At 72.3% G+C, this 57,671-nt stretch carries 52 protein-coding genes and 1 riboswitch (1 of these 53 running past the window's edge); of the genes, 46 read left to right on the forward strand and 6 right to left on the reverse strand.

The genetic code is table 11. The features are described from left to right. Positions 1-30 precede the first annotated feature (30 nt). The 18 genes from AB0K18_RS02445 (at position 31) to AB0K18_RS02530 (ending at position 17,793) form a co-directional block, all read left to right on the forward strand. Complete coding sequence (locus AB0K18_RS02445) at positions 31-1,500, forward strand: hypothetical protein (RefSeq protein ID WP_364908680.1); 1,470 nt, start codon at positions 31-33, stop codon at positions 1,498-1,500. Between the two features lie 37 nt (positions 1,501-1,537). After that, the gene (locus tag AB0K18_RS02450; protein ID WP_364908683.1) at positions 1,538-2,881 is read left to right on the forward strand and encodes a hypothetical protein; all 1,344 of its coding nucleotides are present in this window, start codon (positions 1,538-1,540) and stop codon (positions 2,879-2,881) included. A 55-nt stretch (positions 2,882-2,936) separates the two neighbouring features. Next, positions 2,937-3,485, forward strand: a complete 549-nt coding sequence (gene def, locus AB0K18_RS02455) for a peptide deformylase (protein WP_364908685.1) — start codon at positions 2,937-2,939, stop codon at positions 3,483-3,485. Between the two features lie 4 nt (positions 3,486-3,489). After that, a complete protein-coding gene (fmt, locus tag AB0K18_RS02460) occupies positions 3,490-4,416 on the forward strand; it encodes a methionyl-tRNA formyltransferase (protein ID WP_364908688.1) in 927 nt (308 codons plus the stop codon). A gap of 248 nt (positions 4,417-4,664) precedes the next feature. Then, positions 4,665-6,158, forward strand: coding sequence for a transcription antitermination factor NusB (locus tag AB0K18_RS02465; RefSeq protein ID WP_364908690.1), 1,494 nt, complete (start codon positions 4,665-4,667; stop codon positions 6,156-6,158). A gap of 325 nt (positions 6,159-6,483) precedes the next feature. Beyond that, on the forward strand, positions 6,484-7,509 hold the full coding sequence (locus AB0K18_RS02470; protein WP_364908692.1) for a phosphatase PAP2 family protein: 1,026 nt from the start codon (positions 6,484-6,486) through the stop codon (positions 7,507-7,509). Positions 7,510-7,521: 12 nt separating this feature from the next. Beyond that, on the forward strand, positions 7,522-8,184 hold the full coding sequence (rpe, locus tag AB0K18_RS02475) for a ribulose-phosphate 3-epimerase (protein ID WP_364908695.1): 663 nt from the start codon (positions 7,522-7,524) through the stop codon (positions 8,182-8,184). A 194-nt stretch (positions 8,185-8,378) separates the two neighbouring features. Further along, positions 8,379-9,188, forward strand: coding sequence for an oxygenase MpaB family protein (locus AB0K18_RS02480; RefSeq protein ID WP_364908698.1), 810 nt, complete (start codon positions 8,379-8,381; stop codon positions 9,186-9,188). A 76-nt stretch (positions 9,189-9,264) separates the two neighbouring features. Then, a riboswitch (FMN riboswitch) is annotated at positions 9,265-9,395 on the forward strand. Positions 9,396-9,505: 110 nt separating this feature from the next. Beyond that, entirely contained in the window at positions 9,506-10,678 is a 1,173-nt protein-coding gene (gene ribD / locus AB0K18_RS02485; RefSeq protein WP_364908701.1) for a bifunctional diaminohydroxyphosphoribosylaminopyrimidine deaminase/5-amino-6-(5-phosphoribosylamino)uracil reductase RibD, read from the forward strand. Next, the gene (locus tag AB0K18_RS02490) at positions 10,679-11,269 is read left to right on the forward strand and encodes a riboflavin synthase (RefSeq protein ID WP_364908704.1); all 591 of its coding nucleotides are present in this window, start codon (positions 10,679-10,681) and stop codon (positions 11,267-11,269) included. Further along, positions 11,266-11,952, forward strand: coding sequence for a nicotinamide mononucleotide transporter family protein (locus tag AB0K18_RS02495; protein ID WP_364908707.1), 687 nt, complete (start codon positions 11,266-11,268; stop codon positions 11,950-11,952). Before AB0K18_RS02490 ends, AB0K18_RS02495 begins: the two co-directional genes overlap by 4 nt. Further along, the gene (locus AB0K18_RS02500; protein ID WP_364908710.1) at positions 11,949-13,166 is read left to right on the forward strand and encodes a bifunctional 3,4-dihydroxy-2-butanone-4-phosphate synthase/GTP cyclohydrolase II; all 1,218 of its coding nucleotides are present in this window, start codon (positions 11,949-11,951) and stop codon (positions 13,164-13,166) included. The genes AB0K18_RS02495 and AB0K18_RS02500 overlap by 4 nt, the downstream gene beginning before the upstream one ends. Continuing rightward, entirely contained in the window at positions 13,163-13,651 is a 489-nt protein-coding gene (ribH, locus tag AB0K18_RS02505) for a 6,7-dimethyl-8-ribityllumazine synthase (RefSeq protein WP_364908712.1), read from the forward strand. Before AB0K18_RS02500 ends, ribH begins: the two co-directional genes overlap by 4 nt. Before the next feature lie 10 nt (positions 13,652-13,661). Beyond that, the gene (locus tag AB0K18_RS02510) at positions 13,662-14,117 is read left to right on the forward strand and encodes a PH domain-containing protein (protein ID WP_364564180.1); all 456 of its coding nucleotides are present in this window, start codon (positions 13,662-13,664) and stop codon (positions 14,115-14,117) included. 48 nt (positions 14,118-14,165) lie between these two features. Then, positions 14,166-15,071 (forward strand): MoxR family ATPase, encoded by a 906-nt coding sequence (locus AB0K18_RS02515; protein WP_364908715.1) that lies wholly within the window; start codon positions 14,166-14,168, stop codon positions 15,069-15,071. Continuing rightward, complete coding sequence (locus AB0K18_RS02520) at positions 15,064-16,143, forward strand: VWA domain-containing protein (RefSeq protein ID WP_364908718.1); 1,080 nt, start codon at positions 15,064-15,066, stop codon at positions 16,141-16,143. Before AB0K18_RS02515 ends, AB0K18_RS02520 begins: the two co-directional genes overlap by 8 nt. Beyond that, entirely contained in the window at positions 16,136-17,227 is a 1,092-nt protein-coding gene (locus AB0K18_RS02525) for an XdhC/CoxI family protein (RefSeq protein WP_364908720.1), read from the forward strand. The genes AB0K18_RS02520 and AB0K18_RS02525 overlap by 8 nt, the downstream gene beginning before the upstream one ends. After that, positions 17,224-17,793, forward strand: a complete 570-nt coding sequence (locus tag AB0K18_RS02530; protein WP_364908723.1) for a nucleotidyltransferase family protein — start codon at positions 17,224-17,226, stop codon at positions 17,791-17,793. Before AB0K18_RS02525 ends, AB0K18_RS02530 begins: the two co-directional genes overlap by 4 nt. On the opposite strand, the gene AB0K18_RS02535 is transcribed toward AB0K18_RS02530, so the two are convergent. After that, positions 17,790-18,677 (reverse strand): endonuclease/exonuclease/phosphatase family protein, encoded by an 888-nt coding sequence (locus AB0K18_RS02535; RefSeq protein ID WP_364908726.1) that lies wholly within the window; start codon positions 18,675-18,677, stop codon positions 17,790-17,792. The two genes, AB0K18_RS02530 and AB0K18_RS02535, sit on opposite strands and share 4 nt — an antisense overlap. A 91-nt stretch (positions 18,678-18,768) precedes the next feature. Between AB0K18_RS02535 and AB0K18_RS02540 the strand changes: the two genes are divergently transcribed. The 10 genes from AB0K18_RS02540 (at position 18,769) to AB0K18_RS02585 (ending at position 28,767) form a co-directional block, all read left to right on the forward strand. Continuing rightward, complete coding sequence (locus tag AB0K18_RS02540) at positions 18,769-19,809, forward strand: LLM class F420-dependent oxidoreductase (protein WP_364908729.1); 1,041 nt, start codon at positions 18,769-18,771, stop codon at positions 19,807-19,809. A gap of 211 nt (positions 19,810-20,020) precedes the next feature. Next, a complete protein-coding gene (locus AB0K18_RS02545; RefSeq protein WP_364908731.1) occupies positions 20,021-21,301 on the forward strand; it encodes a dicarboxylate/amino acid:cation symporter in 1,281 nt (426 codons plus the stop codon). Between the two features lie 149 nt (positions 21,302-21,450). Continuing rightward, positions 21,451-23,043, forward strand: coding sequence for a serine/threonine-protein kinase (locus tag AB0K18_RS02550; RefSeq protein WP_364908733.1), 1,593 nt, complete (start codon positions 21,451-21,453; stop codon positions 23,041-23,043). Positions 23,044-23,205: 162 nt separating this feature from the next. Further along, positions 23,206-24,270 carry a Xaa-Pro peptidase family protein gene (locus tag AB0K18_RS02555; RefSeq protein ID WP_364908734.1) on the forward strand — a complete coding sequence of 355 codons (1,065 nt, stop codon included), beginning with the start codon at positions 23,206-23,208 and terminating at the stop codon, positions 24,268-24,270. 26 nt (positions 24,271-24,296) lie between these two features. Beyond that, positions 24,297-24,857, forward strand: a complete 561-nt coding sequence (gene efp / locus AB0K18_RS02560; RefSeq protein ID WP_355420631.1) for an elongation factor P — start codon at positions 24,297-24,299, stop codon at positions 24,855-24,857. A gap of 1 nt (position 24,858) precedes the next feature. Next, positions 24,859-25,269, forward strand: coding sequence for a transcription antitermination factor NusB (nusB, locus tag AB0K18_RS02565; protein ID WP_345401290.1), 411 nt, complete (start codon positions 24,859-24,861; stop codon positions 25,267-25,269). A gap of 170 nt (positions 25,270-25,439) precedes the next feature. Then, the gene (locus tag AB0K18_RS02570; protein ID WP_364564211.1) at positions 25,440-25,799 is read left to right on the forward strand and encodes an MmcQ/YjbR family DNA-binding protein; all 360 of its coding nucleotides are present in this window, start codon (positions 25,440-25,442) and stop codon (positions 25,797-25,799) included. A gap of 271 nt (positions 25,800-26,070) precedes the next feature. Then, positions 26,071-26,826 carry a methyltransferase domain-containing protein gene (locus AB0K18_RS02575; RefSeq protein ID WP_364908738.1) on the forward strand — a complete coding sequence of 252 codons (756 nt, stop codon included), beginning with the start codon at positions 26,071-26,073 and terminating at the stop codon, positions 26,824-26,826. Between the two features lie 70 nt (positions 26,827-26,896). Then, entirely contained in the window at positions 26,897-28,138 is a 1,242-nt protein-coding gene (gene dinB / locus AB0K18_RS02580) for a DNA polymerase IV (RefSeq protein WP_364908740.1), read from the forward strand. Between the two features lie 230 nt (positions 28,139-28,368). Next, positions 28,369-28,767 carry a DUF3040 domain-containing protein gene (locus AB0K18_RS02585; RefSeq protein ID WP_364366014.1) on the forward strand — a complete coding sequence of 133 codons (399 nt, stop codon included), beginning with the start codon at positions 28,369-28,371 and terminating at the stop codon, positions 28,765-28,767. A gap of 191 nt (positions 28,768-28,958) precedes the next feature. Here the strand turns inward: AB0K18_RS02585 and AB0K18_RS02590 are convergent, their stop codons facing one another. From AB0K18_RS02590 to AB0K18_RS02600, 3 genes are read right to left on the reverse strand one after another with little or no spacing between them, the layout of a single operon-like run. After that, positions 28,959-31,385: a DUF3488 and transglutaminase-like domain-containing protein gene (locus AB0K18_RS02590; RefSeq protein WP_364908743.1), complete on the reverse strand. Its 2,427-nt coding sequence runs from the start codon at positions 31,383-31,385 to the stop codon at positions 28,959-28,961. Further along, positions 31,382-32,644, reverse strand: a complete 1,263-nt coding sequence (locus AB0K18_RS02595) for a DUF58 domain-containing protein (RefSeq protein ID WP_364908745.1) — start codon at positions 32,642-32,644, stop codon at positions 31,382-31,384. Before AB0K18_RS02595 ends, AB0K18_RS02590 begins: the two co-directional genes overlap by 4 nt. Before the next feature lie 40 nt (positions 32,645-32,684). Further along, entirely contained in the window at positions 32,685-33,662 is a 978-nt protein-coding gene (locus AB0K18_RS02600; protein WP_364908747.1) for a MoxR family ATPase, read from the reverse strand. Between the two features lie 481 nt (positions 33,663-34,143). Between AB0K18_RS02600 and mraZ the strand changes: the two genes are divergently transcribed. The 18 genes from mraZ (at position 34,144) to AB0K18_RS02690 (ending at position 56,352) form a co-directional block, all read left to right on the forward strand. Continuing rightward, a complete protein-coding gene (gene mraZ, locus AB0K18_RS02605; RefSeq protein WP_345401317.1) occupies positions 34,144-34,575 on the forward strand; it encodes a division/cell wall cluster transcriptional repressor MraZ in 432 nt (143 codons plus the stop codon). Positions 34,576-34,796: 221 nt separating this feature from the next. Next, positions 34,797-35,762 carry a 16S rRNA (cytosine(1402)-N(4))-methyltransferase RsmH gene (rsmH, locus tag AB0K18_RS02610; RefSeq protein ID WP_364908750.1) on the forward strand — a complete coding sequence of 322 codons (966 nt, stop codon included), beginning with the start codon at positions 34,797-34,799 and terminating at the stop codon, positions 35,760-35,762. Further along, the gene (locus AB0K18_RS02615; RefSeq protein WP_364908753.1) at positions 35,752-36,591 is read left to right on the forward strand and encodes a hypothetical protein; all 840 of its coding nucleotides are present in this window, start codon (positions 35,752-35,754) and stop codon (positions 36,589-36,591) included. Before rsmH ends, AB0K18_RS02615 begins: the two co-directional genes overlap by 11 nt. Continuing rightward, on the forward strand, positions 36,588-39,128 hold the full coding sequence (locus AB0K18_RS02620; RefSeq protein ID WP_364908756.1) for a penicillin-binding protein 2: 2,541 nt from the start codon (positions 36,588-36,590) through the stop codon (positions 39,126-39,128). The genes AB0K18_RS02615 and AB0K18_RS02620 overlap by 4 nt, the downstream gene beginning before the upstream one ends. Before the next feature lie 40 nt (positions 39,129-39,168). Continuing rightward, the gene (locus AB0K18_RS02625) at positions 39,169-40,698 is read left to right on the forward strand and encodes a UDP-N-acetylmuramoyl-L-alanyl-D-glutamate--2,6-diaminopimelate ligase (RefSeq protein WP_364908758.1); all 1,530 of its coding nucleotides are present in this window, start codon (positions 39,169-39,171) and stop codon (positions 40,696-40,698) included. Then, positions 40,698-42,302: a UDP-N-acetylmuramoyl-tripeptide--D-alanyl-D-alanine ligase gene (gene murF, locus AB0K18_RS02630; protein WP_364908761.1), complete on the forward strand. Its 1,605-nt coding sequence runs from the start codon at positions 40,698-40,700 to the stop codon at positions 42,300-42,302. Before AB0K18_RS02625 ends, murF begins: the two co-directional genes overlap by 1 nt. Beyond that, a complete protein-coding gene (gene mraY, locus AB0K18_RS02635; protein ID WP_364908764.1) occupies positions 42,299-43,357 on the forward strand; it encodes a phospho-N-acetylmuramoyl-pentapeptide-transferase in 1,059 nt (352 codons plus the stop codon). Before murF ends, mraY begins: the two co-directional genes overlap by 4 nt. Continuing rightward, on the forward strand, positions 43,354-44,730 hold the full coding sequence (gene murD, locus AB0K18_RS02640) for a UDP-N-acetylmuramoyl-L-alanine--D-glutamate ligase (RefSeq protein ID WP_364908765.1): 1,377 nt from the start codon (positions 43,354-43,356) through the stop codon (positions 44,728-44,730). Before mraY ends, murD begins: the two co-directional genes overlap by 4 nt. After that, positions 44,714-46,003, forward strand: a complete 1,290-nt coding sequence (ftsW, locus tag AB0K18_RS02645; protein ID WP_364908769.1) for a putative lipid II flippase FtsW — start codon at positions 44,714-44,716, stop codon at positions 46,001-46,003. The genes murD and ftsW overlap by 17 nt, the downstream gene beginning before the upstream one ends. Positions 46,004-46,015: 12 nt before the next feature. Next, on the forward strand, positions 46,016-47,095 hold the full coding sequence (gene murG, locus AB0K18_RS02650; RefSeq protein WP_364908772.1) for an undecaprenyldiphospho-muramoylpentapeptide beta-N-acetylglucosaminyltransferase: 1,080 nt from the start codon (positions 46,016-46,018) through the stop codon (positions 47,093-47,095). Then, positions 47,092-48,489: a UDP-N-acetylmuramate--L-alanine ligase gene (gene murC / locus AB0K18_RS02655; RefSeq protein WP_364908775.1), complete on the forward strand. Its 1,398-nt coding sequence runs from the start codon at positions 47,092-47,094 to the stop codon at positions 48,487-48,489. The genes murG and murC overlap by 4 nt, the downstream gene beginning before the upstream one ends. 90 nt (positions 48,490-48,579) lie before the next feature. After that, the gene (locus AB0K18_RS02660) at positions 48,580-49,248 is read left to right on the forward strand and encodes an FtsQ-type POTRA domain-containing protein (RefSeq protein ID WP_364908778.1); all 669 of its coding nucleotides are present in this window, start codon (positions 48,580-48,582) and stop codon (positions 49,246-49,248) included. Positions 49,249-49,584: 336 nt separating this feature from the next. Next, positions 49,585-51,123 carry a cell division protein FtsZ gene (gene ftsZ, locus AB0K18_RS02665; protein ID WP_364908781.1) on the forward strand — a complete coding sequence of 513 codons (1,539 nt, stop codon included), beginning with the start codon at positions 49,585-49,587 and terminating at the stop codon, positions 51,121-51,123. Between the two features lie 126 nt (positions 51,124-51,249). Then, on the forward strand, positions 51,250-51,942 hold the full coding sequence (locus AB0K18_RS02670) for a YggS family pyridoxal phosphate-dependent enzyme (protein ID WP_364908784.1): 693 nt from the start codon (positions 51,250-51,252) through the stop codon (positions 51,940-51,942). 139 nt (positions 51,943-52,081) lie between these two features. Further along, complete coding sequence (gene sepF / locus AB0K18_RS02675; RefSeq protein WP_364366060.1) at positions 52,082-52,582, forward strand: cell division protein SepF; 501 nt, start codon at positions 52,082-52,084, stop codon at positions 52,580-52,582. 80 nt (positions 52,583-52,662) lie between these two features. After that, positions 52,663-52,956 carry a YggT family protein gene (locus AB0K18_RS02680; RefSeq protein WP_345401346.1) on the forward strand — a complete coding sequence of 98 codons (294 nt, stop codon included), beginning with the start codon at positions 52,663-52,665 and terminating at the stop codon, positions 52,954-52,956. Positions 52,957-53,062: 106 nt separating this feature from the next. Next, the gene (locus tag AB0K18_RS02685) at positions 53,063-53,941 is read left to right on the forward strand and encodes a DivIVA domain-containing protein (RefSeq protein ID WP_364908787.1); all 879 of its coding nucleotides are present in this window, start codon (positions 53,063-53,065) and stop codon (positions 53,939-53,941) included. A 62-nt stretch (positions 53,942-54,003) separates the two neighbouring features. Then, entirely contained in the window at positions 54,004-56,352 is a 2,349-nt protein-coding gene (locus AB0K18_RS02690; protein WP_364908789.1) for a hypothetical protein, read from the forward strand. A 41-nt stretch (positions 56,353-56,393) separates the two neighbouring features. On the opposite strand, the gene AB0K18_RS02695 is transcribed toward AB0K18_RS02690, so the two are convergent. Continuing rightward, a complete protein-coding gene (locus AB0K18_RS02695) occupies positions 56,394-56,564 on the reverse strand; it encodes a hypothetical protein (RefSeq protein WP_364908790.1) in 171 nt (56 codons plus the stop codon). A gap of 122 nt (positions 56,565-56,686) precedes the next feature. Then, on the reverse strand, positions 56,687-57,671 hold the end of the coding sequence (gene ileS / locus AB0K18_RS02700) for an isoleucine--tRNA ligase (RefSeq protein WP_364908792.1). Its footprint extends 2,162 nt past the window's final position; the window shows 985 of its 3,147 coding nt (coding positions 2,163-3,147); the start codon falls outside the window, past its right edge; it ends in the stop codon at positions 56,687-56,689.

Raw genomic sequence — 57,671 nt, forward strand, 5'->3', positions numbered from 1 at the left:
CATCCGTTGGCCAGCCGTTAGCGTGCCCCTGTGTCGATCGAATGGGTGAACCAGGTCATCGACGACCTGCGTGCTTGGGGGCGCACGCGGGACGTCGAAGTGGACGCGGACGAGGTCCGCCTGCTCTGCGACTACGCCAGCGACTACCTCAACGTCAACGAACTTCGCGACTTCACTCCCGAGACCTTCGACGAGCTGCTGCTGTCCATCTATCCCCGCAAGGTCATCGCTCCGCCCGAGAGCGCGCCCGAGACCGTCGCCGCCGCCCGCACGCTCGTCGACTACCTCAGCGAGGCCGGCCAGGTGAGCGCCGAGACGGCGGCGGCCATGCGTTCCAGGCTCGACGACATCGAGCCCCGCATGCCGGAGGCGCTCGCCGACCCGGCGAACTTCGGCATGGCCAAGAGCCTGTTCAGCTCCATCGGCCCAGAGTCGCTCGAACAGTCGATCGCCATCCCGTCCGGCGAGCTGCCCGACCTCGGCGAGGCGCCCTGCGACTGCCCGGCCTGCACGCCGCTGCCCGCCGTCCGCCTCGCCGAGCCCGAGGAGCTGCGGGCCGCGCTGCCCGCCGTCCCCATGCTGGCCGAGCAGCCGCTGACCGGCGACGGCGACCCGCTGGCCGTGTGGGCCCGGCGCGTCGCCGACCTGCTCGACCACGACACCGGCGGCGCCGTCACCGGCTCTCCCGAGCTCGACGAGGGCCTCTACGATCTGTTCGACATGCTCTACCGGCTGCAGACCCGGGTGCCCGTCACGGTGATCGGCGACTACCTCGACGAGATCGCCGGCGACCGCGCGATCGACCTGCCCGCCGTGCTCGGCCGGCTGGAGTGGACGGGCCTGCTGCGCGTCACCGGCGACACCGCCGAGCTGACCCCGGTGGCCGTCTGGGCGCTGCGCGAGCACTACCTGTCGGTCGGCGTCGAGGCGCCCGAGGCTCCCGACCTGGCCGAGGCCGACGCGCTCGGGCTCATCGAAGGGCTGCTCGAAGGCGTGCCCACCGAGCTGGCCGAGGCCGACATCGACCGCTGGCTGGCGGGGCGGGTGCCGGTCGAGGCCGCCGGCGAGCTGCTGGCCGCCGCTTCCGGAGCGCCCGCCGTGGCGCGCGGCATCGCCATCACCATCGTCGACCGGCTCGGCCCCGAGGCCGAGCCCGCCGTCCGCGGCTACCTGGAGGACCAGGAGCTGCGCCCGCACGCCATCCATTGGCTGGCGGCCCGTAAGCTGTCCGCGCCGCCCCTCACCCAGGACGAGCTGCTGTGGGTCAGCATCGACATGCTGGCCCTCGCCATGCCCGCCGCCGAGGCCGATCCGGAGATCTTCGCCGAGAACATGGCCGCCTCGGGCCCGCCCGCCCATCTGATCGAGGAGATGTGGCGGGTCGACCACCCCGACGTGGTCGAAGTGCTGGAGCTGCTCGGACGCTCCATCCCCGACGGCACGGTCGCCAAGGCCGCGCGCAAGGCGGCGTTCAAGGCCCGGTCCCGAGCCATCCGTTGAGTACGCTCATGTGACCGGTGTGCAGTAAGTTTCGTGGGTGGCAAACAACGTCTTCGACCTCGCCGAGCTGCGCAAGCTGATCGATGAGCAGGCCGCCGTGCCTCCACGGCCCCTTGAGGAGACCCCGGAGGATCGCGAGGCCCTGACGTTCCCGCCGGTCCTGCCGGCGCCGGACGCCGAGCTGGCCGCGGCGGTGCCCACGGTGCCGCTGGTGGCCGACGCCATCCGGCTGACCACCTGGACGGGCACCCGCAAGGTCGGCGCCGACGGCCACCTGAGCGCGGCCGACGCCGCCGCGGCCGCCGCCCACCTCGGTGTCTCCCTCACGCGCCTGCGCCTCATCTGGGTCGTCGCCGTCAACACCGGCCTGCTGCAGATCCTCGGCGGCCAGGCCACCCGCGGCCCGCTGTCGATGCAGCTGACGGTCGAGGCCACGCTGGAGTTCTGGGACGGCGTCGTCATGGACGTCCTCGACCGCGCCGACGACGGCCTGACCGGTTCTGCCGTGGTCGACGGCCACCTGGCCGAGATGCTCGCCACCATCTACTCCGTACGCTCGGGCGTCGCCACCGCCAACCTGGCCCGCGGCATCCTGCAGTCGCACGAGGTCGCCTGCGCGCCCGGCCCCGCCGAGATGCGCAAGATCGCCGCCGCGCTGCCGGCCGAGCTGCTGGAGGCGCTTTCGCTGCTGGCGTACTGCGGGCTGGTCGAGCAGACGCTTGCGGGGCGCACCGCGCTGACCCCGCTCGGGGTGTGGGCCATCCGCCGTGACCTGCTGCGCGAGGGCCACGACGCGCCGACCACCGCCGAGGTCGAGGTGTTCGCCGACCTGTCGGCCGCCGAGCTCGTGGAGGCGCTGGTCAAGGGCAGCGCCACCCAGAGCGCGGTGGCCGGGTGGCTGGAGCGCCGCTCGCCCGAGTCCGCCGCCCGCGACCTCATCGAGATCGCCGCGTCCGGCACCGCAGGGCAGCGCGGCGCCGTCGGGGCCATCATGGAGGAGCTGGGGCCCGAGGCCGAGGCCCCCGTCAGGCAGGCGCTCGACCACCCGCTCACGCGCCGCTACGCCGCCTCCTGGCTGCACATCCGCGACCTGCCCGCGCCCGCGCTCAGCCCCGAGGACCACACCTGGATCGCCGTCGACTCCCTGGCGGCCCTCATGCACCTGTCCGGCCCCGCCGCCGGCCGCCTCGACCCGCCCGAGCCAGGCGAAGACCTCATCAAGCTGATCGGCGAGATGCCCGCCGTCGGCCACCCCGACACCGTCGCCGTGCTCGACATGCTCGCCGCCGCCCACGACGACCCCGCCGTGGTCAAGGCGGCGCGCAAGGCCGCGCTGAAGGCCAGGACGCTGGAGCACGCCAGGACGCACGGCCCCCGGTGACGCCCGCACCTGCACTAAACTGGGCTGATCCACGCATGAGAACGGAGTGACCCCCTTGGCGATCCAGCCCATCCGGCTGTTCGGAGATCCGGTGCTGCGCACCCCGGCGGCCCCGGTCGTCGACTTCGACAAGGAGCTGCGCAAGCTGGTCAAAGACCTGACCGACACGATGATGGACGCCCCGGGCGCCGGGCTCGCCGCCCCTCAGATCGGCGTGGGCCTGCGGGTGTTCACCTACTACGTGGACGAGCAGCTCGGCCACCTCATCAACCCCGACCTCGACCTGTCGTCCGACCTCGACGAGGAGGGCGAGGAGGGCTGCCTGTCCTTCCCCGGCCTGTCGTTCCCCACCCCGCGCGCGGTGCGCGCCGTGGCCAAGGGGGTCAACATGCACGGCGAGCCCGTCACGCTCGAAGGCACCGACATGATGGCGCGCTGCTTCCAGCACGAGACCGACCACCTCGACGGCATCCTGTTCATCGACCGCATGGACCCCAAGCAGCGCAAGCTCGCGATGAAGGCCGTGCGCGAGGCCGAGTGGAGCGGGCTGGCCGCGCCGGTGGTCAAGTTCTCGCCCCACGCCACCGGCGGAAAGGCACTCTGACAGCATGCGCCTGGTCTTCGCGGGCACACCCGAGACGGCACTGCCGTCCCTGCGCACCCTGATCGACTCGCCACGGCACGACGTCGTCGCGGTCGTCACCCGTCCCGACGCGCAGTCGGGCCGGGGACGCAAGGTCCACCCCTCCCCGGTCGCCGAGCTCGCCGAGGAGGCCGGCATCGAGGTGCTGCGCCCGCAGAAGGCCGGCGATCCCGCCTTCCTCGACCAGCTGCGCTCGTACGAGCCCGACTGCTGTCCCGTCGTCGCCTACGGCGCGCTGCTGCCGCAGAGCGCCCTCGACGTGCCCAAGCACGGCTGGGTCAACCTGCACTTCTCGATCCTGCCCGCCTGGCGCGGCGCGGCGCCCGTGCAGCACGCGATCCTGCACGGCGACGAGATCGGCGGGGCAAGCACGTTCCAGATCGTCAAGGAGCTCGACGCCGGGCCCGTCTACGGCGTCGTCACCGAGGAGATCCGCACCTCCGACACCAGCGGCGCGCTGCTGGAGCGGCTGTCGGTCTCCGGGGCTGGGCTGCTCGCCGCCACCCTCGACGGCATCGAGGACGGCACGCTCGAGCCGCGCCCCCAGCCCGCCGACGGCGTCACCATCGCCCCCAAGATCACCGTCTCCGACGCCCGCGTCGACTGGGCCAAGCCCGCCATGCACGTCGACCGGCTGATCCGCGCCTGCACGCCCAACCCGGGCGCGTGGACCGAGTTCCGCGGCCAGCGGATCAAGCTCGGCCCCGTGCGCCCGGCGCCCGGCGAGAAGCTCGCCCCCGGTGAGCTGGCCGCCACCAAGGCGCGCGTGCTCGTCGGCACCGCCACCGGCGCGGTCGAGCTGAGCGAGGTGCAGCCGCAGGGCAAGCGGCTGATGGGGGCGGGGGAGTGGGCCCGCGGGGTGCGCCTCGAGGGCAAGGAGACCTTTCAGTGACAGCAGCCGGGGCCGACGGTTCCCGCGGTCCTTCGGTCTGGGTCGGCGGGTCTTGCGGTCCTTCGGCTTGGGTCGGCGGGTCTCGCGGTTATTCGGCTTGGGCCGGCAATTCCCGCGGCCCTTCGGCCGGCCGTGTGGGCGGCGGTCGTTCCGGTGCGCGGGCGGTGGTCGGACGTGTCGTCTCCGACGGGGTTCTCGACAGGGTTTCTACGGGGTGCGGTGCCGGGCGTGAGTGAGGGTTCGTGGGCATGAAGACCAGGGGGCATCAGGGGTCCGGCGGCGGTGACCGGGCGCGCGGGCCGCGCCGGCCGACGCGTGATCCCGCCCGTAACGCCGCCTACGACGTCGTACGCGCGGTGGACGAGCGCGACGCGTACGCCAACCTGCTGCTGCCACGCCTGCTGCGCGACCGGGGCATCAAGGGGCGCGACGCCGCACTCGCCACCGAGCTGGCCTACGGCACGCTGCGCGGGCTCGGCACCTACGACGCGATCATCGAGGTCTGCAGCGACCGGGCGCCCGACCCCGACGTACGCGACGCCCTGCGCATCGGCGCCCACCAGCTCCTGCGCATGCGCGTGCCGCCGCACGCCGCCGTCGGCACCACCGTCGACCTCGTACGCCTGCGTATAGGCGCCGGTGCGGCCAAGTTCGTCAACGCGGTGCTGCGCAAGATCGGGTCCAGGACGCTCGACGAATGGCTGCCCATCGTCGCGCCCGACCCGGCCGACGACCCGGTGGGCCATCTCGCCATCGCCTACGGCCACCCCCGGTGGATCGTCTCCGCCTTCCGCGACGCCCTCGGCGCGCCCGACGAGATGCCCGACCTGCTCGACGCCGACAACGCCCGGCCCCTGGTGACCCTGGTCGCCCGGCCTGGACGCTCGTCGGCCGAGGAGCTCGAAGACGTCGGCGCCCTGCCGGGCCGCTACTCGCCGTACGCGGCCTACCTGCGCGAAGGCGACCCCGGCGGCATCGACGCGGTCGCCGAGACGCGCGCCGCCGTCCAGGACGAAGCCAGCCAGCTCGTCGCCCTGGCCCTGACCCGGGTGCCCGTCGAGGGCGACGGGGACGAGCTGTGGCTCGACATGTGCGCCGGCCCCGGCGGCAAGGCGGGCCTCCTCGACGCCATCGCCACCCACGGTGACCTGGCCGGCCTCGCCGAGGAAGCGCGCGCACCGGGCGCGTCCTCGTCCGGAGAGTCGCTCGCCCCGCCACGGGAAGGGGTGGCCTTTCCCGGTGGGGCTCGGGTGCTGGCCGCCGACGTACAGCAGCACCGGGCGCGGCTGGTCTGGGAGACCACCAAGGACGCCTCGGTGATCACCGCCGACGGCACCGAACCCGCGTGGCGGCCCGGCGTGTTCGACCGGGTGATGCTCGACGCGCCGTGCACCGGGCTCGGGGCGTTGCGGCGGCGCCCTGAGGCGCGGTGGCGGCGCGACCCCGCCGGCATCGCCGAGCTGGGCAAGCTCCAGCGGCGCCTGCTCGGCACCGCGCTCGACGCCGTGCGTCCCGGTGGTGTGGTGGCGTACGTGACGTGCTCGCCGCACCTCGCCGAGACCCGCGTCGTGGTCGGCGACCTGCTGGCGCGCCGCGACGACGTCGAGCAACTCGACGCCCGCGACTACCTGCCCGAGGTCGAGGACCTCGGCGACGGCCCGCACGCCCAGTTCTGGCCCCACAGACACGGCACCGACGCCATGTTCCTGGCTCTACTGCGCAAAAAGCCCCAGCCTTCCTGAACGCCCGCCCGGGCGAGAACGCAAGGGCGAGAACGCCCGCTCGGGCGAGCGCGCTCGCCTGGGTCTGGGAGTCCGCTCGTTTTGAACGCCCGCTCGGGCGTGTGCGCATGCCCGGGTTTGATGTCTGCTCGGGGCGTGTGCGTTCGTCTGACCCTGGGCGGCCGCCTGGCCTGGACGCGCGCTCCCGACCTGCGCGTTCGTCCGCGTTTGAGCATGTGCGACGTGTTGCCGGGTGGGGGCGGGGCAGGGGATGGGGCGGGCGGATTCGGGGGGTGTGGGGGAGTTGTGTGGCGGTGGGGGGTGGAGGTGTGGTCCGATCGGCGGCGTGGACTTTCTGGACGATCTTCATAGGGCGGAGCTCGGGCCGATCGCCTGGCTTCAGGGCTGGCCGGATGTCGCCAGGCCGGTGATGGAGCTGGTGTCGGTGTTCGGCACCAACACGTTCTTCCTGCTCGTCCTGCCGGTTCTGTACTGGTGTGTCAATCCGGCGTTGGCGTTGCGGCTCGGGTTCACGGTGATGGTGGCTGCGGGGACCAACGCCATCGGGAAGCTGGCGTTGCATCAGCCGCGGCCTTACTGGATCGACCCCGGGATCCGGGCGTTCTCCGTTGAGGAGAGTTTCGGGTTGCCCTCTGGGCATGCGCAGGTCGGCACTGCGGGGATGGGGCGGTTCGCGGTGGCGGTCGGGCGGCCGTGGGCGTGGTGGGCGGCGGTGGTGACCATGGCGCTCGTGTGCTTGAGCCGAGTCTATCTGGGGGTGCACTTCATCTCCGACGTCGTGGTGGGGGTGGCGCTCGGGGTCGTGGTGCTGGTGGTCGTGCTGCGGGTCGAGCGGCCTGCGACGCTCTGGTGGCGGCGGCAGGCACTGTGGGTGCAGCTGTGCGCCTCCGTGGCGGCGTCGGGGGTGCTGCTGGCGGTGGCGGCGCTGGCCAGTGCGCCGTACGGGGACTGGGCCGTGCCCGCGGGCTGGAGCGCGGCCGGGATGGTCGATCCCGAGAGCCTGGACACCGTCGTCGTGATGGCAGGGGTGCTGCTGGGGACGCTGGCGGGGACGTCGGTGATGTACCGGATCGGGTGGTTCGATGCGGGCGGGCCGCTCGGGCTGCGCGCCGCCCGCTGGGTGCTGGGCACGGTGGTGGCGGTCGCCATCTGGTACGCCGAGCGCGAAGTGCTGCCCGAGAGCGGGCTGTCCACCTTCGTGGCGTTCGCGGTGCTGGCGCTGTGGGTGCAGCTCGGGGCGCCGGTGCTGTTCATCCGGCTGGGGCTGATGGAGCCGGCGGCCACCGCCGGGCCCGCCGTGAGCGCGGGGGCCCGGAGCGGCGGGGGCGGTGGGCACGGGCGGGGTCACTAGACTTGGGGCATCATGGCCGTACAGATCTCGCCCAGCATCCTCGCCGCAGACTTCGCCAGGCTCGCCGATGAGGCCGCCGCCGTCCCCAATGCCGACTGGCTGCACGTCGACGTGATGGACTACCACTTCGTGCCGAACCTGACCCTGGGGCTGCCCGTGGTCGAGGCGCTGCGCAAGGCGACCGACACACCGCTCGACTGCCACCTCATGATCGCCGACCCCGACCGCTGGGCGCCGCAGTACGCCGAGGCCGGGGCGGGCAGCGTGACCATCCACGCCGAGGCGGCCAAGGCGCCCATCCGGACGTTCAGGGAGATCCGGTCCCTGGGGGCCCGCGCCGGGCTGGCGCTCAACCCGGCGACGCCCGTCGAGCCGTACGAAGACCTGCTCGCCGAGATCGACATGCTGCTGCTGATGACCGTCGAGCCGGGGTTCGGCGGGCAGAAGTTCCTCGACGTGGTGCTGCCGAAGGTGCGGCGGGCCCGTGAACTGGTCACGCGGCACGGCGGCCGGGTCTGGCTGCAGGTCGACGGCGGCGTCGACGCCGACACCATCGGCCGGTGCGCCGAGGCGGGCGCCGACGTGTTCGTGGCGGGCAGCGCCGTCTACGGCGCCTCCGACCCGGTGGTCGCCATCGACGAGCTCCGCGCCGCCGCCGACCGCGCCACCTCCTGACTCCCACCCTCTTTGCGCCGGTCGTCCGGTCGCCGGGGAGCGTGGCTGACCCCGCTGACTGCGCGGGCTTCTGAGGCGAGCGATTCCCGCCGCCTTCCGCCGTGGCTCCCGCCTCGGCCGTGCGGCGGGATCGGGCCATGGCTGTTCCGCGTGAAGTGACATGAAATGGCTGTCACCTGGGTAATTCTTCACTTATGAGCGACTATGGGATCTTTGGGCCCCGCTCGGTGACGTGGCGGGTGATGGGGGAGCCGATCCTGCTCGTGGGCGGGATCCGGGCGCTGCTCATGCAGGGGCTGCACCCCAGGGCGATGCGCGGGGTGCTGCAGAACTCCGCGCTCATGGACCCGAACGAGGCCTGGTCCCGGTTCGTACGGACGACCGAGTTCGTCCGCGTGCGCACCTACGGGACGCACGCGGAGGTCGAGCGGGCCGGGCGCCGGGTGCGGAAGATCCACGCCAGCCTGACCGCCCACGACCCGGACACCGGCGAGACCTACCGCCTCGACGAGCCCGACGCGCTGCGCTGGGTGCACGTGGGCGAGGTCGACTCGTACCTGTCGGTCGCGCGCCGGGCCGGGGTGGGGCTGTCGGATGCCGACGCGGACGCGTTCGTGGCGGAGTGGCGGCGCGCCGCCGAGGTCGTGGGGCTGGCGGCGGACGAGGTGCCGGGGTCGGTGGCGGAACTGCGCGACTACATCGAGGCCGAGCGCCCGCGTCTGCGGTTCGTGCCCGAGGCGTCCCATCCGCTGCGCATGTCGCTGAACGCCCCGCTCCCGCTGCTGCTCACGCCGCTCAAACCGGCGCTGCCCGCGCTGACCCTGCTGTCGTTCGCCACCCTGCCGCGCTGGGCCAGGCGCCTGTACGGGCTGCCCGCCACGCCGGTCGGCGACCTGTGGGCGACGGCGACGCTGCGTACCCTGCACACCGGGATCGGCCTGGTCCCCGGGCACGTCCTGCACAGCCCGGCGGCGCGCAGGGCCCGCCGCCTGATGGCTGCTTGAACGAACGCTTGCTCAAAAGATGAGGGGCGGTCGCGTGCTTTGCGAAGGACGTGGCAGACTGGTGGCGAAAGAGAGCTAGCGTGCTCCGGGGTCGGTGAAAGTCCGAACCGGCGGTGACAGTCCGCGACCCGGCCGATGCCATCGGCCGGTTGACCCGGTGAAATTCCGGGACCGACGGTTAAAGTCCGGATGGGAGGAAGCGCGCGAGGTGTCCGGTGTCCCAGCCGGGCGCCTGCCGTGACGTATGGCATGCGTCTCGGCGACAGATCCCCCGGGGCCCGCCGTGGCTTGGAGCTACTGGCGAGTAGGAGACCCGGGTGGAGATACCCGAGCAAGACGCCGCGCACATGGCGCGCGCCGTCGAACTGGCCGGTCGTGGACACGGCAGCACCACCCCCAACCCCGTCGTCGGCTGCGTCGTGCTCGACGCCGCAGGGCAGGTCGCCGGCGAGGGCTTCCATGCGTACGCGGGCGGCCCGCACGCCGAGGTCGTCGCCCTGGCGCAGGCGGGAGAGCGAGCGCGGGGCGGCACCGCGTACGTGACGCTGGAGCCCTGCGACCACACCGGCCGCACCGGGCCGTGCAGCCTGGCGCTGCTGGAGGCGGGCGTGGCCCGCGTCGTGATCGCGGTCCGCGACCCCAACCCCAAGGCCGCGGGCGGCGCCGCGCGGCTGCGCGCCCACGGCGTGGCCGTCACCTCAGGGGTGCTGGCCGAGGCCGCCGAGCGGGGCAACGAGGAGTGGCTGACCTTCGTACGGCTCGGGCGTTCCCACGTCACGTGGAAGTTCGCCGCCACGCTGGACGGCAGGTCGGCCGCCGAGGACGGCACCAGCCAATGGATCACCTCGCCCGAGGCGCGCGCCGACGTGCACCGCCTGCGGGCCGCCTCCGACGCGATCATGGCCGGCATCGGCACGGTGCTGGCCGACGACCCCCAGCTGACGGCCCGCCCGGCCGGTGCCGCAGCTCCGAGCGGCGCGGCAGGTCCTAGCGGTGCGGCAGGTCCGAGCGGTGCGGCAGGTCCTAGCGGGGTCCAGAAGGAGCTGCTTCGGGTGGTCGTGGATCCGGACGCGCGGACGCCCGCGTCGGCGCGGGTCCTCGACGACCGGGCCCCCACGCTGATCGCGGTGGCCGACGACGTGGACACCGACCTCAAGGCCGACCTGCTGCGCCTGCCCCGCCACGACGCGGGGCTCGACCTGCGGGCCCTGCTCGAGGAGCTGGCCGCGCGGCAGGTGGTGAGCGTGTTCCTGGAGGGCGGTCCCGCGCTGGCCGGGTCGTTCGTCCGCGAGGGCCTCGTGGACCGCGTGGTGGCGTACGTGGCGCCCGCGCTGCTCGGCTCGGGAAGGGCCGCGCTGGGCGCGGCGGGGGTGGGCACGATCGGCGAGCTCCACCGCCTGACATTTGACGAAATATCCGTAATCGGGCCGGACGTGCGGCTGATCGCCAGGCCCGTCCCCACCCACCGGCAACCAGGCGAGGAGCGCTAGATGTTCACCGGAATCATTGAGGAAAAGGGCGAAGTGACGGCCATCGACCAGGCGGGCGGCGGCGCGCTGCTGTCGGTGCGCGGCCCGCTGGTCACCTCCGACGCGGGGCACGGCGACTCCATCGCCGTCAACGGCGTCTGCCTGACCGTGGTCGAGGTCAAGGATGACGTGTTCACCGTGGACGTGATCAGGGAGTCGCTCGACCGCAGCTCCCTGGGCGGCCTGAAAGAGGGCTCGGCGGTGAACCTCGAACGCGCCGTACGCGCCGACCAGCGCCTCGGCGGCCACATCGTGCAGGGCCACGTGGACGGCACCGCCGTGCTGCTGTCCCGCGAGCCCGGCGAGAGCTGGGACGACCTGCGCTTCACGCTGCCGCCCGCGCTCAGCCCGTACGTCGCCGAGAAGGGCTCGATCGCGATCGACGGAATCAGCCTGACGGTCACCACGGTTGACGACGACAGCTTCGGCGTGAGCCTGATCCCGACCACGCTCAAGCTGACGACCATGGGCGAGCGCCAGGTGGGTGACGTGGTGAACATCGAGGTCGACGTGATCGCGAAGTATGTGGAGAGGCTGGTGGGCCGCAAGTGAGCTGGGCCGAGGCCGGATTCGAGATATTCGGCACGCATGTGTTGTGGACCGACCTGGTGGGCAACATCGCCGCCCTGGCCACGGTCGTGCTGGCGATGCGCAAGTCGATGTGGACGTGGCCGGTGCAGTTCGCCGGGGCGGTGCTGCTGCTGATCGCCTCGATCAGCGCGCACGTCACCGGCAACGCGCTGAAGCAGGTGCTGTTCGCCGGCCTGGCGATCTACGGGTGGTACGCCTGGCGGCGCGGCACCCAGGACGGCAGGCGGCTGGCGATCAGGCAGGGCGCATGGTGGGAGCGGCTGCTGCTGGTCGTCGTCGCGGTGGTGGGCACCATCGCGGTCGCGGTGGTGTTCTGGGTGACGGGCCTGTCGTGGGGCGCGCACGTGCCGCTGCCGGAGGGCGCGGTCCTGGTGGCCGCCGACGCCTACATCTTCGTCGGCAGCGCGCTCGCGACCTGGGCGCAGGGCCGGGCTCTGGTGGACTTCTGGATCGTGTGGCTGGCGGTCGACCTGGTCGGGGTGCCGCTGGCGTTCAGCTCGGGGCTGGTGGTCTCGGGCGCCGTCTACGGCGTGTTCTTCGTCCTGGTGGTGGTCGGGTTCGTCAAGTGGCTGCGGGAGTCTCGATCCGCGCCGCTGAGCGTGCCGGTGAGCGGGGGAGCGGCCCCCGAGGGAGTGGCCCGATGAGTGACATCAAGCTCGACCCGATCGAGCGCGCGATCGACGACATCCGCAACGGCAAGCCGGTGGTCGTCGTGGACGACGAGAGCCGCGAGAACGAGGGCGACCTCATCTTCGCCGCCTCGAAGGCCACGCCCGAGCTGTGCACGTTCACGATCAGGCACACCAGCGGCATGATCTGCGTGGCCATGGAGGGCAAGGAGCTCGACAGGCTGGGCCTGCCGCTCATGGTCTTCCACAACAAGGAGCGCATGCGCACGGCGTACACGATCACCGTGGACGCCCGCGACGGCGTCACCACCGGCATCTCGGCGGCCGACCGGGCCAGGACCATCCGCACGCTCGCCGACTCGGCCACCGAGCCGAACGAGCTCGTGCGGCCCGGCCACGTCTTCCCGCTGCGCTACCACGAGGGCGGGGTGCTGGCCAGGCGCGGCCACACCGAGGCGGCGGTCGACCTCGCCAGGCTGGCCGGGCTGTCGCCGGCCGGCGCGCTGGCCGAGGTGGTCAACGACGACGGCACCATGGCCAGGCTGCCCGAGCTGCGCCGCTTCGCCGACGAGCACGACCTCGCGCTGGTCTCCATCGAGCAGCTCGTCGATCACCGGCGGCGGGCCGAGAGCATGGTCACCAGGGTCGCCGAGACGCGGCTGCCCAACGCGTACGGGATGTGGCGGGCCTACGGCTACGCCAGCGCCCTCGACGGCGGCGAGCACGTCGCGCTCGTCTTCGGCGACCTGACCGGCGGCGAGAACATCCTGGTCAGGGCCCACTCCGAGTGCCTGACCGGCGACGTGTTCGGCTCGCTGCGCTGCGACTGCGGCGTGCAGCTCGACAACGCCATGGCGGCCATCGCCCGCGAGGGCCGCGGTGTGGTCGTCTACCTGCGCGGGCACGAAGGCAGGGGGATCGGGCTGCTGGCCAAGCTCAAGGCGTACAGCCTGCAGGACAACGGCAGCGACACCGTCGACGCCAACGTCGAGCTGGGGCTGCCGGTCGACGCGCGGGAGTTCTCCAACGCCGGCCAGATCCTGGCCGACCTCGGGGTCAAGTCAGTCCGGCTGCTCACCAACAACCCGGCCAAGCTCAAGGGCATGGACGGCTACGGCATCAAGGTCGTCGGCAGGGAGCCGATGCCGGTGGCGATGAACCTGTACAACGAGCGTTATCTCACGGCCAAGCGCGAACGGCTCGGCCACGACATCTCGGAGGCGTCATGAGCGGGGAAGGACGGCCGGTCGCGAGCGCGCCGGACGCGGCGGGGCTGACGGTCGGCGTGGTGGCGGCGAGCTGGCACGCCGCGATCACCGACCAGCTCGTGGCGCGGGCGCTGCGGGCGTGCGACGACAGCGGCGCAGGCGCGACCGTGGTGCGGGTGCCGGGGTCGCTGGAGATCCCGGTGGTCGCCCAGGCACTGGCGCGGCAGTGCGACGCGGTGGTGGCCCTCGGCGCGGTCATCCGCGGGGAGACCGCCCATTTCGACTACGTCTGCGACTCGGTGACGTCCGGACTGACGCGGATCTCGCTGGATGAGGGGACGCCGATCGGCAACGGCGTGCTCACCTGCGAGTCGATGGAACAGGCGATCGACCGCTCCGGCCTGCCCGGCAGCAAGGAGGACAAGGGGTACGAGTCGGCCGTCGCCGCCCTCGAGACCGCCCTGCTGCTGCGCCGGCTCCGCGTCACCGAGGCCGGGCTGCGATAGGTTTCCCTTCGTGCCAGAGCCCGTATCCCCTCCGCCCCTGCCCGTCACCTGGCGTCCGCGCCGGGCCCGCGTCGTCGCCTACGGCTTCGCCGCGCTGATCGTGGTGGGGGCGGTGGTGATGGCGGTGCTCATCGCGCCGCCGTTCCAGATCGCCGACCGGGTGGCCATCGTGGCGTTCGGGTGTGCGGTGGCGTACGTGCTGCACCTGCTCGGCCGGGTCAGGGTCGAGGCCGACGACGAGGGCGTCACGATCGTCAACGCCGTCCGCACCCACCGCTACACCTGGCCGGAGGTCCTGGAGGTGACGCTGCTGGTGGGCGACCCCTGGCCGCGCATCGACTTCTCCGACGGGCGCACGATCGGGGCCATGGGCATCCAGGGCTCCGAGAAGGCGCGCGCCCGCCAGGCCACCGCCGAGCTGGAGGCCCTGATCAGAGAGCGTGGCGAGGCGCGCGAGTCGCAATGATCCGCGCCGGCCATCGCCTGGAGCGCGGTGGCGACGTAGCCTGAAGGCGTGCTGCGGCGGACAATCAGGGCAACGGACATCGAGTCGCCCGACGAGCTGATCGAGCTCCTCGACCGGCACTCCTACCTGGCCGACGAAGGGCTGGCCACGGCCGCCTTCCTGGCCCTGCGCATGGGACGGCCGCTCTTCCTCGAAGGCGAGGCGGGGGTCGGCAAGACCGAGCTGGCCAAGACGCTGGCCGCGCTGCTGGACGCGCCGCTCATCAGGCTGCAGTGCTACGAGGGGCTCGACGCCGCCCAGGCGCTCTACGACTGGGACTTCGCCCGCCAGCTCCTCCACCTCAAGGCCGCGGAGGCCGCCGGGATCACCGACGTCGGCCGGCTGGAGGGCGAGATCTACGACCGGCGCTTCCTCATCGCCAGGCCGCTGCTGAAGGCCGTCGAGACGCAGCCGAGCGTGCTGCTGGTGGACGAGATCGACCGGGCCGACGACGAGTTCGAGGCGTTCCTGCTCGAGGTGCTCTCCGACTTCACGATCTCGATCCCCGAGCTGGGCACGGTGAAGGCCGCGACCCCGCCGGTGGTCGTGGTGACCTCCAACAGGACGCGCGAGGTGCACGACGCGCTCAAGCGGCGCTGCCTCTACCACTGGCTCGAACATCCCGGCTTCGAGCGCGAGGTCGCGATCCTGCGGCGCCGCCTGCCCGCCTGCACCGAGACGCTGGCCGCGCAGGTCGCAGGGGCGGCCGGCCGGCTGCGGCAGGCGGACCTGGTCAAACCGCCGGGCGTGGCCGAGACGCTCGACTGGACCGAGGCGCTGCTGACGCTCGGCGCCGAGGAGCTCGACCCCGGACGGGCCGCCGCCACGCTGGGCGCGGCGCTGAAGTACCGGGAGGACGTCGCGGCGGTGCTGGGCAACGGGCTGCTGGACAAGGTGCTGCCCGGCCATGAGTGAGCTGGTCGCCACCATGACGGGGTTCGCCAGGACGTTGCGCGCCGCGGGCGTCGCGGCCGACCACGAACGCACCCAGAACCTGCTCAGAGCACTCGATCACCTCGATGTGACCGACCCCGCCGAGGTCTACTGGGCCGGGCGGCTGACGTTGTGCGCGGGGCCCGACGACCTGCCCCGCTACGACCGCTGCTTCGCCGCGTACTTCGGGGGCCACAAGGCCGCGCTCACCCGTACGGCGACCGCGACCGTCACCCGGCACCTGGCCGAACACGACGGGGGCGAGGGCGGCGACGGCGAGGACGACGGCACCACCGCGCCCGCCGCCGCCAGCAGGGCCGAGGTGCTGCGGCACCGCGACGTGGCCCGGCTGAGCGAGGCCGAGCGGGCCGAGGTGCACCGCATGCTCGCCCTGCTGAGCCACGGCCGGGCCAGGCGCCGCTCGCGCCGGTTCGAGCCCGCCCGCAGGGGGAGCCTCGACCAGCGCCGCACCGTCCGCGACGCGCTCAGGAAGGGCGACGTGGCCAGGCTCCGCCGCCGCAGGCACACCACCAGGCCGCGCCGGGTCGTGCTGTTCGTGGACGTCAGCGGCTCGATGGCCCCGTACGCCGAGACGCTGCTGCGCTTCGCCCACGCGCTGGTCAGGACCGAGCCGAGGGCCACCAGGGTCTTCTCGGTCGGCACCAGGCTCACCCCGATCACCGCCGAGCTGCGCCACCGCGACCCCGGGACGGCGCTCAACGAGGTGTCCAAGGTGATCCCCGACTGGAGCGGCGGCACCCGGCTCGGCGAGGAACTGAGGGAGTTCCTCGGCCGTTACAGCGCCAGGGGCGCGATCGCGGTGATCGCCTCCGACGGGTGGGAGCGTGGCGATCCCGCGTTGCTGGGCACCCAGATGGGCCGGCTCGCCCGGCAGGCGCACCGGGTGATCTGGGTCAACCCGCACAAGGGGTATGACGACTACCAGCCGCTCACGGGCGGCATGCGGGCCGCATTGCCCCACCTCGACGACCTGGTGGCCGGGCACAGCCTGGCCGCGTACGAGCGACTCAGCGAAAGGCTCGCCCATGCGTGACGTGCTGCCGGAGATCATGAAGTGGTGGCGGTCGGGGCTCAAGTTCGGACTGGCCACCGTGGTGGGCACCTGGAGCAGCGCACCCCGGCAGCCCGGCGCGGCCATGGCGGTGCGCGGCGACGAGGTGGTCGGCAGCGTCTCGGGCGGCTGCGTGGAGGGCGCGGTCTTCGAGCTGGCCGCCGAGGCCGACGCGCCCCTGCTGCAGCGGTACGGCGTCAGCGACGACGACGCCTTCGCCGTCGGCCTCACCTGCGGCGGCATCATCGACATCCTCGTCGAGCCGGTCTCGATCGAGACCTTCCCCGAGCTGGGCGAGATCGCCGCGGCGGTGGAGGAGCACCGGCCGGTCGCCGTGGCCACCGTCGTCTCGGGGCCAGGCCAGGTCGGCGCCCGCCGGATCATCTGGCCCGACCACGCCACCGGCAGCCTCGGCCTGGAGCGCCTCGACGCCGCCGTGGACGACGACGCCCGCGGCATGCTCGCCCAGGGCCTGACCGGCCTGCGGCACTACGGCGGTCAGGGGGAGCGTCGGCTGGACGACCTCGCGGTGTTCGTGCAGTCGTTCGCGCCGCCGCCGCGCATGCTGGTGTTCGGGGCGATCGACTTCGCCGCCGGCGTCGCCAGGGTGGGCAAGTTCCTCGGCTACCACGTGACCGTGTGCGACGCGCGGCCGGTCTTCGCCACCGCCAAGCGCTTCCCCGACGCCGACGAGGTCGTGGTCAAGTGGCCGCACGACTACCTCGCCTCGGTGCAGGTGGACGAGCGTACGGTGATCTGCGTGCTGACCCACGACCCCAAGTTCGACGTGCCGCTGCTGGAGGTGGCGCTGCGCACGAACGCGGGCTACGTCGGCGCCATGGGCTCGCGCCGCACCCACGACGACCGTATGGCGCGGCTGCGGGAGTCGGGGCTCACCGAGGACGAGCTGGCCAGGCTGCGCTCGCCCATCGGGCTCGACCTCGGCGCCCGCACCCCCGAGGAGACCGCGGTGTCGATCGCCGCCGAGCTGATCCAGCTGCGCTGGGGCGGCTCAGGCCGGCCGCTGACCACCACGGAGGGCCGCATCCACCACGAGACGCCGTGAAGGACACGCGGGTGGCCGGGCTGCTGCTGGCCGCGGGCGAGGGATCGCGGCTCGGGCGGCCGAAGGCGCTGGTCGAGTATGCCGGTGAGCGGCTCGTCGATCGCGGCGTGCGGCTGCTGGCCGAGGGCGGCTGCCATCCGGTCGTGGTCGTGCTGGGCGCGGCCACGGTGCGGGTGCGCGGGGCGGTGACCGTGCGCAACCCCGATTGGGCGAGCGGCATGGGCTCCTCGCTGCGCGCCGGGCTGGCCGCGCTGCCCGCGCAGGCGGAGGCGGTGGTGGTGGCGCTGGTGGACCAGCCGCTGATCGGGCCGGGCGCGGTGCGCGCGCTGATCGGCTCGGGGGCGGGGCTGGCGGTCGCCACGTACGGCGGGCGGCGCCGCAACCCGGTGCTGATCGCCCGTACGCACTTCGCCGGGGTGGCGGAGCTGGCCGTGGGCGACGTGGGGGCGCGGGCGTACCTGAAGGCTCATCCCGAGCTGGTCACCGAGGTGCCGTGCGACGGGCACGGCGACCCGTCCGACATCGACACGCCCGCCGACCTCGACCGGCTGCTGCCCCGCTCCTAGAAGCGCAGGGAGGCGATCGCGGCGCGGTGGTCGCTGCCCGTGGCGGGCGCCACGCCCGCCTCGGTCGCCGTCATGCCGCGGTGGAGGATGTGGTCGGGCCTGGTGATCGGGAACTCGGCCGGCCAGGTGAAGCCGAACCCGTCGCCCGCCTCGCTCTGCGCGTCGGTCAGCGGCGGCGTCAGGCCGCTCATGCCACGGTCGGTGGTGGCGGTGTTGAGGTCGCCGAGCAGCAGGATGCGCTTGCTCGGGTCGGCGTCGACGAGCTCGCGCGCCCTGGCCAGCGAGACGTCGCGCGAGGTGGTGTGGCCCGGCCTCGCCGAGGCGAGGTGCATGACGTAGACGGTGACCTTGCCCTTGGGGGTGGTGACGACCGCCCGCAGGGCGCGCGGCCAGCCCATGCCGACGTCGAGCGGCTTGGTCTCGCTGAGCGGGTAGCGGCTCCACAGCCCGACCGTGCTGACCGCGTAGTGGTGCTTGAACATCTTGTTGAGCTGCTTGGCCGCCGGGCCGCCCCTGGTCAGCTCCTGTGCGGCCAGCAGGTCGAGGTCCTTGGCGATGGCGCGGACGGCCTCGCCCGACGCGTTGTTGGTCACCCCCACGTTGACGGTGCCCACGGCCAGGTCGCTCGGACCGCCGGGCGGGGTGCGCAGCAGCGTGGAGCCGAACATGACGGCCCAGATCAGGCCGGGCAGCAGCGCGGCGGCCACCGCGCCGGTCGAGCGGGCGACGGCGGCGAAGGCCAGCAGCAGCGGCACCGCGAGGCCCATCCACGGCAGCAGGCTCTCCAGGACGGGGGTGAACCCACCCAGCGCCGGGATCAGCCGATGGCCCGCCAGGGCCGCGGAAACCGCGACGGAGACGACGATGACGACCCGCTTCAGCACCTGATCCAGGCTAGCCGCTCCGGCCCGGCGCACCGGCGCGATAGCATGGTGCCGTCTCAACAGAACATCATTCGGTCAGTGGGAGCCCTGAATGCGCATCGGTATGGCACTCAACTACGCGGGCGGCTTCAAGGAGTCGGTGGCCGAGCTGGCCGACTACGAGAAGGCCGGGCTGGACATCGTGTTCGTGGCCGAGGCCTACTCCTTCGACGCCGTCAGCCAGATGGGCTACATCGCGGCCAGGACCGAGCGGCTGCAGATCGCCTCCGGCATCCTGCCGATCTACTCGCGCACGCCGACGCTGCTCGCCATGACGGCCGCCGGGCTCGACTACGTCTCCGACGGGCGGTTCACGCTGGGGCTCGGCGCGTCGGGGCCGCAGGTGATCGAGGGCTTCCACGGGGTGCCGTACACCGCGCCGCTCGGGCGCACGCGGGAGGTCATCGAGATCTGCCGCCAGGTCTGGCGGCGCGAGCGCGTCCAGTACGACGGCCGCCACTACACCGTGCCGCTCCCGCCCGGCCACGGCACCGGCCTGGGCAAGCCGCTCAAGCTCATCAACCACCCCGTACGCCCCCGCATCCCCATCATGATCGCCGCCATCGGCCCCAAGAACGTCGAGCTGACCGCCGAGCTGGCCGAGGGCTGGGAGCCGATCTTCTACCTGCCGGAGAAGGCCGCCGACGTCTGGGGCTCCTCGCTGGCCGCGGGCAGGGCGAAGCGCGACCCCGAGCTGGGCGAGCTCGACGTCGTCGCGCACGCCACGCTGGCGATCGGCGACGACGTGGCGGGGCTGCGCGAGTTCGGCCGGCCGATGGCCGCCCTCTACATCGGCGGCATGGGCGCCAAGGGCCGCAACTTCTACAACGACCTGGCCAGGCGCTACGGCTACGAGAAGGAGGCCGAGCGGATCCAGGATCTCTACCTGGAGGGCAAGAAGGACGAGGCCGCCGCGCTGGTCCCGGCCGAGCTGCTGGAGAAGACGTCGCTGATCGGCGACGAGGGCTTCGTGCGCGACCGGGTGCGGGCGCTGAAGGAGTCGGGGGTGACCACCCTGAACGTGGCGCCGATCGCCAAGACGCACGAGGACCGGGTGAGGCTCATCGAGCAGATCAAGGAGATCGTGGCGTAGATCACACTTCGTCGGGGAATTTGCCACATTTCCTGATGGTTATGCCGGGCTGTGAGGTTTTCCGTGGTGATCGTGTGGCTCATCGAGCGGCTGCACATCGATCTGTGCCGGCTGCACGGATCGCTCTGTAGCTGACGCCGCTCTCGTCCCTGTCGTCAACTCCCTCACCCCGGCATGCCTCTGGCATGCCCGCATGCGAAGGCATCCCCCCGTGAAGAGATTCACCTTCTCCCTGCAGTTGCTGCTGGGCCTCGCCGTCGGCATCGCCCTCGGCTTCGTCGCCAAGATCTGGGACGTCGCCTGGCTCACCGAGACGCTCACCAAGGTCGGCTCGATCTTCGTCCAGCTGCTCAAGCTCGCCGTTCCGCCACTCGTCTTCACCGCGGTCCTGGTCAGCGTGGCCAACCTGCGCAACGTCAACGGCGCCGCCAGGCTCGCCACCAAGACGCTGGTCTGGTTCCTCGTCACCGCGGCCGTCTCGGTGGCGCTGGCGATCGGGCTCGGCCTGCTCATCAACCCCGGCCAGGGCGTCACCCTCGACACCGGCGCGGCCAAGGCGCCCGAGCACGCCGGCACCTGGCTCGACTTCGTCACCGGCATCCTGCCCACGAACATCGTCACCGCCTTCACCGAGGTCGAGGTCCTCCAGATCGTCTTCCTCGGCGTCGTGCTCGGCGCGGCCGCCCTGGCCGCCGGCGACAAGGCCGAGCCGTTCCTGAACCTCGCCCGTTCCGTCCTGGAGCTGGTGCAGAAGGCGCTGTGGTGGGTCATCAGGCTCGCCCCCATCGGCACCGCCGGCCTGATCGGCAAGGCGGTCTCCACGTACGGGTGGGACCTGCTCGCGCCGCTCGCCAAGTTCAGCGCCGGCGTCTACATCGGCTGCTTCATCGTGCTGCTCGCCGTCTACCCGGCGCTGCTGGCCTTCTGGGGCAAGGTGAGCCCGGTCCGGTTCTTCCGCAACGCCTGGCCCGCGATCGAGCTGGCGTTCGTCTCCCGCTCCTCGGTCGGCACGCTGCCGCTGACGCAGCGGGTCTCGGTCGAGCGCAACGGCGTGGACGCCGACTACGCCTCGTTCGCCGTGCCGTTCGGCGCGACCACCAAGATGGACGGCTGCGCCTCCGTCTACCCGGCGCTCGCCGCGATCTTCGTGGCCCAGGTGTTCGGCATCCAGCTCGGGGTGGGCGACTACCTGCTCATCGCGTTCGTCTCCGTGGTCGGCTCGGCCGCCACGGCGGGCCTGACCGGCGCGACCGTCATGCTGACACTCACCCTCAGCACGCTGGGCCTGCCGCTCGAGGGCGTCGGCCTGCTGCTGGCCATCGACCCGATCCTGGACATGATCCGCACCGCGACCAACGTGACCGGGCAGATGGTCGTCCCGGTGCTGGTGGCGCGCTCGGAGGGCCGCCTCGACACGGCCGTCTTCAACGCGCCGCCGCAGCCGCTCGACCAGCCGCGCGTGACCCGCGTGGCGGAGCCCGCGACGGCCTGAGTCCGTGGGGAAGGGGGGCGGGTGCACCGCCCCCCTTTTTCCTGCCCGTACGCGGCCGGGCAGCGTGTACGCGGGGCGTCGGGGGCCGCGGGGGCCTATGGTAAGTCGGAAATCCTGATAATCCTGATTTCTGAGTATTTGGCGGGGATATGTCCGACGCGGAGCGCGCGCCCTCCTTGATCGCCGGCCGGTACCGGCTCGACGAGCGCATCGGCAGCGGCCCGATGGGCGAGGTGTGGCGAGGGTACGACACGCGGGCCGACTGGGTCGTGGCCGTCAAGGTGCTCGGCGCCAGAGCGGCCGGCCCGGCCACCCGTGAGGTGCTCAGACAGCACGCCCAGGCCGTCGCCAAGGTCATCCACCCCAACGTCGCCATGGTCCTGGACGTCGGCGAGCACGACGGGGCGCCGTTCCTCGTCATGGAGCACCTGACCGGGCTCAGCCTGGGCGAGGAGCTCGCCGCGCGCGGCAGCCTGACCATCGTCGAGGTGTGCGACCTGATCGGGCAGGCCGCCGCCGGGCTCGACGCCGCGCACCGGGCCGGCGTCGTGCACGGGCAGGTCGACCCCGACGCCTTCAGGATGGCCGCCAGCGGCGTGCTCAAGGTCGTCGGGTTCGGGATGGACGGGCGCGAGCCCGTACGCGGCAGTGGCCGCTACGCCGCCCCCGAGCGGGTCCCCGGCGAGCCCGCCGAGGCGCCCGGCGACATCTACGCGCTCGGCTGCGTCTGCTACGAGCTGCTGTGCGGGCGCCCGCCCTTCGGCGACGACGCGCCCAGGGGCCAGGTGACGCCGCCCAGCGGCGTCAGGGCCGAGGTGCCCGCCGAGCTGGACCGGCTGGTGCTCGCCATGCTCGCCGACGACCCCGCCAGGCGGCCGGGCAGCGGCGAGTCCATCAGGCGTACGCTCGCCGCCATCGCCCGCCCCAAGCCCGCCGCCCCGCCCCAGACCGGCGCCTCCCCCAACGGCGGCGTCCCGCCCCAGACCGGCGCCTTTCCCCACGGCGGAGTCCCGTCCCAGACCGGCTCCGGCCCTGTGCCCGGGGGCATGCCGCAGACCGGGGCCTCGCTGCGCGGGGCCGGGCTCGGGCAGGGGGCCGGTGCCACCGAGGTCTACGCCGTGCCGCCGCGGGCCGGTGACACCGCCGTCTTCCAGGCCGCCGACCTGGAGCCGGAGCCGCCGTCGGGAGCCCGTAACCGCAAGCTGATCCTGCAGATCGGCATCGCCGTCGCCGTCATCGCGGCCGTGACCGTGGTCATGGTCTCGATCGCGGGACAGCGCGAGGAGCAGCCGGTCGCGGAGACCACTCCCACCGTCGTCCCGACCGAGACACTGGAGGAGGTGGCGCCCAGCTCGCCGCCGCCCAGCCCCGACCCCACGCCGGAGACCGTGGCCACGATCGGCGAGGACGACATCATTTCGCTGAACGAGGCCGTGACGCCCAAGGCCACCCTCGGCGGCAGGTCCGAGCCGGCCGGCGGGTACGACACCTGGCTCCAGCGCTTCGACCAGGCCCTGATGGCGCAGGAGGCGACGGGCGGCATCGACCCCCGCGTCTCCGGCAAGGCCCGCGAGAAGCTCAGGAAGGCCGCGAGGAAGCTCGGCGAAGGCCACCTCGACTCGACGCTCAACCACGTGGCCGGCGTCTACCGCGACCTGCTGCGGGCCCAGGAGAAGGGCGACATGCAGTCCGCCGGCCCGGCGGCCGAGTTCATGCGCGACTGGCGCCTGCCCGGCCACTGACCACCGCCCGGGGCCGCGCCCAGCACAGGCCGCGCCCAGCACAGGCCGGGGCGGGCGCGTGCGGGCGGTGTGGCGGCCCCGCCCGGCTGAGCGGGCCGCACCTGGCCCGGGGCGGGCACGTGCGGCGGTGTCCTTGTCGCCAGGGGGGCGTAGATTGGCGGAATGACCTTCGACTACGCGGCGCGGCGGGCGCGGCTGGCCGAGTCGCTGGCCGGCCACGAGGTTCACGCGCTGCTCGTCACCTCGCCGGTCAACGTCCGCTACCTGACCGGCCTGGTCAGCTCCAACGCCGCCGTCCTGGTGGGCGCCGACGGCGGCGCGGTGCTGGCCACCGACAACCGCTACATCGGCGCGGCCAGGGCGCTCGACCTGCCCGTGGTGGAGGCGGCCGACGTCGCGGCGCGGCTGCTCACGCCCAGCCCCGGCGCGCAGGAGGGCACCAGAGGGGTCGGCATCGAGGCGGCGTGCATGAGCGTGGCCACGTACCTGCGGCTGGGCGAGGGTCTCGTGCCGCTCGGACCGGTCGTGGAGCGGTTGCGCGCGGTCAAGGACGAGCAGGAGCTCGACCTCATCCGCACCGCCTGCGCGATCACCGACCAGGCGTTCGCGGACGTCGCGCCGCGCATCGCGCCCGGCATGACAGAGCGCGAGCCGGCCCGCCTGCTGGAGCAGCGGATGGCCGAGCTGGGCGCCGACAAGCCCGCGTTCGACACGATCGTGGCGGCGGGGGAGAACGGCGCGGTGCCGCACCACAGCCCCACCGGCCGCGAGCTGCGCGCGGGAGACCTGGTCACCATCGACTTCGGCGCCCGCTACCAGGGCTACCACGCCGACATGACGCGTACCGTCAGCCTGGGCCCGCCCGCTGCCTGGCAGCGCGAGCTGTACGACCTCGTCGCCGAGGCCCAGCGGGCCGGACGACACGCCCTGACCCCTGGCGCCGGGGCCAGGGAGGTCGACTCCGCGGCCAGGTCGGTCGTGGCACGGGCGGGCCACGGCGAGCACTTCAGGCACGGTCTCGGCCACGGTGTCGGCCTGGAGATCCACGAGGAGCCGTTCCTCGGCCCGTCAAGGACCGGTAGACTAGAGGATCGAGTTCCGATCACCGTCGAGCCGGGGGTCTACCTCCCGGACCGGGGCGGGGTTCGCATCGAGGACACGCTCGTGACACGTGAGGGCGGGCCGGAACTCTTCACCAAGACGACCAAGGAGCTGCTCGTCCTTTAGAGCGGCCGCACGCGGGAGAAGAACGAGTGGCGACGACCAACGACCTCAAGAACGGCATGGTGCTGAAGCTCGAGGGCGGTGAGCTCTGGAGCGTTGTCGAGTTCCAGCACGTCAAGCCGGGCAAGGGCGGCGCGTTCGTGCGCACCAAGCTCAAGAACGTCCTCTCCGGCAAGGTCGTCGACAAGACCTTCAACGCCGGGGTGAAGGTCGAGGTGGCCAACGTCGACAAGCGCGAGATGCAGTACTCGTACAAGGACGGCGACGAGTTCGTGTTCATGGACACCGAGACCTACGACATGGTCAACGTGCCGGCCGGCACCGTCGGCACCGCGGCCAACTACATGCTGGAGAACACCCTGGCCACGGTCGCCTTCAACGAGGGCTCCGCGCTCTACGTCGACCTGCCCGCCGCCGTCGAGCTGACCATCTCCAACACCGAGCCCGGCCTGCAGGGCGACCGCTCCACCGGCGGCACCAAGCCGGCCACGCTGGAGACCGGCGCCGAGATCAAGGTGCCGCTGTTCATCACCACCGGCGAAAAGGTCAAGGTCGACACCCGCAGCGGCGAATACCTCGGCCGGGCCTGAGGTGTCGGCACGCGGCAAAGCACGCAGGAGAGCGCTCGACATCCTCTTCGAGGCTGAGCTGCGCGACGAGGATCCGCTGAAGATCCTCGCCGAGCGCGTGGAGCGGCAGGAGCCGCCGGTCAACGAATACACCTCGACCCTCGTGGAGGGGGTCGCCAGGCACCACGCGCGCATCGACGAACTCATCACGACGTACGCCGAGGGCTGGACACTCGATCGGATGCCGGCCGTCGACCGTAATCTGCTGCGCGGCGGCACGTACGAGCTGTTGTGGATGCCCGGCGTGCCCGAGGGCGTGGTCATCAGCGAGTGGGTGCACCTGGCGGGGGAGCTGTCCACCGACGAGTCGCCGCAGTTCATCAACGGGCTGCTGGCGCGCTTCAAGCAACTCAAGCCAAGCCTCACCCTTTAGACACCCATTAGGTACCCCGTTTCGGGGGACCGGAGGGCCACGTTCGGGGTACGTTTCGAACCACGCCGGTCCGTACGGATGAGGGGCGCGTCACCAGCCGCGACGCGCCCTTTTCCGTTCTCGCAGGTGAGTGGCCGGTTTTCGTCGGTGCCGCTGGCTAGGGTGACCGCATGGTGACAGAGGACGACGTACGCCGGCTGGCGCTGGCGCTGCCCGAGACCGCCGAGCGCGCCATGTACGGCACGCCCGCCTTCTACGTGCGCGGCAAGTGGTTCGCCCGGATGCGGGAGGAGGGCGACCTGCTGGTGCTCCCGGTGCCGTCCGAGGAGCACAAGCACGAGCTGCTGACCGCGGAGCCTGCCACGTTCACCACCACGCCCCACTACGACGGGCACGCGATCGTGCTCGTGCGGCTGGCGGCGGTCGACCCAGGCGAGCTGGGCGAGCTGCTGGCGGAGGCGTGGCGGCTGCGCGCTCCCAAGGGCCTGGCGGCCGCCACAGAGCCGGCTGACGGCCACGGGCGCGGCTGAGCGCGACAGGACGACCCAGGATGACCCGGCCGCCGCCCCCAGGGCTGAGCGCCGCTCAGACGGTGGCGTGCAGGCTTTCCGGTAATGGGTCCTTCAGCAGGGGAGCGGGTGCTCCCGCGTACGGCGTAGGCTGGGGCCCGTCCATGGAGAAAGCCGTCCGCGAAGTGCACGTTTCGCGAGACGCGCGAGCCGCGTTTCGCGGCGGCCGTCCGGCCGGCCCGGGCGCCGCCCGTGGGGCGCCGGTCGCGGCGGAGAGGGAGGCGAGCCGAGGTTGCGTGCAGAAGGCGTCACCACGAGGACCCCGGCGGTGCGCACCGCCGTCGTCTGGGACGCGTTGCGGTCCATGCTGGCCGAGCGCACGGCGGCCACCGGGCGGACGTCGCTCGACATCGTCGACGCCGGCGGCGGCACCGGCGGGTTCGCCGTGCCGCTGGCCGAGCTCGGCCATTCCGTCACCGTCGTCGACCCGAGCCCCGACTCGCTGGCCGCGCTGGAGCGCCGCGCCAAGGAGCGCGGCGTGAGCGTGCGCGGCCTCCAGGGCGACGCCGCCGACCTGGGCGAGCTGCTCAGCCGCGACGCCGCCGACCTGGTCCTGTGCCACAGCGTGCTCGAATATGTCGAAGACCCGATCAGCGCGCTCACCGCGGTGGCCGGGCTGCTGCGCAGGGGCGGCACGGTCAGCGTGCTGGCCGCCAACCCGGTCGCCAGCGCCATCCACCGGGCGCTGGCCGGGCAGTTCGACGAGGCCAGGGCCGTGCTGAGCGACCCGGGCGGCACCTGGGGCGACCGTGACCCGACGCCGCGCCGCTTCTCCGCCGGGACGCTGACCGAGCTGCTGGGCGCCACCGGGTTCGCGATCGGCTCCATCCACGGCGTCCGCGTCTTCGCCGACCTGGTGCCGAGCCGGCTGCTCGACGGCGAGCCGGGTGCCGCCGAGGCGCTGGTCGCGCTGGAGCAGGCCGCCTCCACCCATCCCGTGCTGCGCGACGTCGCGACGCAGCTGCACGTGCTCGCCCACCGGACCTGAGCCCGCGGAAGGGAAGAATCGATGACCGCTCCCCTCGGTGTAGAACGCCTGTTCGGATAGAATCGGCGGCGTGTCTCGCAAGCAGATCACCGGCATCGGCCCCGCTCCGCGGACCGGGGTCGATGACAGCGGCTGCCCGATTCTCCACGTCGACATGGACGCCTTCTTCGCCAGCGTCGAGCTGCTCGAGCGGCCCGAGCTGAAGGGGCGTCCGGTGATCGTGGGCTCGCCCGCCGGGCGCGGCGTCGTGCTCAGCGCCACCTACGAGGCCAGGGCGTTCGGCGTGCACTCGGCGATGCCGATGAGCCGGGCGCGTCGGCTCTGCCCGCAGGCCACGATCATCCCGCCGAGCCACGGCAAATACTCCGAGGTCTCCAAGGGCGTCATGGAGATCTTCCACGCCATCACCCCGCTGGTCGAGCCCATCGCGTCCGATGAGGCGTTCCTCGACGTGGGAGGTGCGAGACGGCGGCTCGGCCCGCCCGCGACGGTGGCCGCCATGATCAGGGAGCAGGTGTCGGAGCGCTACGGCATCACGTGCTCCGTGGGCGTGGCGAGCAGCAAATTCATCGCAAAGCTCGCCTCCAAGCAGTGCAAGCCCGACGGGCTGCTGGTCGTGCCCGCCGGCGAGGTGGTCGACTTCCTCCACCCGCTGCCCGTCTCGGCCCTGTGGGGCGTCGGCGAGCGCACCGAGCAGTCGCTGGTACGCCTCGGCATCCGCACGGTCGGCGACCTCGCGAGGGTCCCGCCCACCACCCTCCAGCGCGAGCTGGGGCAGGCGGTGGGCGGCCATCTGGCGGCGCTGGCCTGGGGGCGCGACGAGCGGCCTGTGACCGCCCACGTCCCCGACAAGAGCATCGGCAACGAGGAGACGTTCGCCGCCGACGTCGACGATCCCGGCGTGATCAAGCGTGAGCTGCTGCGGCTGTCGGAGCGGGTCGCCGCTCGCATGCGTAAGGCCGGTCACGTGGGAAGAACTGTAAGTGTGAAGCTACGCCGAGCCGATTTCACCACGATCAGCCGGTCGCGCACGCTGCGTGAGCCGACCGACGTGGCTCAGGTGATTTACGCCACAGCCTGCGAGCTGTACGAGGCGGCCGGGCTCCAGCGGGTGCGGCTGCGCCTGGTGGGGGTCCGGATGGAGAACCTCCGACCGGTCGGCGAGGCCACCCGGCAGCTCAGTCTCGGCGAGAAGGAGACCGGGTGGCGCGAGGCGGAACAGGCCATGGATCGCGCCATCCGCAGATTCGGTCCCGATGCGGTGCTCCCTGCGTCGCTGGTACGTGGCAAGCTTGATGAAATAGAGACATGACGTTCGATGTCAGGACTTGCTGGGGGCGTCCGTGTCAGGATTTTGGGGAGAGGGAGGCGAGATGGGCCACAATAGAGCCATGACGTCACCTCCGGTTTGGTCTGCGTTGGACGTTTGCTTTCGCCTACGTCTACAGCCTCGTATTCTGGGGATAACCGACCGCGAGGTTCGGACACCCCGTGTCGTCCGTTGCCGTCTTCCCCGTCCTGGGGCCGTCCTTGGGAGGCGCCGTGCCGCTCTCTGAGCACGAGCAGCGCTTGCTCGACCAGATCGAGCAGGCCCTCTACGCCGAGGACCCGAAGTGGGCCAACACCGTAAGGATCAGCGACCCGCGCAGCCATTACAAGCGTCGCCTGGTCAAAGCCTCCATCGGCTTTGCCCTCGGCGTCGTCATCATGATGGTCGGCGTGGTGATGAGCCTGATCCCGCTCGGCGTCGGCGGTTTCGTGGTCATGCTCGCCGCGTGTCTGTGGGGCCTGTCCAGCTGGAAAAAGATGAACGGGTTCGGAGATTCCGCCCCCGCGGCCGGCACGGCCACTCCTCCGGGCAAGCAGGCCCGCCGGGGCAACCGGGGCAGTTTCATGGAGCGCATGGAAGAGCGCTGGCGCCGTCGCCACGACGAGCGCTGACCCGCGAGGCAAGCTGACGCGGCCGCCCCCGGCACGGGGCGGCCGCTCGCATGCCCACCACCCACCGCCGCACCCCGCCCCGTCCGCCGCGGCCACCCGACCGGTGCGGTCCAGGGGGGAGTAGGTTCAGCGCCCCAAATGACGCGACCGCCCGGCCCCCGTACGGGGGCCGGGCGGTCGCTGTTCGCGGGTCAGGCGCCCCTCTGGGAGGTGCGGCGCAGCCTGATCGTCTCCAGCAGGTCGAAGCCGTCGAGCAGGCGTTCGCCCAGCATCCGGATGCGCCGCAGCGTGGACGGCGGCATCAGGACGGCGCGCATCCGCCGCCCGCGTGACACGGTGGCCGCCAGCGCCAGGCGCACCTTGCGCAGGTCCTTGCCCATGGGCGCGATCCTGCCGGGCTCCCGGGCGAACAGCACCCGCTCCACGTTGCCCGCGATGGCCGTCATGGCGGCGGCGGACTCGGCGTCGAACTCGTACTGCTGGGTGAGCCGCCGGGCCAGCGCCCGCGGGGTCTCGCTGGGCAGGCGGGCCATGCCGTAGTCGTACAGGACGTCGTCCAGCTCCGCCCACACGGCCGCGACGGTGGTCTGGCCGCGGCCCACGGCCATCCTGGCGGTCAGCTCGTCGGAGGGCTGGGAGACCTTCCAGGTGAGGCGGCGTACCCGCCGGTTGCGCGAGACCAGCCGCAGACCCGCCGGGATCAGCAGGACGAGCAGCAGCGCGCCCGCCCCGATGCCGATCTTGCCGGCCAGCGGCATCGAGTCGTCGGGCGGCAGCGTGCCGGTCGCGACGGTGCCCTCGCGGTCCAGCTCGCGGATGTTGCGCCGGGCCTGCGGGTCCTGCGGGGCGTCGGCCTCGGAGCTGGTGGCGCCGGGCGACGGCTCGCTGGTGGTGGCGGCCGGCTCGGGCCGCGGCCGGGAGTACTCGGGCACCCGGGCGCTGCCCTGACCCGCGGCGCCGGACGGCGTCGGCTCGAACGGCAGCCAGCCCACGCCCTCGAAGTACAGCTCGGGCCAGGAGTGGGAGTCGTTCGTGCCGACCTCCCAGTGGTCGCCGACCTTGGTGCCGCCGGTGTAGCCGATCGCGACCCGCGACGGGATGCCGATCAGCCGGGCCAGCACCGCCATCGACGCGGCGAACTGCTCGCAGTAGCCCGCGCGCGAGCGCAGCAGGAAGTCGCTGAGCGCCGAGTTGCTGTGCCCCTGCGTCTCCAGGTTGTAGGTGAAGCCGCCGTCGGTGGTGAAGAACTTCTGCAGCATCACCGCGGCCTCGTACCTGGTGTTCGCCTCGGCGGTCTCCTTCTCGGCGAGCTCCAGGATGCCGGGCGGCAGGTTCTCGGGCAGGACGAGGAAGCGGTCGTCCACCTGGGGCGGCGTGTTGTCGCTAGCGTCCAGCAGGTCGGCGGTGGGCTGGGGCTCGCTGGTGTTGACGTCGTACTCGATGCCGGCGGCCTCCTCGCGGGTGGAGAAGACCATGAGCGTGTCCACGTCGGCCCGCCAGTCGCCGTCCACCTTGATCTGCCGCGGCGGGTACGGCAGCGGCAGGAACTGCAGCCGCGCGATCTCGTCGCTGATCCTGACGTTCGTGACCACGTTGTTGATCTTGGGGTCGCGGCCCAGCCCCGGCGGGGCGGGCAGCGGGCCGTTCTCGGTCCTGTTCTGCGGCGCGCCCTTCGGCTGGGTCATGCCGAACTGCTGCCCGTCGAACGTGTCGAGCGCGTAGATGCGCAGGTAGCGGGGCTGGTCGTCGTTGTTGGTGTAGGTCAGCACCACCCGCCGGTCCGGCAGCTGCAGCTGGCCCTTGAGGTTGGCGATGGGGTTGGGGATGCTGATCGAGTTGCCCGGACCCGAGCCGCGCCCGCCGACGCCGAAGGTGAAGAACGACACCGGCTCCATCGCGGGCAGCGCCGCCGGGAGCAGCACGGCCAGCACGATCGCCGCGAACCCGATGCGCTTGCCCGACAGCCGCAGCCCGCTGGTGTCGGCGGTGTCGCGCGGCGGCGTCCCCTGGGACGGGCTGACCACGCGGGTCCGGCGTACCAGCACCGCCCGGCCCCAGTGGCCGATCCGCTCGCGCCCGTCGGAGATGAGCAGCCCCACGAATCCGAGCGCGGCGATGATGAACGCCGGCCAGCTGATCGGGTCGGTCAGGATCGTCGCCGGCACCGTGGCCAGCGCCAGCAGCGGCAGCCCGGCCAGTGCCGCCCGGCGCAGCCGCGCGGCGAGGAAGTCCACGGCGATCGCGATGAGCGCCACGCCGCCCGACGTCAGCAGGGTGATGCCGTCGGTGTCCGGTACGGGCGCCGCGAACCGCTGGATGTCGGCCCACCCGACGCCGAGCAGCCTGACCAGCTCCGCCACCGAGTCCTTCGTCGGCACGATGAGCGCCCACGCCTCCTCCGAGGCGAAGGAGACGGTCAGGAAGACGCCCGTGGCCGCCAGCCCGACCAGCGGCGCCGCCCACGCGGGCAGCGACAGGCGGCTGCTCAGCAGGCCCGCCGCGACCACGGCGAGCACCGCGCCGAGCGAGGTCCAGAACCAGGCGCCGCCCGCGAAGAGGGGATAGAGGAGGAGGGCCGCGGTGAACGCGGCCACCCCCGAGGCGATCGTCAGTCTCATGCCGCGCCTCCCGTGGGATCGAGCACGTATCTGCCGCGTCCCGCGGCGTCCGGCCAGACGGTGGCGATGGAGGTGCCCGCGGGCAGGGTGACGATGCGCCAGCCGTACCCGGCGAGCACCGTCTCGACGGCCCGCTGGTTCTCGGCGGCGGTCTGGTCGCCGCCCTCCCACGAGCTGACGTCCAGCAGCACCGCCACCGCGGTGATGCCGCTGTGCCGCAGCCTGCCCAGCTCCCTGGCCTCCTCGGGCTCCATCGCGCCGAGCACGGCGACGATCAGCCCGTCGCCGCCGCCCTGGCGCAGCGCCGAGACGCCCATCTCCAGGGAGCGGGCCGGGCTGTGCTTGACCACGGCGAGGGTGTCCAGCAGGGAGTGGCTCAGGCCCTGGTCGGTCAGGTGCTCGGCGCCCTGGTCGGTGACCAGCCGCAGGCCGAGGCCCTCGCGGGCGAGGTGCACGCCGATCGAGGCCGCCGCGGAGACGGCCACCTCGAACGACGAGCGCGGGCCCTCGCCGCGGTGCGCGTGCCTGCGGGTGTCGAGCAGGAGCGCGCCGCGGCTCTGCCACTGCTGTTCCTCGCGGCGCACCATCAGCTCGCCGTGGCGGGCCGTCGAGCGCCAGTGCACCCGACGTAGGTCGTCGCCCTGCCGGTATTCGCGCGGTGCCACGTCGTCGTCGCCGGCCGCCGCCACACTCCGCGTACGGCTGTCGCCGCCGCCCGTCCACTCACCCGACAGCCGTACGTGCGGCAGTGCCACCACCTGCGGCGTCACCACGAGCGTGTCGCTGATCGTGAACGATCGGGCCAGCTCGACCAGCCCGAACGGGTCGGCGATGCGGATCGACAGCGGCCCGATCGTGTAGCGCCCGCGCAGGTCGGAGCGCACCCGGTAGTCGATCTCCCGCACGCCCCTGGCCTCGACCCTGTCCAGCACGAACCTGGGCCGCACGCCCAGCGCGTACGGCACCGTGTCCTCGATGAGCAGCAGGCCGGTGGGCAGGCGGGTGACGTTCTCGAGGCGCAGGGTCACGGTGGCCTCGCCGCCCACCTCGGCCCGCGCCGGGTCCAGCCGCCTGGCGCAGCTCAGCCGGTAGCGCGTCCGCGCCACCACCATCGCGGCCAGCAGCGGCAGCGCCGTGATCAGGACGCCGATCCTGAACAGGTCGTTCTCGCCCAGGAGCACGGCCATGACCAGCGCCGCGATCCCGGACGCCAGGAACGACCTGCCCCGGGAGGTCAGCGCCCGCAGCCCGGCCCTCACCGCGCCTCTTCCGGCGGGCGCGGGTCCTGGATGTCGGCCATCAGGCCCCCCGCGTCTCCGGCACCGGGACCCGCCTGACGAGGTCGGTCACGACCTGCTCGGGCAGGCGGCGCTGGCCCTGGGCCTCGATGCTGGGCAGCAGGCGGTGCGCCAGCACGGGGATGGCGAGGTCCTGCAGGTCGTCGGGGATGACGTAGTCGCGGCCCGCCAGCGCGGCGTGCGCCCTGGCGGCGCGTACGAGCTGCAGCGTGGACCTCGGGGAGGCGCCGAGGCGCAGGTCGGGGGAGTGGCGGGTGGCCACGACCAGGTCGATGGCGTACTTCTTGACCGGCTGGGAGACGTAGACGCCGCGTACGGCCTCGATGAGGGCGCGCACCTCGGCGGTGGTCGCGACCGGCTCCAGCTTGTCGAGCGGTGAGGTGCCGCCGTGCACGTCGAGCATCTCCAGCTCGGCGGTCGGCTCGGGGTAGCCCATCGCCACGCGCGCGGTGAAGCGGTCGCGCTGCGCCTCGGGCAGGGGATAGGTGCCCTCCATCTCGATGGGGTTCTGGGTGGCGATCACCATGAACGGCGCGTCGAGCCGGTACGTCCGCCCGTCCACCGTCACCTGCTGCTCCTCCATGCACTCCAGCAGCGCGGACTGCGTCTTGGGCGAGGCACGGTTGATCTCGTCGCCGACGACGATGTTGGCGAAGACGGGACCGGGCTTGAACTCGAACTCCCGCGTCTGCTGGTTGTACGCGCTGACCCCGGTGATGTCGCTGGGCAGCAGGTCGGGGGTGAACTGCACGCGGCGTACCGGACAGTCGATGGAGCGCGCGAGCGCCTTGGCGAGCATCGTCTTGCCGACTCCCGGCACGTCCTCGATGAGGAGGTGGCCTTCGGCGAGCAGGACGGTAAGGGTGAGGCGGACGGCGTCGCTCTTGCCCTCGATCACCGATTCGATGGCCTGCCGGATCCGGTGGGCGGTGGTGACCAGCTCGTCGAGCTGGGGAGGGACGTCATGGGTTACTGCCACCAGGCCTCCATGAGAAGTGCGACGGCTGTCCCGGTACGGTGCCTTTGCGGGAGCCATGCCATTCCTTTTCCATTGTCTGTACGACCCTACGACGCTGCGGGTTCTGTAGCGACATTTGTGGATATTCAGGGAACACCGGTGATGTTCCGGTTCTTGTGGCATGGTCGTGCGAATCCCGTGACACAGCGCACCACCATGTGCCCCGCGAAGCGCCCCACTTTCCTCCACCCCGAGCTTCGCCGCCCCCGCGAGGGGCCTATTTGAACGGCGTTTCAAAGCCCCGACACGCCCATGGCGGTTGCCGCCACCCCACCGCACCCCACCCCCGCCCATGCCTCTGACCTGGGGTAACGCAAGGGAAACCGATGATGAAGACGGTTCGAATCAGTTGACGGTGGGGAGAAGTGGAGTATGGTGGTGCGCAGTGGAGGGCCCGGTGCACCAGCGCTGAGCGCTTCACGAGGCACGGGAGGTGGGGCCGGTGTTCCTCGGCACCCATCAACCGCGTCTGGACGACAAGGGACGGCTGTTCCTGCCGGCTAAGTACCGTGAGGAGCTGGCGGAGGGTCTTGTGATCACCAAAGGCCAGGAGCGATGCCTCTACGTCTTTCCCGTGGAGGAGTTCCAGCGCATTACCGAGGCTCTCAGCACCGCCCCGGTCACCGCCAAGGCGGTACGTGACTACAGCCGCGTCTTCTTCGCCAGTGCGTCCGACGAGAAACCAGACAAACAAGGACGCATCACGATCCCGCAGGGCCTTCGCGCGTACGCGGGCCTGGAACGTGACTGCGTCGTCATCGGGGCCAACACCCGGCTGGAGATCTGGGACGCGCAGGCCTGGGACACCTATCTCAGCGCACAGGAGCAGGCGTTCGCCGAACTGTCGGAGGAGGTGCTGCCAGGGATCTTGTAGGAACCACGGTCGATCCGTCGGTGATGTCGTTCGGCGAGGTCTCCACCCGCAACCACTGTCCGCCAGCTGATGCACCTTCCCCGGTGTCAGATGGCGGGCGTCCACGAAGAGGGTGCGGATGGGGACCTGGCCGGGCGGCGCCGGGTGGGGACCCAGGAAGGACCGGCGATCGACCGATGAACGCGTCATCCGCGAGCAAGGACGCGAGAGGGGGGTTGGAGATGGACGACAGCGTCGCCAAGGGCGGTCACGTTCCGGTGATGCTCGAGCGCACACTGGAGCTGCTCGGCCCCGCGCTGTCCGGCCCCGCCCCCGTCGTCGTCGACGCCAACCTCGGCCTCGGCGGCCACTCCGAGGCGCTGCTCGCCGCACATCCCGCGCTGCACCTGATCGGCATCGACCGCGACCCCTTCGCGATCGAACACTCCACCCGCAGGCTGAGCCCCTACGCCGGCCGCATCACCCTGGTCCACGCCTCGTCCGCAGACCTGCCCGACGTGCTCGCGCGCGCCGGGCGCACCACGATCGACGCGGCGCTGTTCGACCTCGGGGTCTCCTCGCCGCAGCTCGACGAGGCCGGACGCGGGTTCGCCTACTCCTACGACGCGCCGCTCGACATGCGCATGGACACCTCGCAGGAGCTGACGGCGGAAGAAGTGGTCAACACCTACTCCGCCGCCGAGCTGACCCGCATCCTGCGCGACTACGGCGAGGAGAGATTCGCTCAGCGTGTCGCGGGCCTGATCATCAGAGAACGTGCCAAAGAGGCAATAACCTCGACGAAGCGGCTCGCGGAGATCGTTCGCGAGGCCATCCCCGCCGCGACCCGGCGCACCGGGGGAAACCCCGCCAAGAGGACTTTCCAGGCGCTGCGCATCGAGGTGAACGCGGAGCTGTCCGCCCTGGAGGCGGCGCTGCCCGCGGCACTCGACGCACTGGCGCTGGGTGGGCGAGTCGTCGTGCTCTCCTACCACTCACTCGAGGACCGGCTCACCAAGCAGGCCCTCACGGCGCGAACCAGGGACACCAGCCCTCCCAGGCTGCCCGTCCCGCTGCCGGCTCACCAGCCGAGGTTCCGCCTGCTGACGAGGGGAGCAGAGCTCCCGAGCGAAGAAGAGCTCGCCCGCAACCCGCGGGCGGCCTCGGCCCGGCTACGGGCGGCAGAGAGGATCCGTGTTGACGACTGAGCAGGAGACCGGCCGGGGGGCTCCCGTCCGCCGCGCGGTGCCCAAGACGGGCACCCGCAGGTCGGCCGTGTCGCAGCAGCCCAAGCCGCGGCCCCGTACCGACACGCGGCCCGAGGCCGGGGGCAAGCGCTCGGCCGCCGAGCGGGCACGCGCGGAGGCCGCCGCCGAACGCGCCCTCCTCGACGGGCGCGCCGGCGCGCCCGGCGCCGCCCGCGGCAAGGCGCCCACGCCCGAGCGCGGCAAGCCGGCCACCGCACGCGGGGCGGCTCCCGCGCGCGGCAAGAGCGCGAGCGCCGAGCGGGGCACGGCCGCTCCCGTGCGGGGCAAGGCGCCGGCTCCCGAGCGGGGCAAGACCGCGCCCGCACGCGGGAAGGCCGCGGCGCCCGAGCGGGGCACGACGGCCGCTCCTTCACGGGGCAGGACCGCGGCTCCCGGCAAGGCGCCCGTCACCGAGCGTCCCGAGGCGGCCAAGGGCCGGGCGCGCGTCAAGGCGCCGGCGGCACGTCCCGCGGGCGGCCGCGGGCCCGCACGGCGGCAGCGCACGCCCTTCGTGCTGCTCGTCGTCGGCCTGCTCTGTGGCGGCCTGGTGAGCCTGCTGCTGCTCAACACCATGCTCGCCCAGGACACGATCACCGACGCCAAGCTGCGCGAGGAGATCGCGGTGGCCAAGCGCGAGAACGAGAAGATCGACCAGGAATACCAGCTCAAGACCCAGCCGGGGAACATCGCCAAGCTGGCCGAGATGCAGGGCCAGCACACCGACTGGGACGAGGTCAACGCCTACAGCAGCGCCGGTGACCAGGCGAGCCAGGCGGACACGCAGCGGTGAGGGAAACAGGCGGCAGGGGGCAGGGTCCCGGCCGCGGCGCAGGCGGCGCCGGCTCTCAGGGAGGGCCAGGCGCCGCTCGTCGTACGCCGGGCGGGCCCGGGAGGACGGCACGTCAGGGCGGCGGCGCGTCGCGCGGTGACTCCGGGCGCGACCCCGGGCGCGGGGGCTCCTCAGGCGAGGGGCGTCCGCCGTCGCAGGAGAACCCGCCGCGCCGGCCGCGCGATCGCGACGACCCGCTCGACCTGCCGTTCGGCCGCGAGACCTTCGGCCCGGACGACGGCCGCAACCGCCGCCGCCCCGACCCGGCCGACGACCAGGCCCGCGACTCGGCCCGCGACGACGACCGTCCCGGCGCCCGCAGGCGTCCCCGCGACGATGACCGGCCGCGTGGGCGCGGTCCCCGTGACGATGCCGATCGGCTGCGTGGGCGCGTGCAGGGGCGTGACGACGATCGGGGGCGTGCGGGCGGTTCGTCCGGCGGGCCCGGGGGTCGTGCGGGCGGTTCGGCGGGCAGGCCGGGTCCCGGCGCCGGCGCCAGAGGGGCCGGGCAGGCCGGGGGTAAGACGCGGCGTACCGCCGACGAGGACTCCAGGGGGCGGGGACAGGACGCGTTGCGCCGTACCCCGTCGGGGAGCCCCAGGCCGGCGGCGGGTGCGCGGCCCGAGGCGGCGCGGGGGCGCGACGGCGCCACGGCCCGGCGCGGCCCGCATCCCGGTTCCCGCAGCGGCGCTTCAGGGGGCTCGTGGGGCGGCGCCGACGTGCCGCCGCCCAGGGGACCGCGGCGCCCGCCGCCGCGCCCGCCGCTCGTGCTGCGGCTGGGCAACCCGCGCAGGCGCATCAACATCGGCCTGATCGGCATGACGTTCGTGCTGTCCATCTTCGCGGGCCGGCTCATCCAGATGCAGGGCCTCGACTCCAAGGTGTACGAGGCCGCGGCGGCCGAGCAGCGCCTGCACACCGTGACGATCCCGGCCAAGCGCGGCGCGATCACCGACGTCAACGGCCACGACCTGGCCGTCACGGTCGAGGCCCGCGAGGTGTCGATCGACCCGACCAAGGTGCCCGAGGCCATCAGGGCGAAGGCCGCCGCGATCCTGGCCCAGCAGCTCGGCAAGAGCGAGCAGGACATCGCCGCCAAGCTCGCCAGGACGGGCACCCACTACCAGCTGCTGGCCAGAGACGTCGACCCGGTCGTCGCCACCCGGCTGATGCAGGCCCGCATCCCGGCGCTGTCGGCGAAGAAGACCTACCGCAGGCTCTACCCGGCGGGCGACCTCGCGGGCAGCCTCATCGGGTTCGTCGGCGACGACGGCACCGGGCTAGGCGGCGTCGAACGTACCCAGAACAAGCTGCTGGCCGGCCGCGACGGCGAGCAGCGCGTCGAGACCGGCCGCGACGGCCAGCAGATCCCGATGACCGCCAGCCAGCAGACCGCGCCCGTGGACGGCAGGAACGTCCGGCTCACCATCGACCGCGACATCCAGTGGGCCGCCCAGAAGTCCATCGCCGAGCAGGTGAAGAAGTCGGGCGCCGACAGCGGCACCGTCATCGTCATGGACGTGCGGACCGCCCAGATCGTCGCCATGGCCAACGCGCCCGAGCTCGACCTGAACAACTGGCGCAAGGCCCCCGCGGAGAGCTTCGTGAACAAGGCCGCCGCCGTCGTGTTCGAGCCGGGCAGCACCAACAAGGTGATCACGGCCGCCGCGGCGCTGGAGGCCAAGGCGGTCACGCCCGACACGGTCTACCAGGTGCCCGACCGCATCAAGTGCGCCGACCAGGTGCTGCGCGACGCCCACAGCCACAAGGTCGAGTCGATGACGTTCCGCCAGGCGATGGCGCAGTCCAGCAACGTGGCCACGGTCATGGCCGCGCGCAAGGTCGGCAGCGAGCGGCTGCACGCCATGCTCAAGGCGTTCGGGTTCGGCAGCAGGCCGGGCGGCGGCGTGCCGGGCGCAGAGGCCGGCCTGCTGCCCGACTACAAGAAGTGGTCGGGCAGCCAGAACTGCACGGTCGCCTACGGGCAGGGCGTCTCGGTGACCGCGCTGCAGATGGCCAGCGTCTACCAGACCATCGCCAACGGCGGCGTCAAGATGGAGCCGCAGATCGTGGCGGGCACGACCGACGCGTCCGGCAGGTTCGTCCCCGCTCCCGCTGGTAAGCAGACCAGGGTGGTGAGTGAGACGACGGCCAAGGAGATCGCGACCATGCTGGAGAGCGCCGTGGGCGAGGAGGGCACCGGCCAGCTCGCCGCCATCGACGGATATCGGGTGGCGGGCAAGACGGGCACCGCGAACCGCTACGATGCCGAACTCGGCCGTTACGACGGTTACACGGCCTCGTTCGCCGGGTTCGCGCCGGCCGACGACCCCCGCCTGGTGGTGCTGTCGGTGCTGCAGAACCCGAAGAACGGCCACTTCGGCGGGCAGCTCGCGGCCCCCGTCTTCAAGGATGTGATGACGTTCGCCATCAAGAGCAGGAAGATTCCTCCCACAGGCTCCGCCGCCCCGCCGGTGCGGAACCGCGCGGGACAGTGACCAGGGAAGGTACGCTCTCGCCGTGCGTCCCCCGTCGTCTATGCGTCCCACGACCAGCCCGCCCCGCCCGCTGAGCGGGCTCGCGACCATGCTCGATGCCGATTCGGGCACCTCGCGCTCACCGCACGCCGCGCTGACCGGCGTCACCATCGACTCCCGTGACGTCCGGCGCGGCGACCTCTACGTCGCCCTGCCGGGCAACCGGGTCCACGGCGCCGCGTTCAGCGCGGACGCGATGGCGAGCGGAGCCGTCGCCGTGCTCACCGACCGCGCCGGGCGCGACGCGGCGGTGGCCACCGGGCTGCCCGTGCTCATCGTGCCCGACCCGCGCGCCCTGCTCGGGCAGATCGCGTCCTGGATCTACGGCCAGCCGGCCCACGACATCCAGGTGCTCGGCGTGACCGGCACCAGCGGCAAGTCCACCACCACGTTCATGATCGAGGCGGGCCTGCGGGCCGCGGGTCACCGTACGGGCCTGGTGGGCGGCGTCGAGATCCACGCCGGCGAGCTGCGCTTCCAGCCCAGGCTGACCACGCCGGAGGCGACGGAGCTGCACGGCCTGTTCGCGCTCATGCGCGAGCTGGGCGTCACCGCGGCGGCCATGGAGGTCTCCAGCCACGCGCTCGCGCTCGGCCGGGTCGACGGCGTCTACTACGACGTCGCGCTGTTCACCAACCTGTCGCAGGACCACCTCGACTTCCACAAGGACTTCGAGGACTACTTCATGACCAAGGTCAAGCTGTTCCAGCCCGAGCTGAGCCGCGTCGGGGTGACCAACCTCGACGACCGCTACGGGCGCGAGCTGCTGGGCCTGGCGAAGGTGCCGATGACGACGTTCTCGGCGCTGGGCGATCCCGAGGCCGACTGGCGGGCGGTGGAGACCAGGCTCGGCGCCGACGGCAGCACGTTCCGCGTGGTCGGTCCCGGCGGGGTCGAGGCCGACGCGAGCGTGGCGCTGCCCGGGCCGTACAACGTGGCCAACGCGCTCGGCGCGGTGGTGACGCTCGTCGAGGCCGGCGTGCCGCTCCAGGCGGCCGTGGACGGCCTCGGCACGCTCGCCGGGGTGCCCGGCCGCATGCAGCGCGTCACGGCCGCGGACGACGAGTTCCAGGCGGTCGTGGACTATTCGCACAAGCCGGGCGCCGTCGAGTCGGTGCTGCGCTCGTTGCGGTCGGTCACGGAGGGGCGGCTGACGATCGTGCTCGGCTGCGGCGGCGACCGCGACAGCGGCAAACGCCCCATCATGGGGGAAATCGCTGCACAACTGGCTGATGTGGCCATCTTCACGAACGACAACCCGCGGTCCGAGGATCCGCTGGCCATCCTCGCGGCGATGATGGAAGGGGCGCTCCGCGTTCCGCAGCACGACCGCGCTCATGTGATCATTGAGCCCGACCGCGCGGCCGCCATCGGCCTGGCGATCGCCCGGGCCGGGCGCGGCGACGTGATCGTCGTAGCGGGCAAGGGTCACGAACAGGGCCAGTACGTTTCAGGCGAGGTGATCCCCTTCGACGACCGCGAAGTGGTCGCCGAAGCGATCGACGCACGCAAGGAAAGCAGGAAGCACTAATGATCCCGTTGCCTCTGGCCAGGATCGCCGAGTTGACCTCGGGCGCCCTGTCGGGCATGGCCGATCCCCGCGCGGTGGTGCGCGGGCCCGTCGTGATCGACTCGCGGGCCGTAGAACCGGGATCCCTCTTCGTCGCCATCAGGGGCGCGCGGGTCGACGGTCACGACTTCGCCGCCCAGGCCGTACGCGACGGCGCCGTCGCCGTGCTCGCCAGCCGCCCCGTCGACGCGCCCGCGGTGATCGTCCCCGACGTCGCCGCCGCGCTCGCCGAGCTGGCCGCCGCCCAGGCGCGCACGCTGCCCGAGGTCACCGTCATCGGCGTGACCGGGTCGGCCGGCAAGACCGGCACCAAAGACCTGCTGGCCCGCCTCACCGGGCGGATCGGCGCCACCATCGCGCCCGTCGGCAGCTTCAACAACGAGCTCGGCCACCCGCTGACCGTGCTGCGGGCCGGCCTCGACACCCGCTTCATGGTGCTCGAGCTGGCCGCCCGCAACATCGGCCACATCAAGGACCTCACCCGCATCGCCCCCCCGAAGATCGGCGTCGTGCTCAACGTCGGCACCGCCCACCTCGGCGTGTTCGGCGGCAAGGAGGCCATCGCCAAGGCCAAGGGCGAGCTGGTCGAGGCGCTGCCGCGCGACGGTGTCGCGGTGCTGAACGCCGACGACCCGCTCGTGCGCGGCATGGCGTCGCGCACCGAGGCGCGGGTCACGTACTTCGGGCAGAGCGAGTCCGCCTCGGTCAGGGCCGAGGGCGTCGTGGTCGACGCGCGCGGGCGGGCCTCGTTCACGCTGCGCACCCCCTCGGGGTCGGCGCACGTGACGCTCAAGCTGATCGGGGCGCACGCCGTCGAGAACGCGCTCGCCGCCGCCGCCGCTGCCTACGAGCTGGGGCTGCCGGTCGCCACGATCGCCGAGGAGCTGTCGGCGGCCACGCCGCGCAGCCGGTGGCGGATGGAGGTCACCGACCGGCCCGACGGGGTGACCGTGGTCAACGACGCCTACAACGCCAACCCCGACTCGATGCGGGCCGCCTTCCAGGCGTTCGACGTCATCGGGCGCGGGCGGCGGCGCTTCGCCGTCATCGCGGCGCTGCGCGAGCTGGGGGAGGAGAGCGAGGCGCTCAACACCGAGCTGGGCCGCATGGCCGGCGCCGCCGGTCTGGCCGGTCTCATCGTGGCCGGCCCCGAGGCCGAGCCCGTCCTCCAGGGCGCGCGCGCCGCCGCCATGGAAACGGCCGCCGCCATGGAATCCCAGAACCCCTTCCAGCCCCCCGTCACATCTGCCCCGGGTCCGCAGCCCGCGCATGCGCCCGCCCCTGGGCCGCAGGTGCCGGGGGCCGGGCCCGTGCCTCCTGCGCCCGGTCCCCACGGGCAGGGAGGGCCGGTGCCGGGGTGGCAGGGGCCGCCCGGAGGGCCGCCGCCCGGGCCGCCCGGCGGGTACGGCCAGCCGACGACGGTCGTGCACGTGGCCGACGCCGCGGCGGCGGCGCAGCAGCTCGCCGCATGGCTGCGGCCCGGTGACGCGGTGCTGATCAAGGGCCCCAGGGCGATGGGCCTCGAGCGGACGGCCGAGCTCGTGCTCGGAGGTGCCCCCCAGTGACCAACATCATCATCGCCGGCGCGGTTGGCCTCATCCTCTCGATGCTGGGCACCCCGCTGGCGATCCGGCTGTTCTCGCGGCGCGGCATCGGCCAGCAGGTCCGCGAGGAGGGCGTGCAGGCCCACCTCGGCAAGCGGGGCACCCCCACCATGGGCGGCATGGTGTTCGTGCTGGCCGCCCTGCTCGCCTACGGCGCCTCCCACCTGGCCACCCTGACCCCCATCACCGTGTCGGGCATGCTGGTGCTGTTCCTGATGACGGGACTCGGCGCGGTCGGCTTCCTCGACGACTTCATCAAGATCTACAAGCAGCGCAGCCTGGGCCTGCGCAGCGGCGCGAAGGCGCTCGGCCAGCTCGTCGTGGGCGCGGTCTTCGCCGTCCTCGTCGTACGCCAGCCCAACGTCTACGGCATCACCCCCGCCGAGACCCGGGTGTCGTTCCTGCGCGACATCGGCCCCTCGATCGGCATCGTCGGGTTCACCATCTGGGTGCTCATCATGATCGTCGGGTTCTCCAACGCGGTGAACCTCACCGACGGCCTCGACGGCCTGGCCAGCGGCGCGACCGGCACGGTGCTGGCGGCGTACGTGCTGATCGGCAACTGGCAGCTGCGCAACAACTGCATCGACCAGCTCGGCCCCAACTGCTACTGGGTGCGAGATCCGCTCGACCTCGCCGTGGTGGCCGCCGCCGTGCTGGGGGCGCTGATCGGGTTCCTGTGGTGGAACGCCCCGCCGGCCCGCATCTTCATGGGCGACACGGGCTCGCTGGCGCTGGGCGGCGTGCTGGCCGGCCTCGCCATCGCCACGCGTACGCAGCTGCTGCTCATCATCCTGGCCGGTCTGTGTGTGATCATCACCCTGTCGGTCATCATCCAGGTCGGGTTCTTCAAGATGACCAGGAAACGGGTGTTCAGGATGGCGCCGTTGCAGCACCATTTCGAGCTCAAGGGCTGGGCGGAGACCACGATCGTGGTCCGCTTCTGGCTGATCGCGATGCTGTGCGCGGCGCTCGGCCTCGGCCTGTTCTACGTCGAGTGGATGCCGCGGCCATGACGCTCACGTGTGTGGCCGGGCTCGGCGTGTCCGGCACCGCCGTGGCCGAGGTGCTGGCCGCGCGGGGCGAGCGGGTCGTGGTGGTCGAGGCGACCGAGGGCGAGCGGCAGCTCGCCGCCGCCGCGGCGCTGGCCGGGGCCGGCGTCGAGACCAGGTTCGGCGAGATGGCGCTGCCCGCCGGCGTGACCCGGCTGGTCACCACCGGCTGGCCGCCGCACCACCCGCTCATCGCCGCCGCGCTGGAGGCGGGGGTCGAGGTCGTGGGCGAGGTCGAGCTGGCCTGGCGGCTGCGTCCCGAACAGGCGGCGCCGTGGCTGGCGCTGACCGGCACCAACGGCAAGACCACCGCCGTGCGCATGCTCACCTCGATCCTGCTGGCCGCCGGCCGCAAGGCGCTGGCCGTGGGGAACGTGGGCGTGCCCGTGGTGCGCGCGGTGGGGGAGCCGTACGACGCGCTGGCCGTCGAGCTGTCCAGCTTCCAGCTCCACTGGTCCTCCACGCTGGCGCCGCACGCCGCGGCGGTGCTCAACGTGGCGCCCGACCACCTCGACTGGCACGGCTCCATGGAGGAGTACGCCGCCGCCAAGGGCCGCGTGTTCGAGCGGGCCGGCACGGTGATCTTCAACGCCGACGACCCCGAGGCGGCCCGGCTGGCGGCGCCCTATCCGGGCGCGGTCGGTTTCACCCTGCGGGTGCCCAAGCGGGGCGAGATCGGCGTGGTCGAGGACCTGCTGGTGGACCGCGCGTTCGTGGCCGACCCCGTGGAGGCGGCCGAGGAGCTGGCCACGCTCGACGACGTCACGCCGTTCGCGCCGCACAACGTGGCCAACGCGCTGGCCGCCGCCGCCCTGGCCCGCTCGCTCGGCGTGCCGTCCGAGGCCGTACGCCAGGGGCTGCGCGACTTCGTCCCCGACCCGCACCGGCTCGCCCACGTGGACAGGATCGGCGAGGTCGACTACGTCGACGACTCCAAGGCGACCAACCCGCACGCCGCGGCGGCGGCGCTGGCCTCCTACCCGTCGGTGGTGTGGGTGGCGGGCGGCCTGCTCAAGGGCGCCGACGTGGACGACCTGGTACGCCAGGCCGCCCCGAGGCTGCGCGCCGCGGTGCTGATCGGCGCCGACCGCGCCAGGATCGCCGAAGCCATCGCGCGACACGCACCGAATGTCCCCCTCGTGGACATCGCGGATCGGGACACTGGTGCGATGGACAAAGTCGTCACCGAAGCGGCCCGGCTGGCCTCGCCAGGCGACACCGTGCTGCTCTCCCCGGCGGGGGCTTCCTTCGACATGTTCGCGAACTATCCGGCGCGGGGGGAGGCCTTCGCGCGTGCCGTACGCGAGCTGAGGGCACGACGTGAGCACGAGCGCTGAGGAGCGGGTGCGGCCGCCGGCCCGCGCCCAGGAGAGCCCGCAGAAGTTCCTGCGCGAGCAGCTCGTCGCGCTCAAGGAGCTGCTCGACAAGCCGCTGACCACCTACTACCTGATCATCATGTGCAGCGCGCTGCTGCTCGCGCTGGGCCTGATGATGGTGCTGTCGGCCTCCAGCATCGAGGCGCTGAACAAGACCGGCAGCCCGTTCTCGTGGTTCATCAAGCAGTCGCTGTCGGCCGCGATCGGCGTGCCGCTGATGTACGTGTGCTCGCGGCTGCCGGTGAAGTTCTTCCGCTGGGCCGGCTACCCGCTGATGGCGCTGTCGATCATCGCGCTGGTCATGGTGCTGTTCATCGGCTCATCCGAGCTGGGCGCGCAGCGCTGGATCTACATCGGCCCGCTGACCGTGCAGCCGTCGGAGCCGGCCAAGCTCGGTCTCGCGCTGTGGGGCGCCGACCTGCTGGCCAGGCGGGCCAGACAGGGCAGGATCGAGTGGCGGCAGATGCTGATCCCGCTCATGCCGGGCACCGCGATTCTGGCCGTCATGGTCATGCTGGGCAGCGACCTCGGCACCACGCTCGTGCTGTTCATGATCTTCCTGGCGCTGCTGTGGGTCGTGGGGGCGCCGATCAAGCTGTTCGGCGGCATCATGGCGCTCGCGGTCCTGGCCGCTGTCATCATGATCAAGGTGGAGCCGTACCGGATGGCCCGCATCGGCGCCTTCCTCGACCCGTGGGCCGACGCGCAGGGCGCCGGCTACCAGGCCGTGCAGGGGCAGATCGCGATGGGCTCCGGCGGCTGGTTCGGCGTCGGCCTGGGCGAGAGCAGGCAGAAGTGGAGCTGGCTGCCCCACGGCGAGAGCGACTTCATCTTCGCCATCCTCGGCGAGGAGCTGGGGCTGATGGGGACGCTGATCGTGGTCGCGCTGTTCGGCCTGCTCGGCTACGCGGGGCTGCGCGTGGCCGTGCGCGTCAACGACCCCTTCACCAGGCTCGCCGCGGCCGCCATGGTGGCCTGGGTGGTGGGCCAGGCCACCGTCAACATGGGGGCCGTGCTGGGCGTGCTGCCGATCACCGGCATCCCCCTGCCGCTGGTCTCGTACGGCGGCTCGTCCCTGCTGCCCACCCTCTCCGCGCTCGGCATGCTGCTGTCGTTCGCGCGGCGCGAGCCCGGCGCGCGCGAGGCCTTGGCGGCACGTGGCCCCGGACCCGCCGCCCGGGCCCTAAGCTGGCTGGGCCTGCGGCGTACGACCAGAGGCCGAGCGACACGTTAGGGAGTGACCGAGATGAGGGTGGTCCTCGCCGGTGGGGGGACGGCCGGGCACATCGAGCCCGCGCTCGCCCTTGCGGACGCGCTGCGCCATCTTGACGCGAGCGTCGGCATCACCTGCGTGGGCACGGAGCGCGGCTTGGAGACGCGGCTCGTGCCTGCCCGGGGATACGAGCTGGAGCTGGTGCCCGCCGTGCCCCTGCCAAGGACGATCACCCCGAGCCTGCTCACGGTGCCGGGCCGGCTCGCGGGGGCGATCAACGCCACGGCGAGCATCCTCGACCGGGTGCGGGCCGACGTGCTGGTGGGCTTCGGCGGCTATGTCGCCACGCCCGCCTACCTGGCGGCCAAGCGGCGCGGCCTGCCGATCGTCGTCCACGAGGCCAACCCGCGTCCGGGGCTGGCCAACCGCCTGGGCGCCCGGCTGACCGACCACGTCTTCACCGGCTTCCCCGACGCCCAGCTGCTGCCCAAGGCCGAATACGTCGGCACCCCGCTGCGCCGCGACATCGTCTCGCTCGACCGGCTGTCCATGGGCGACAAGGCGCGCTCGTGGTTCGGCCTGGAGAACGACCGGCCGACGCTGCTGGTGTTCGGCGGGTCGCAGGGCGCGCGCTCGATCAACCAGGCGGCGCTGGCCGCCGCCCCCGCGCTGCGCAGGGCCGGCGTGCAGGTGCTCCACGTGCTGGGCCCGAAGAACACCGTCGAGCACGAGCCGCCGCCCGGCGACCCGCAATACGTCCTGCTGCCCTACGTCGACCGCATGGACCTCGCCTACGCCGCCGCCGACGTCGCCCTGTGCCGCAGCGGCGCGCTCACGTGCGCCGAGCTGACCGCGGTGGGGCTGCCCGCCGCCTACGTGCCGCTGCCGCACGGCAACGGCGAGCAGCGCATCAACGCCGAGCGCATCGTGGCGGGCGGCGGCGGCCTGGTGGTCGACGACGCCGAGCTGTCCGCCGAATGGATCATCAATTACGTGCTGCCCATGCTCCACGACCCCGAGCGGGTCGCCGTCATGTCGGAGAACGCCTCCAGGCTCGGGAGCAAGGACGCCGATATCATGCTTGCCAGGAAAGTGTTGGAGATAGCCGGATGAGTCTCGTGAAGCTGGTCGATCCCGTCGCCGTCGAAGAACTGGGGCGCGTGCACTTCATCGGCATCGGCGGCGCCGGCATGTCGGGCATCGCCCGCATCCTGCTCAAGCGCGGCGTACGCGTGACCGGCAGCGACGCGCGCAGCTCCGAGCTGATCACCGAGCTGCGCGAGCTGGGCGCCACCGTCCACATCGGCCACGCCGCCTCCCACATCAGAGACGTCGACACCGTGGTCGTCTCCACCGCCATCCGCGACTCCAACCCCGAGCTGGGCGAGGCGCTCAAGCAGGGGCTGCGCATCATCCCGCGGGCCGCCGCACTGGCCTCCGTCATGGCCGGCCGCACCGCGGTCGCCATCGCCGGCACCCACGGCAAGACCACCACCACCTCCATGCTCACGGTGGCGCTGCAGAAGTGCGGCGCCGACCCGTCCTACTGCGTGGGCGGCCAGCTCGTCACCACCGGCCTCGGCGCCGACGACGGCCAGGGCGGGGTGTTCGTGGCCGAGGCCGACGAGAGCGACGGCTCCTTCCTCATGCTCGCCCCCGACATCGCCGTGGTCACCAACGTCGAGGCCGACCACCTCGACAACTACGGCGACCCGCGGGCGGTGCACGACAGCTTCGCGCGCTTCGCCGACCGGGTGGGCTCGCTGCTCATCCTGTGCGCCGACGACCCGGGGGCGGCCGAGCTGACGCGCCGGGCCACCGAGCGCGGGCTGCGGGTCAAGACGTACGGGCTGCGCGGCGACGACTACCGCGTGGGCGAGGTCAGGCCCGACGGTTTCGGCACCGTGTTCTCCATCGAGGGCAGGGGAGAGGTCAGGCTGGCCGTTCCCGGGGCCCACAACGCGCTCAACGCCACCGCGGTGATCGCCGTGGCCGACGAGCTGGGGCTGCCGTTCGAGGAGATCAGGGAGGGCCTGGGCGCGTTCACGGGGGCCAAGCGGCGCTTCGAGGCCAAGGGCGAGGCGGGCGGCGTCGCGGTCTTCGACAGCTACGCCCATCACCCGACCGAGCTGGCCGCCGACCTGCGGGCCGCGCGCGACGTGGTGGCCTCCTACTCCGGCACCGGCCGGGTCATCGCGATCTTCCAGCCCCACCTCTACTCGCGCACCCGGTTCTTCGCCGACGAGTTCGGCGCCGCGCTGGGCCTGGCCGACGAGGCCATCGTGCTCGACGTCTACGGCGCCAGGGAGGACCCTGAGCCCGGGGTGTCCGGCGCCATGGTGGCGGAGCGGGTGCCGCTGCCGGCCGGGCGGGTGGCGTACGCGCCCGACAGGTCGGCCGTGCCCGGGCTGGTGGCCGAGCGGGCGCGGCCCGGCGACATCGTGCTGACGATGGGCGCGGGCGACGTCACCGAGCTGGGACCGCAGATCGTCGCCCGCCTGTCCTGAGCGCCCGCGCTTTGGGCGTGGCGCGCGGGCCGCGCGCCGCCGTCGGCGTAGGTTCGGTGCCGACATGAGCCGCATGTACGTGGGAGGGCGATGAAGGCGCGCACGGCGTTCCTGGTGCTGCTGACGGCGGGAGTGGTGGGCACGGCCGCCTGGCTGGTGTTCTTCTCGCCGGTGCTGGGGGTGCGCTCGATCGAGATCGTGGGAAATCTCACAGTGCCGGGCGAGCGCATCAAGCAGCAGGCGGGCGTGCCCGACCTGCATCCCCTGGCCACCGTGAACCTCGCCGACGTCGAGGGCCGCGTCCTCGGCATCAGGCAGCTCGCCTCCGCCAAGGTCGATCGCGTCTGGCCCGGCACGCTCAAGATCGAGGTGGTCGAGCGCGAGCCGGTCGCGGCGATCGAGACCGGCGGCAAGGTGGCGATCGTCGACGGGCAGGGCGTGGTGATCGAGGTCGAGTCGGCCGTGCCGCCCCTCCTGCCGGTGCTCAAGGTCGACCGCCCCGTTCCCGGCGATCCGGTCATGACGGCGGCGCTCAAGGTCGTGCGGGCGGTGCCGCCCGAGGTCGCGGGCAAGGTCAGGCAGGTGCGCGCGGGCACGGCAGAGGGCGTCACGCTGGTGCTGTCCGACGGGCGTACGGTGCTCTGGGGCGGGCCCGACCGTCCCGAGGAGAAGGGCCGCATCCTGGCCTCGCTTCTCAAAAAGGAACGATCCGCCACCTTCTACGACGTCAGCTCCCCGGACGTGGTGACGCTGAAGTGATCGTGATCGTCAGGGCCCGGCAAGTCCGGGGCAACGGCATCGCCGAGCCTGTGCCGGGCGGGGCTCGCGACATGAGAGCCTGTAAGCCGGACTTTCGGCATAGGAGGCTCGCCACCAGGCGTGACTGCGGAGCGAAACGGACAGCGCGCGACACGCCGGACGTGCTTGCGGCGCGGTTAGTTGACCCGCCCGGAGCGTAACTCCTACTGTCCGTATCAATCCTCAGGTTGACATAAATCTAAATCTCAACCTGAGGTTGAGAGTTATCCGAACTGAGAAAAAGCGGAGACAATCCGCACCGAAATGGCAAGTCAACGAGCGGAAAGGCCCCTCGTCGTGGCAGCACCGCAGAACTACCTCGCGGTCATCAAGGTCGTCGGCATCGGCGGCGGCGGAGTCAACGCCGTCAACCGGATGATCGAGGAGGGACTCAAGGGCGTCGAGTTCATCGCGATAAACACCGACGCCCAGGCGCTGCTGATGAGTGACGCCGATGTGAAACTCGACGTGGGCCGTGAGCTCACGCGCGGGCTCGGCGCCGGCGCCAACCCCGATGTCGGCCGCAAGGCGGCCGAGGACCACCGTGAGGAGATCGAGGAGGTCCTCAAGGGGGCCGACATGGTCTTCGTCACGGCGGGCGAGGGTGGCGGCACCGGCACGGGCGGCGCGCCCGTCGTGGCCAACATCGCGAGGTCGCTCGGCGCGCTCACCATCGGCGTCGTGACCCGTCCGTTCAGCTTTGAGGGACGACGCAGGGCATCGCAGGCCGAAGCGGGCATCGAGACGCTGCGTGACGAGGTCGACACGCTCATCGTGATCCCCAACGACCGGTTGCTGTCGATCTCCGACCGGCAGGTCAGCGTCCTCGACGCCTTCAAGGCGGCCGACCAGGTGCTGCTCTCCGGTGTCCAGGGCATCACCGACCTGATCACCACGCCCGGTCTGATCAACCTCGACTTCGCCGACGTCAAGTCGGTCATGTCGGGCGCCGGCTCGGCCCTCATGGGCATCGGCCACGCCCGCGGCGACGACCGCTCGGTGGCCGCCGCCGAGATGGCCGTCTCCAGCCCGCTGCTCGAGGCCAGCATCGACGGCGCGCACGGCGTGCTGCTGTCCATCGCGGGCGGCTCCGACCTCGGCCTGTTCGAGATCAACGAGGCCGCCCAGCTCGTGTCGATGGCCGCGGCGCCCGACGCCAACATCATCTTCGGCACGGTCATCGACGACGCGCTCGGCGACGAGGTGCGGGTCACCGTGATCGCGGCCGGCTTCGACGACGTGCCCGGCCCGGCGGAGAAGCAGGCGCCCAGGCCGGCGGGCCGTCCCGCCGCGCCGCCCGCGCCGCCCGTGTCGTCGCCTGCGCGGCCGAACGTGGCCTCCCCGAGCATCAAGTCCGACCCGCCGCCGTTGCGGGCTGAGCCGCGCGCTGAGGTGCGTCCTGAGCCCCGTACGGACTTCCGGCCCGAGCCGCGTCCCGAGATCAGGCCCGAGCCGCGCGCCGAGGCGAGACCCGAGCCGCGTCCCGAGCCCCGCGTCGAGCCGCGCCTAGAGCCGCGCGCCGAATCCAGGCCCGAGCCGCGTTCGGAGTTCCGTCCTGAGCCGCGCGCCGAGTCGAGGCCGGAGCCGGTGCGGCCGGTCGAGCCGGTGCACGACCAGGTGTCCGAGCGTTCGGGTTCCGGCGATCGCGACGACAGGTCCGAGCTGGGAGAGTCCGCAGACGGGCCGTCCGGCCCCGTCTCGATCCCCCGGCCCACGCCCGAGCCCGCCAACCCGCCCACGCCCATCACCTCCCGCATGTCGGAGCCCCCCAAACGTCCCCGGGTGATCTTCGAGGAGCAGGAAGAGGAACTCGACGTTCCCGACTTCCTCAAATAGCCGGTAACCACGTTGTCCCGCCTGACGCCGCTCCCCGCAGGGATCCGGGAGCGGCGCCGTCGTGCGTACGGCGGCGGGAACGCGCCAAAAGCCGGTCACCTGGTGAAAGCGAAGAGGGAGAGGCACGTGAGAAGGGACGAGATCGCGGACGGTCTCGCCGAGGTCGACGAGCGCATCACCGCGGCGTGCCACGCCGTGGGCCGCGACCGCGGCGAGGTCACGCTGATCGCCGTCACCAAGACCAGGCCCGCCGACGACGTCCGCATCCTGGCCGAGCTGGGCGTGCGCGACGTCGGCGAGAACCGCGACCAGGAGGCCGCCCCGAAGGCCCGCGAGCTCGCGGGGCTGCCGCTGACCTGGCACTTCGTCGGTCAGCTGCAGACCAACAAGGTACGCTCCGTGGTCGGCTACGCCGACGTGATCCACTCCGTCGACCGGCTCAGGCTGGTGGAGGCGATCAGCAAGGAGGCCGTCCGCCAGGGCCGCGAGATCACCTGCCTGCTGCAGGTGGCGCTCGACGACGACCCCGGCAGGGGCGGCGCCAGGCCCTCCGACCTGCTCGCGCTCGCCGACGAGGTGGCGCTGGCCGACGGCGTGCGGCTGGGCGGCGTCATGGCCGTGGCGCCGCTGGACGAAGAGCCCGCCAAGGCCTTCGCCAGGCTCCGCGACCTCGCGGTGGCGCTGCAGGAGCAGCACCCCCGCGCGACCATGGTCTCGGCCGGCATGAGCGCCGACCTCGCCGAGGCGATCGCGTACGGCGCGACACACGTGCGGGTCGGTACGGCGTTGCTCGGTCGTCGCAAGCCCTTCGTCAGGTAATGTCCCCTCAAGTGGGTCTTCAGGCCCATGACCAAGTAGAGGTCGAGTCAGCGGTGAGCTCCAGGGGGTACGCCTACCGCCTCAGGGCACGGCGACGGGCCCGAGCGAGTGCGACCATGAGCAGGAGGACGACGTAGCGATGGCCGGCGCGATGCGCAAGATGGCGGTCTACCTCGGTCTCGTGGAGGACGACCGCTACGAGAGGTACGAGACCTACACCGACGACTACGCCTACGACGACGAGGTGCAGCGGCCCGGCGAGGAGCGTCCCGTGGCGGTCCAGGACCGCGACGACGAGCCCGAGGCGGGGGTCCCGGCACCCAGGCCCACGACCACCATCGTGGAGCGCCGCACGACCGATCTGGCCCGCATCACCACCCTGCACCCCCGCACCTACAATGAGGCGCGTACGATCGGCGAGCACTTCCGTGACGGCACCCCCGTCATCATGAACCTGACCGAGATGGTCGACAGCGACGCCAAGCGGCTGGTTGATTTCGCGGCAGGTCTCGTCTTTGGCCTACATGGCAGCATTGAACGTGTTACCAACAAGGTGTTCCTGTTGTCCCCTGCCAATGTCGAGGTGACCGCCGAGGACAAGGCTCGAATCGCGGAACGCGGGTTCTTCAATCAGAGTTAGAGTCTCTGTATGCCTATCGGACCCAACCAGGTCTACCCCAAGACCTGGAGGCACATCAGAAGTGGAGGCGCGGCCGGGCCGTGGAGATCGTGAGTGGGATCTTGGTCGTAGTCCTGTCTCTCTATTTGGTGCTGCTCATCGGCAGGATGATCTTTGAGACGGTGCAGGCGTTCGCCCGGCAGTGGCGTCCCTCCGGAGTGGTGCTCGTCGTGGCGGAGGCCACGTACACCGCAACTGACCCACCCCTCAAGTTCCTCCGCCGTTTCATTCCTCCGCTCCGGTTGGGTACGGTGGCCTTTGACCTAAGCTTCACTGTCCTGTTCATCGTGGTTCTGATCTTGATTCAGATCGCCGGGGCCCTCGGCCCACGATGAGCGGAGCCCGTGGGGCCGCCGGTCGTGATCCAACTCGTGTCCGCGCTGAAGTGATTCGGGTTACCGTCCTCCGGACAGACTCCAAGCGCGCCAAGGAGACCAAAAAATGCCGCTGACGCCCGCTGATGTGCGGAACAAGCAGTTCAGTACCACCCGGCTCCGGCCGGGCTACGACGAGGAGGAGGTCGATGCCTTCCTCGACGAGGTGGAGGCTGAGCTCGACCGCCTGATCCAAGAGAACGAGGAGCTCCGCGCGAAGCTGGCCGAGTGCCTGCGCGGGAAGGTGCCTGGCGGCATGAACATGCCCATGGCCTCGGCGCCGGTCCAGGAGCAGCCCAAACCCGAGATGATGCAGCCGCCGCAGCCGGAGCCCATGCGGGCCCCCGAGCCGCCGCCGGTGCAGCAGCAGCCGCAGGTTCCCGTGGCCATGAACATGCCTCCCGCCGAGGACAACATGGACACCGCGGCCCGCGTGCTCGCCCTCGCCCAGCAGACCGCCGACCAGGCGATCGCCGACGCCCGCCGGGAGGCGGACGAGACGGTGACCCGCGCCAGGCGCGAGGCCGACGAGATCCTCACCAAGGCGCGCCGCCAGGCCGAGCAGGTCATCGGCGACGCCAGGGCCCGCGCCGAGACGCTCGAGCGCGACGCCCAGGAGCGCCACCGCCAGGCGATGGGCTCGCTCGTGCAGACCCGCGACGAGCTCGAGCGCAAGGTCGAGGAACTGCGCAGCTTCGAGCGCGAATACCGCAGCAGGCTCAAGCTCTACCTGGAGAACCAGCTCGCCGAGCTCAACGTCTCCGCCGAAGGCAGCGGCGGGTTCCCCGTGCTGTCCGGTGGTCCGCAGGGCCAGGCACCCGCCATGTCGCACGCCGTGCCCCAGGGCGGCCAGCAGCCTCTCCCCGGAGGCCCCGGCCCGTTCGGCGGCGACGCTCCGCAGGGCGCTTTCCCCGGCGGTGACGGTCCCCACAACGACCGGCGGTAAAGTAACGGGTCACTAGGACCTGCCACTCGAAAGAGCCCCCTGTGATCCTTATCAGTGCTGGTTTGGTGCTCGCGGCAGTGGTGCTGCTGATCGCGGGCTTCGTACTGGCGAAGCCGTTCCTGATCATGTGGTCCATCGTGGTCAGCGTGCTGTCCGCGCTGTTCCTGGTGATCGGGGCGTTTCTGCGACGGAACGAGCTTTTTCCCGGAGGTGGGCAGGCCGCTGCGCCGGCCACCCCCCCGAAGGGGCTCATGCCGCCCGCGCAGCCGTACACCCAGACCGGCCCCATGGCTCAGCAGCCGCCCCCGCAGTCCCGACCGCATCCGCAGGCACCGCAGCAGCGCACGGCGACCGTTCCGGCCCCCGCTCCGCGCCGCCCCGCGGCCGCCGGCATCGCGCCGGATGCGATCGTGCTGGTGATCCCGGGGCGCAAGCGCTACCACGTCCCCGGGTGCAGGCAGCTGGCCGGACGGGATCATGAGGAGCTGACGTACGAGGAGGCACGCGAGGAGGGCTTCACGCCCTGCACGACGTGCCTGCCCGACGCCGCGCTCGGCGGACGGCAGCTGCCGCCTGCCGCCGACCCCGAGCCCGCGGCCCACCCCGGCACCGCTCCTGCCAAGAGCCGATCTGACAACTCCGCGGAGACCCGCGACCTTCGTCCGCCGGTCACCTCGCCGAAGCCCGACACGAAGGCTTCCACCCCCAGCCCGGAGCCTGCCGCCGCCCACGAGGAAGGCGCCGCCGGGTGGTTCGGCCGTCCCTCGGCCGCCCCGGCCGACCAGGCAACGGGCTCACCTTCCGCCGCCCCCGAGACCGGCACCGACACCGGTGGTGGCTCGGACGACGAGCCGGCGGATGCAGAGACTTCCTATTTCCGTCCGCCGCCTTTCGCGCGCAGAGCCGACTCCACCTCCGGCAAGCCCGGAGCGCCGACGTCAGGACCCGCGAAGGGCAAGCCGGGCACGCCCGCGAAGGGCACGACCGCGGCTGGTGGTTCCGGCGACCCGACCGGGGCCTCCGACGACGAGACGTCCCCCAGCGTCCCCACCCCCGCGAAGCCCGCACAGGGCTCCGCCTCACCCCGTCCAGGCACCGACCAGAGCCGCACGGGCGCCAAGCCGGGCACGGCCGGTGGTGCCGCGTCAGAGATGACGCGGAACGCCGGCGGTTCCGCTTCCGGAAAGCCGGGCACGACTGGTGAGTCCTCGTCCGGGACGTCCGGGAAGGGGAGCAAGCCCGGCGGTGATCAGGCCGGGTCGGGCGGCGGCAAGGCCGGACCGGCGTCCGGCTCCGGTGAGGCTGATGATGACGCCGCGGGGCCCGCCACGGCGCCGCAGCCACGCGTGACGGCGTCGGGCATGCCACAGCGCCCTGGGGCGCCCAAGCCCGCGGGTGGGGCGCCCAAGCCCGGTGCGCCGGAGCGTCCGGGCTCGTCCGGGGCTTCGGAACGTCCAGGCTCGTCCGGTGTGACGGAACGTCCTGGCCCGTCCAAGGCTCAGGAGCGTCCTGGGGCGTCCGGAGCTTCGGAGCGTCCCTCAGGGGGCGGGAGCAAGCCGGGCAAGCGTCCCGCCGGTGACGAGCCCGCGCCGGGGGAGACCGTGATCCTGCACGAGCGGCCCGCGTCCTCGGCCGAGGCGACGGCCAAGCCCCGGGGCCCGTTGCCTCCGGGCGCGCCGTCCAGGACTTCCGGCGCCAAGCCCGGAGCCGCACCGGGCAAGAGCGGGGCCGAGCGTCCGCCGTCCGGCGGCGGCTCAGGCTCCAAGAACGGAACCCCGTCCACGGCGACGGACGACCCCAGGAGCACCAACGGCACCGGCACCATGCCACCAGGCGCCGCCGGCGGCACAGGGCCGCAAGCGGGCAAGGGCGCCTCAGGGCCGCAGGGCGGTGGCGGGACCGGCTCGCAGGGAGTCACCTCGGGCACCGCTCCCAAGGGACAACCCGCACCTACCGCTGACGGCCCCAAGGGTCAGGCCAGACCTTCCACTGATGCTCCCAAGGGGCAGACCGGTCCTTCCGGCGCTGCGGCCAAGGGCGGCGCTTCCCAGGGGCAAGGACCCCGAGCTGAGGGAAGCGGCTCCTCCAACGGCGGCACCGGTTCCAAGACCACCGACGCGGGACCCGCGGACTCCAGGACGACAGACGCCGAGGACGCGGGCTCCAAGGCCGGATCGTCCAGCTCCAAGCCCGGCGACGAGCCGGCGGGGTCCAAGGGCAACGGAAACGGCAAGGCACGAGGGCCGCAAACGGTCAAGGTCATCACCGGTACCCGCCGCTACCACGGCACCGCCTGCCCTCTGGTCCGAGGAGCGGGCGACGGCGTGGAGACGATGACCCTCGCCGCCGCGGAGGCCGCCGGCCTGACGAGCTGCCCGGTCTGCCAACACGACCGCCAAAGGGTCAGCTGAACAACCAGCTCCTCCTCACCACCGCAAGGCAGCCGGCCTGCTCACCGCCGGCAGGGCAGGTGCGTTGCCGACTTCTGCGGGAGGCCGGTGGGCTGCTTGCCGCTGAGCCAGGCGGTCGTGCCGCTGGCTCCTGTGGGGAGGTAGGCGGGTTGCTCGCTGATGAGCAGGTGGGTGTGTCGCTGGCTTCTGCGGAAGACGGTGGCGTCGCTCACCGCTGAGTAAGACGTCCGGGCCGGCGCTCGGAGGTGGCTCTGTCTGAGGGGTGTTGCCCTGGCCGAGGGGCCCATGGGGCGGCCCCTGGCGGTGGTCGCCAGGGGCCGTCTCACTTCGGCGTTCAGGCGCGGCGGAGCTGGAAGGTGAGGCCGAGGTCCTCGTCCGTGTGGGCGGGGAGGTCGGCGGTGGTGCCTTCCGTGAGGGAGGTGGCGAGGACTTCCTCGCTCACCACCTGGCCCTGCCTGCGCAGCGCCGTCGCCAGCTCGGGCGACGTCGTCGTCCACCACAGGTCGATGCGGTCGGTGATGGACAGGCCGGTCGACTTGCGGGCGTCCTGGACCAGGCGGATGACCTCGCGCAGCAGGCCCGCGCGGCGCAGCTCGTCGGTCAGCTCCAGGTCGAGCGCCACCGTCTCGCCGGTGCCGGTGCCGATGGCGCCGGTCTCGACGGCCCAGCCGGAGCGGGGCTGCTCGGTGACGATCACCTCGTCGGGGCCGAGCATGACCTCGCCCACCTCCTCGGACTCCACCATGACGGTGGAGCCCGAGCGCAGCGCGCGGGCCACGCGGGTGGCGTCGGCGGCGGCCAGGGCGGCGGCCACCAGCTTGGTCTGCGGCCCGAACCGCTTGCCGAGCGCCCGGAAGTTGGGCTTGACCGTGTAGGACACGAGGTCGGCGCTGAAGCCCGACATGTCCTCCAGAGCCTGGACGTTGAGCTCGTCGGCGACCAGCCCGCGCAGCTCGCCGGGCAGCGACGGCCAGTCGTGCGCCCCCACCAGGGCCCGCCGCAGCGGCTGGCGGGTCTTGACCCCGGAGGAGGCACGGGCCGAGCGGCCCAGCTCGACCAGGCGGCGTACGAGCGCCATCTGGTCGGACAGCACCGGGTCGATGAGGTCTTCCCTGGCCTGCGGCCAGGAGGTCAGGTGCACCGAGGACGGGGCGTCGTCGGCGCGCAGGACGTCCCAGAGGTGGTCGGTGATGAACGGCGTGATGGGCGCCATCAGCCTGATCACCGTCTCCAGGCACTCGTACAGCGTCGCGAACGCCTCTTCCGAGCCCTGCCAGAAGCGGCGGCGCGAGCGGCGGACGTACCAGTTGGACAGGTCG

Source organism: Nonomuraea sp. NPDC049421 (genome assembly GCF_040677005.1).
GTDB classification, from domain to species: domain Bacteria; phylum Actinomycetota; class Actinomycetes; order Streptosporangiales; family Streptosporangiaceae; genus Nonomuraea; species Nonomuraea salmonea.

What these genes read in the sequence shown, in the direction of transcription:
- rsmH (WP_364908750.1), top strand. Translation starts at nt 34,797, where the DNA reads ATGGACGACAGCGTCGCCAAGGGCGGTCACGTTCCGGTGATGCTCGAG.
- AB0K18_RS02570 (WP_364564211.1), top strand. Translation starts at nt 25,440, where the DNA reads ATGGTGACAGAGGACGACGTACGCCGGCTGGCGCTGGCGCTGCCCGAG.
- murC (WP_364908775.1), top strand. Translation starts at nt 47,092, where the DNA reads ATGAGTCTCGTGAAGCTGGTCGATCCCGTCGCCGTCGAAGAACTGGGG.
- murF (WP_364908761.1), top strand. Translation starts at nt 40,698, where the DNA reads ATGATCCCGTTGCCTCTGGCCAGGATCGCCGAGTTGACCTCGGGCGCC.
- AB0K18_RS02490 (WP_364908704.1), top strand. Translation starts at nt 10,679, where the DNA reads ATGTTCACCGGAATCATTGAGGAAAAGGGCGAAGTGACGGCCATCGAC.
- AB0K18_RS02520 (WP_364908718.1), top strand. Translation starts at nt 15,064, where the DNA reads ATGAGTGAGCTGGTCGCCACCATGACGGGGTTCGCCAGGACGTTGCGC.
- AB0K18_RS02550 (WP_364908733.1), top strand. Translation starts at nt 21,451, where the DNA reads ATGTCCGACGCGGAGCGCGCGCCCTCCTTGATCGCCGGCCGGTACCGG.
- sepF (WP_364366060.1), top strand. Translation starts at nt 52,082, where the DNA reads ATGGCCGGCGCGATGCGCAAGATGGCGGTCTACCTCGGTCTCGTGGAG.
- AB0K18_RS02685 (WP_364908787.1), top strand. Translation starts at nt 53,063, where the DNA reads ATGCCGCTGACGCCCGCTGATGTGCGGAACAAGCAGTTCAGTACCACC.
- fmt (WP_364908688.1), top strand. Translation starts at nt 3,490, where the DNA reads ATGCGCCTGGTCTTCGCGGGCACACCCGAGACGGCACTGCCGTCCCTG.
- AB0K18_RS02500 (WP_364908710.1), top strand. Translation starts at nt 11,949, where the DNA reads ATGAGTGACATCAAGCTCGACCCGATCGAGCGCGCGATCGACGACATC.
- AB0K18_RS02590 (WP_364908743.1), bottom strand. Translation starts at nt 31,385, where the DNA reads ATGAGACTGACGATCGCCTCGGGGGTGGCCGCGTTCACCGCGGCCCTC.
- murD (WP_364908765.1), top strand. Translation starts at nt 43,354, where the DNA reads ATGACGCTCACGTGTGTGGCCGGGCTCGGCGTGTCCGGCACCGCCGTG.
- AB0K18_RS02465 (WP_364908690.1), top strand. Translation starts at nt 4,665, where the DNA reads ATGAAGACCAGGGGGCATCAGGGGTCCGGCGGCGGTGACCGGGCGCGC.
- AB0K18_RS02660 (WP_364908778.1), top strand. Translation starts at nt 48,580, where the DNA reads ATGAAGGCGCGCACGGCGTTCCTGGTGCTGCTGACGGCGGGAGTGGTG.
- AB0K18_RS02525 (WP_364908720.1), top strand. Translation starts at nt 16,136, where the DNA reads ATGCGTGACGTGCTGCCGGAGATCATGAAGTGGTGGCGGTCGGGGCTC.
- rpe (WP_364908695.1), top strand. Translation starts at nt 7,522, where the DNA reads ATGGCCGTACAGATCTCGCCCAGCATCCTCGCCGCAGACTTCGCCAGG.
- ribH (WP_364908712.1), top strand. Translation starts at nt 13,163, where the DNA reads ATGAGCGGGGAAGGACGGCCGGTCGCGAGCGCGCCGGACGCGGCGGGG.
- AB0K18_RS02480 (WP_364908698.1), top strand. Translation starts at nt 8,379, where the DNA reads ATGAGCGACTATGGGATCTTTGGGCCCCGCTCGGTGACGTGGCGGGTG.
- murG (WP_364908772.1), top strand. Translation starts at nt 46,016, where the DNA reads ATGAGGGTGGTCCTCGCCGGTGGGGGGACGGCCGGGCACATCGAGCCC.
- AB0K18_RS02540 (WP_364908729.1), top strand. Translation starts at nt 18,769, where the DNA reads ATGCGCATCGGTATGGCACTCAACTACGCGGGCGGCTTCAAGGAGTCG.
- AB0K18_RS02625 (WP_364908758.1), top strand. Translation starts at nt 39,169, where the DNA reads ATGCGTCCCACGACCAGCCCGCCCCGCCCGCTGAGCGGGCTCGCGACC.
- AB0K18_RS02555 (WP_364908734.1), top strand. Translation starts at nt 23,206, where the DNA reads ATGACCTTCGACTACGCGGCGCGGCGGGCGCGGCTGGCCGAGTCGCTG.